The sequence below is a fragment of the Orenia marismortui DSM 5156 genome, assembly GCF_000379025.1.
Lineage (GTDB): Bacteria > Bacillota > Halanaerobiia > Halobacteroidales > Halobacteroidaceae > Orenia > Orenia marismortui.
The window spans coordinates 1-53,827 of record NZ_KB900621.1 but is presented as its reverse complement, the minus strand read 5'-3'; the positions used below and the strand labels follow the sequence as shown (position 1 = coordinate 53,827).

General features: G+C 29.7%; 54 protein-coding genes. 15 read left to right on the top strand and 39 right to left on the bottom strand.

All coding sequences use genetic code 11. From position 1 onward, the window contains the following. The first annotated feature begins 237 nt into the window (after positions 1 to 237). A complete protein-coding gene (locus OREMA_RS0111645; RefSeq protein WP_018248291.1) occupies positions 238 to 1,434 on the top strand; it encodes an IS256 family transposase in 1,197 nt (398 codons plus the stop codon). Positions 1,435 to 1,730: 296 nt separating this feature from the next. Further along, positions 1,731 to 2,492: a hypothetical protein gene (locus OREMA_RS0111640; protein WP_018249444.1), complete on the top strand. Its 762-nt coding sequence runs from the start codon at positions 1,731 to 1,733 to the stop codon at positions 2,490 to 2,492. 58 nt (positions 2,493 to 2,550) lie between these two features. On the opposite strand, the gene OREMA_RS18685 is transcribed toward OREMA_RS0111640, so the two are convergent. The 17 genes from OREMA_RS18685 to OREMA_RS0111555 all read right to left on the bottom strand — a co-directional run bounded on the left by OREMA_RS18685 (position 2,551) and on the right by OREMA_RS0111555 (position 16,050). Beyond that, complete coding sequence (locus OREMA_RS18685) at positions 2,551 to 2,673, bottom strand: cyclic lactone autoinducer peptide (RefSeq protein WP_018249443.1); 123 nt, start codon at positions 2,671 to 2,673, stop codon at positions 2,551 to 2,553. Then, the gene (locus OREMA_RS0111630; protein ID WP_018249442.1) at positions 2,648 to 3,301 is read right to left on the bottom strand and encodes an accessory gene regulator ArgB-like protein; all 654 of its coding nucleotides are present in this window, start codon (positions 3,299 to 3,301) and stop codon (positions 2,648 to 2,650) included. Before OREMA_RS0111630 ends, OREMA_RS18685 begins: the two co-directional genes overlap by 26 nt. 311 nt (positions 3,302 to 3,612) lie before the next feature. Beyond that, positions 3,613 to 4,089: a hypothetical protein gene (locus OREMA_RS0111625; protein WP_018249441.1), complete on the bottom strand. Its 477-nt coding sequence runs from the start codon at positions 4,087 to 4,089 to the stop codon at positions 3,613 to 3,615. Positions 4,090 to 4,113: 24 nt separating this feature from the next. Further along, on the bottom strand, positions 4,114 to 4,980 hold the full coding sequence (locus OREMA_RS0111620) for a sensor histidine kinase (RefSeq protein ID WP_157280069.1): 867 nt from the start codon (positions 4,978 to 4,980) through the stop codon (positions 4,114 to 4,116). Between the two features lie 328 nt (positions 4,981 to 5,308). Continuing rightward, a complete protein-coding gene (dnaB, locus tag OREMA_RS0111615; RefSeq protein ID WP_018249439.1) occupies positions 5,309 to 6,643 on the bottom strand; it encodes a replicative DNA helicase in 1,335 nt (444 codons plus the stop codon). Positions 6,644 to 6,657: 14 nt separating this feature from the next. After that, positions 6,658 to 8,526, bottom strand: a complete 1,869-nt coding sequence (lonC, locus tag OREMA_RS17710) for a Lon family ATP-dependent protease (RefSeq protein ID WP_083900119.1) — start codon at positions 8,524 to 8,526, stop codon at positions 6,658 to 6,660. An 18-nt stretch (positions 8,527 to 8,544) separates the two neighbouring features. Further along, positions 8,545 to 8,991, bottom strand: coding sequence for a 50S ribosomal protein L9 (gene rplI, locus OREMA_RS0111605; RefSeq protein ID WP_018249437.1), 447 nt, complete (start codon positions 8,989 to 8,991; stop codon positions 8,545 to 8,547). A gap of 71 nt (positions 8,992 to 9,062) precedes the next feature. Further along, positions 9,063 to 9,965 carry a DUF2232 domain-containing protein gene (locus OREMA_RS0111600; RefSeq protein WP_018249436.1) on the bottom strand — a complete coding sequence of 301 codons (903 nt, stop codon included), beginning with the start codon at positions 9,963 to 9,965 and terminating at the stop codon, positions 9,063 to 9,065. Positions 9,966 to 9,977: 12 nt separating this feature from the next. Further along, the gene (locus OREMA_RS0111595; protein ID WP_018249435.1) at positions 9,978 to 10,295 is read right to left on the bottom strand and encodes a MazG-like family protein; all 318 of its coding nucleotides are present in this window, start codon (positions 10,293 to 10,295) and stop codon (positions 9,978 to 9,980) included. 105 nt (positions 10,296 to 10,400) lie between these two features. Next, on the bottom strand, positions 10,401 to 10,619 hold the full coding sequence (rpsR, locus tag OREMA_RS0111590) for a 30S ribosomal protein S18 (RefSeq protein ID WP_018249434.1): 219 nt from the start codon (positions 10,617 to 10,619) through the stop codon (positions 10,401 to 10,403). 23 nt (positions 10,620 to 10,642) lie between these two features. Continuing rightward, positions 10,643 to 11,065 carry a single-stranded DNA-binding protein gene (locus OREMA_RS0111585; RefSeq protein ID WP_018249433.1) on the bottom strand — a complete coding sequence of 141 codons (423 nt, stop codon included), beginning with the start codon at positions 11,063 to 11,065 and terminating at the stop codon, positions 10,643 to 10,645. 22 nt (positions 11,066 to 11,087) lie between these two features. Continuing rightward, on the bottom strand, positions 11,088 to 11,372 hold the full coding sequence (gene rpsF, locus OREMA_RS0111580; RefSeq protein WP_018249432.1) for a 30S ribosomal protein S6: 285 nt from the start codon (positions 11,370 to 11,372) through the stop codon (positions 11,088 to 11,090). Positions 11,373 to 11,499: 127 nt separating this feature from the next. Beyond that, positions 11,500 to 12,597, bottom strand: a complete 1,098-nt coding sequence (gene ychF / locus OREMA_RS0111575) for a redox-regulated ATPase YchF (RefSeq protein ID WP_018249431.1) — start codon at positions 12,595 to 12,597, stop codon at positions 11,500 to 11,502. Positions 12,598 to 12,646: 49 nt separating this feature from the next. After that, complete coding sequence (locus OREMA_RS0111570) at positions 12,647 to 12,829, bottom strand: DUF951 domain-containing protein (protein WP_018249430.1); 183 nt, start codon at positions 12,827 to 12,829, stop codon at positions 12,647 to 12,649. A 125-nt stretch (positions 12,830 to 12,954) separates the two neighbouring features. Continuing rightward, on the bottom strand, positions 12,955 to 13,824 hold the full coding sequence (locus tag OREMA_RS0111565; protein ID WP_018249429.1) for a mechanosensitive ion channel family protein: 870 nt from the start codon (positions 13,822 to 13,824) through the stop codon (positions 12,955 to 12,957). Positions 13,825 to 13,829: 5 nt separating this feature from the next. After that, positions 13,830 to 14,963 carry an alanine racemase gene (gene alr / locus OREMA_RS0111560; protein WP_018249428.1) on the bottom strand — a complete coding sequence of 378 codons (1,134 nt, stop codon included), beginning with the start codon at positions 14,961 to 14,963 and terminating at the stop codon, positions 13,830 to 13,832. A 46-nt stretch (positions 14,964 to 15,009) separates the two neighbouring features. Then, positions 15,010 to 16,050: a YkvI family membrane protein gene (locus OREMA_RS0111555; RefSeq protein WP_407667769.1), complete on the bottom strand. Its 1,041-nt coding sequence runs from the start codon at positions 16,048 to 16,050 to the stop codon at positions 15,010 to 15,012. A 143-nt stretch (positions 16,051 to 16,193) separates the two neighbouring features. Here OREMA_RS0111555 and yyaC point away from each other — a divergent pair, with 143 nt between their 5' ends. Further along, complete coding sequence (gene yyaC / locus OREMA_RS0111550; RefSeq protein ID WP_018249426.1) at positions 16,194 to 16,841, top strand: spore protease YyaC; 648 nt, start codon at positions 16,194 to 16,196, stop codon at positions 16,839 to 16,841. A gap of 34 nt (positions 16,842 to 16,875) precedes the next feature. On the opposite strand, the gene OREMA_RS0111545 is transcribed toward yyaC, so the two are convergent. From OREMA_RS0111545 to rnpA, 21 genes are all read right to left on the bottom strand, one after another. Beyond that, on the bottom strand, positions 16,876 to 17,322 hold the full coding sequence (locus OREMA_RS0111545) for a GNAT family N-acetyltransferase (RefSeq protein WP_018249425.1): 447 nt from the start codon (positions 17,320 to 17,322) through the stop codon (positions 16,876 to 16,878). Continuing rightward, positions 17,303 to 17,761 (bottom strand): bactofilin family protein, encoded by a 459-nt coding sequence (locus OREMA_RS17705; RefSeq protein WP_018249424.1) that lies wholly within the window; start codon positions 17,759 to 17,761, stop codon positions 17,303 to 17,305. Before OREMA_RS17705 ends, OREMA_RS0111545 begins: the two co-directional genes overlap by 20 nt. 40 nt (positions 17,762 to 17,801) lie before the next feature. Beyond that, positions 17,802 to 18,758 carry a M23 family metallopeptidase gene (locus tag OREMA_RS18415; RefSeq protein WP_018249423.1) on the bottom strand — a complete coding sequence of 319 codons (957 nt, stop codon included), beginning with the start codon at positions 18,756 to 18,758 and terminating at the stop codon, positions 17,802 to 17,804. Positions 18,759 to 18,891: 133 nt separating this feature from the next. After that, positions 18,892 to 19,563, bottom strand: a complete 672-nt coding sequence (locus OREMA_RS0111530) for a DUF554 domain-containing protein (RefSeq protein ID WP_018249422.1) — start codon at positions 19,561 to 19,563, stop codon at positions 18,892 to 18,894. Between the two features lie 205 nt (positions 19,564 to 19,768). Continuing rightward, positions 19,769 to 21,190: an aspartate ammonia-lyase gene (locus OREMA_RS0111520; protein WP_018249421.1), complete on the bottom strand. Its 1,422-nt coding sequence runs from the start codon at positions 21,188 to 21,190 to the stop codon at positions 19,769 to 19,771. Beyond that, entirely contained in the window at positions 21,190 to 22,410 is a 1,221-nt protein-coding gene (hydF, locus tag OREMA_RS0111515; protein WP_018249420.1) for a [FeFe] hydrogenase H-cluster maturation GTPase HydF, read from the bottom strand. Before hydF ends, OREMA_RS0111520 begins: the two co-directional genes overlap by 1 nt. 26 nt (positions 22,411 to 22,436) lie before the next feature. Then, positions 22,437 to 23,522 carry a [FeFe] hydrogenase H-cluster radical SAM maturase HydE gene (gene hydE, locus OREMA_RS0111510; protein WP_018249419.1) on the bottom strand — a complete coding sequence of 362 codons (1,086 nt, stop codon included), beginning with the start codon at positions 23,520 to 23,522 and terminating at the stop codon, positions 22,437 to 22,439. Positions 23,523 to 23,553: 31 nt separating this feature from the next. Beyond that, complete coding sequence (locus OREMA_RS0111505; protein WP_018249418.1) at positions 23,554 to 23,796, bottom strand: hypothetical protein; 243 nt, start codon at positions 23,794 to 23,796, stop codon at positions 23,554 to 23,556. After that, complete coding sequence (gene hydG, locus OREMA_RS0111500) at positions 23,771 to 25,156, bottom strand: [FeFe] hydrogenase H-cluster radical SAM maturase HydG (protein WP_018249417.1); 1,386 nt, start codon at positions 25,154 to 25,156, stop codon at positions 23,771 to 23,773. The genes OREMA_RS0111505 and hydG overlap by 26 nt, the downstream gene beginning before the upstream one ends. 346 nt (positions 25,157 to 25,502) lie before the next feature. Continuing rightward, positions 25,503 to 26,576 carry an IS30 family transposase gene (locus OREMA_RS0111495; RefSeq protein WP_018249416.1) on the bottom strand — a complete coding sequence of 358 codons (1,074 nt, stop codon included), beginning with the start codon at positions 26,574 to 26,576 and terminating at the stop codon, positions 25,503 to 25,505. Positions 26,577 to 26,689: 113 nt separating this feature from the next. Then, a complete protein-coding gene (locus OREMA_RS0111490) occupies positions 26,690 to 27,541 on the bottom strand; it encodes a ParB/RepB/Spo0J family partition protein (RefSeq protein ID WP_018249415.1) in 852 nt (283 codons plus the stop codon). Next, positions 27,534 to 28,295, bottom strand: coding sequence for a ParA family protein (locus OREMA_RS0111485; RefSeq protein WP_018249414.1), 762 nt, complete (start codon positions 28,293 to 28,295; stop codon positions 27,534 to 27,536). The genes OREMA_RS0111490 and OREMA_RS0111485 overlap by 8 nt, the downstream gene beginning before the upstream one ends. A 390-nt stretch (positions 28,296 to 28,685) precedes the next feature. Continuing rightward, a complete protein-coding gene (locus OREMA_RS0111480) occupies positions 28,686 to 29,147 on the bottom strand; it encodes a hypothetical protein (RefSeq protein ID WP_407667768.1) in 462 nt (153 codons plus the stop codon). A gap of 74 nt (positions 29,148 to 29,221) precedes the next feature. Further along, positions 29,222 to 29,938 (bottom strand): 16S rRNA (guanine(527)-N(7))-methyltransferase RsmG, encoded by a 717-nt coding sequence (gene rsmG, locus OREMA_RS0111475; protein ID WP_018249412.1) that lies wholly within the window; start codon positions 29,936 to 29,938, stop codon positions 29,222 to 29,224. 2 nt (positions 29,939 to 29,940) lie between these two features. After that, on the bottom strand, positions 29,941 to 31,821 hold the full coding sequence (gene mnmG / locus OREMA_RS0111470; RefSeq protein ID WP_018249411.1) for a tRNA uridine-5-carboxymethylaminomethyl(34) synthesis enzyme MnmG: 1,881 nt from the start codon (positions 31,819 to 31,821) through the stop codon (positions 29,941 to 29,943). After that, a complete protein-coding gene (gene mnmG / locus OREMA_RS0111465; protein WP_018249410.1) occupies positions 31,818 to 33,689 on the bottom strand; it encodes a tRNA uridine-5-carboxymethylaminomethyl(34) synthesis enzyme MnmG in 1,872 nt (623 codons plus the stop codon). The genes mnmG (OREMA_RS0111470) and mnmG (OREMA_RS0111465) overlap by 4 nt, the downstream gene beginning before the upstream one ends. A gap of 308 nt (positions 33,690 to 33,997) precedes the next feature. Next, a complete protein-coding gene (gene mnmE / locus OREMA_RS0111455) occupies positions 33,998 to 35,380 on the bottom strand; it encodes a tRNA uridine-5-carboxymethylaminomethyl(34) synthesis GTPase MnmE (protein WP_018249408.1) in 1,383 nt (460 codons plus the stop codon). A gap of 91 nt (positions 35,381 to 35,471) precedes the next feature. Beyond that, on the bottom strand, positions 35,472 to 36,092 hold the full coding sequence (gene jag / locus OREMA_RS0111450) for an RNA-binding cell elongation regulator Jag/EloR (protein WP_018249407.1): 621 nt from the start codon (positions 36,090 to 36,092) through the stop codon (positions 35,472 to 35,474). A gap of 1 nt (position 36,093) precedes the next feature. Then, entirely contained in the window at positions 36,094 to 37,113 is a 1,020-nt protein-coding gene (locus tag OREMA_RS19225; RefSeq protein ID WP_018249406.1) for a YidC/Oxa1 family membrane protein insertase, read from the bottom strand. A gap of 18 nt (positions 37,114 to 37,131) precedes the next feature. After that, complete coding sequence (gene yidD / locus OREMA_RS0111440) at positions 37,132 to 37,353, bottom strand: membrane protein insertion efficiency factor YidD (protein WP_018249405.1); 222 nt, start codon at positions 37,351 to 37,353, stop codon at positions 37,132 to 37,134. A gap of 4 nt (positions 37,354 to 37,357) precedes the next feature. Next, on the bottom strand, positions 37,358 to 37,696 hold the full coding sequence (gene rnpA / locus OREMA_RS0111435; RefSeq protein WP_018249404.1) for a ribonuclease P protein component: 339 nt from the start codon (positions 37,694 to 37,696) through the stop codon (positions 37,358 to 37,360). Positions 37,697 to 38,051: 355 nt separating this feature from the next. Here rnpA and dnaA point away from each other — a divergent pair, with 355 nt between their 5' ends. The 8 genes from dnaA to gyrA all read left to right on the top strand — a co-directional run bounded on the left by dnaA (position 38,052) and on the right by gyrA (position 47,797). Continuing rightward, entirely contained in the window at positions 38,052 to 39,422 is a 1,371-nt protein-coding gene (dnaA, locus tag OREMA_RS0111430; RefSeq protein ID WP_018249403.1) for a chromosomal replication initiator protein DnaA, read from the top strand. A gap of 281 nt (positions 39,423 to 39,703) precedes the next feature. Next, positions 39,704 to 40,810, top strand: a complete 1,107-nt coding sequence (gene dnaN / locus OREMA_RS0111425; protein ID WP_018249402.1) for a DNA polymerase III subunit beta — start codon at positions 39,704 to 39,706, stop codon at positions 40,808 to 40,810. 21 nt (positions 40,811 to 40,831) lie between these two features. Beyond that, positions 40,832 to 41,044: an RNA-binding S4 domain-containing protein gene (locus OREMA_RS0111420; protein ID WP_018249401.1), complete on the top strand. Its 213-nt coding sequence runs from the start codon at positions 40,832 to 40,834 to the stop codon at positions 41,042 to 41,044. 17 nt (positions 41,045 to 41,061) lie between these two features. Further along, positions 41,062 to 42,171, top strand: a complete 1,110-nt coding sequence (recF, locus tag OREMA_RS0111415) for a DNA replication/repair protein RecF (protein ID WP_018249400.1) — start codon at positions 41,062 to 41,064, stop codon at positions 42,169 to 42,171. A gap of 2 nt (positions 42,172 to 42,173) precedes the next feature. After that, positions 42,174 to 43,049, top strand: coding sequence for a DUF721 domain-containing protein (locus tag OREMA_RS0111410; protein ID WP_018249399.1), 876 nt, complete (start codon positions 42,174 to 42,176; stop codon positions 43,047 to 43,049). 6 nt (positions 43,050 to 43,055) lie between these two features. Then, positions 43,056 to 43,319, top strand: coding sequence for an extracellular matrix regulator RemB (remB, locus tag OREMA_RS0111405; RefSeq protein WP_040657428.1), 264 nt, complete (start codon positions 43,056 to 43,058; stop codon positions 43,317 to 43,319). 39 nt (positions 43,320 to 43,358) lie between these two features. Continuing rightward, positions 43,359 to 45,266, top strand: coding sequence for a DNA topoisomerase (ATP-hydrolyzing) subunit B (gyrB, locus tag OREMA_RS0111400; RefSeq protein WP_018249397.1), 1,908 nt, complete (start codon positions 43,359 to 43,361; stop codon positions 45,264 to 45,266). Between the two features lie 11 nt (positions 45,267 to 45,277). Next, complete coding sequence (gene gyrA, locus OREMA_RS0111395) at positions 45,278 to 47,797, top strand: DNA gyrase subunit A (RefSeq protein WP_018249396.1); 2,520 nt, start codon at positions 45,278 to 45,280, stop codon at positions 47,795 to 47,797. Positions 47,798 to 47,892: 95 nt separating this feature from the next. Here the strand turns inward: gyrA and OREMA_RS0111390 are convergent, their stop codons facing one another. Next, entirely contained in the window at positions 47,893 to 48,924 is a 1,032-nt protein-coding gene (locus tag OREMA_RS0111390; protein ID WP_018249395.1) for a substrate-binding domain-containing protein, read from the bottom strand. A gap of 169 nt (positions 48,925 to 49,093) precedes the next feature. Between OREMA_RS0111390 and OREMA_RS0111385 the strand changes: the two genes are divergently transcribed. The 4 genes from OREMA_RS0111385 to OREMA_RS0111370 form a co-directional block, all read left to right on the top strand. Continuing rightward, a complete protein-coding gene (locus tag OREMA_RS0111385) occupies positions 49,094 to 50,665 on the top strand; it encodes a spore germination protein (RefSeq protein ID WP_018249394.1) in 1,572 nt (523 codons plus the stop codon). Continuing rightward, on the top strand, positions 50,658 to 51,773 hold the full coding sequence (locus OREMA_RS0111380) for a GerAB/ArcD/ProY family transporter (protein WP_018249393.1): 1,116 nt from the start codon (positions 50,658 to 50,660) through the stop codon (positions 51,771 to 51,773). Before OREMA_RS0111385 ends, OREMA_RS0111380 begins: the two co-directional genes overlap by 8 nt. Continuing rightward, a complete protein-coding gene (locus OREMA_RS0111375; RefSeq protein ID WP_018249392.1) occupies positions 51,757 to 52,899 on the top strand; it encodes a Ger(x)C family spore germination protein in 1,143 nt (380 codons plus the stop codon). Before OREMA_RS0111380 ends, OREMA_RS0111375 begins: the two co-directional genes overlap by 17 nt. A gap of 452 nt (positions 52,900 to 53,351) precedes the next feature. After that, positions 53,352 to 53,827, top strand: a 476-nt coding sequence (locus tag OREMA_RS0111370; RefSeq protein ID WP_018249391.1) for a helix-turn-helix domain-containing protein, incomplete at its 3' end; no start/stop codon positions are given.

Sequence of the window (53,827 nt, the reverse complement as noted above, 5' to 3'; positions counted from 1 at the left end):
ATGAAGCTTTTGAAGATCAACTAAGAGAAATTCTATATAACTAATTAACCAAATTATTACAGTTTGAAACTAGTTCAATTTAATATTGCAATTTAAGAAATTATTTAAAGATAGTGTACAATATTGTGTGTAAATGTCCTGAGGACATTAAGAATTAAAACAGAAAAAGGAATCCTCTTTAAAATGGTTGAAATAATTGTTATCCCAAACAAAACTCAACCTTAAGGAGGATTCCCTATGAATAGTATAATAGAAAATCTATTATCAGGTCAAGAAAATTTAGATAACAACTTAGACAGTCTTTTATTAAATTTAATTAAAAACTTTTTAGAACTATTACTTCAAAGTGAAATTACTGAATTTCTAGGCTATCAAAAATACAACACTAAAGGTAATAATTCAGGAAATAGTCGTAATGGTTCATATAATCGTGGTCTTCACACTAAATACGGTAAAATTGAAAACTTAAATATACCTAGAGATCGTAATGGTGAATTTAATACTGCTCTTTTTCAACCTCATCAAACACGTGATCAACTCTTAGAAGAGATGATTGTAATGATGTACGCTAGAGGGCTTTCGACTAGAGATATTGCTGATGTTATTGAAAAAATGTATGGTCATCATTATTCACCGTCTACTATTAGCAATATAACTGACATTGCCATTGAAGAAATTGAAAAATGGCGTAATAGAAAGTTGAAAGAACGTTATAGTGTAATTTTTATTGATGGAACAAGTGTTAAAGTTCGTCGTGACCATGTAGATAATGAATCAATCTATGTTATTATAGGCATTGATGAAGAAGGATATAGAGAAATCCTTGATTTTTATATAGCACCTACTGAATCTGCTAGTGTTTGGGAAGAACAATTATCTAAATTAAAATCTAGAGGTGTTCAACAAGTATTACTTGGTGTTATTGATGGTCTACCAGGCTTAAGAGATGCATTTTTAAAAGTATTTCCTAAAGCTGATATCCAAAGGTGTGTAGTTCATAAATTACGCAATACTGCTTCAAAGGTTCGTAAAAAGCATCTAGAAGATATTATGGATGATTTAAAGCCTATTTATAAAGCTTTGACTCTAGAGCAAGCTGAAAAAGCTTTAAATGAGTTTATAGCTAAGTGGCAATCAATTTATCCAGAAGTAACTGATAGTTGGTTAGATGATAAATATGATCTTTTAGCTTTTTATAAATATCCAGAATCCATTAGAAAATCTATATATACTACAAACTGGATTGAAAGAACTAATAAAGAAATTAAGAAAAGACTTAAACCCACCAATAGTTTACCAAATATAACAGCAGCAGAAAAATTAGTTTATCTTACAGTTATTAATTATAATGACCGTTGGTCTCAACGACGAATGAAAGGTTTTTTGCAAGCTAAGGATGACATTATTCAACTTTTTAAAGAGAGATACCAATGATTTCTTAAATCTATTTACACAAAACATTTGACATCATCAATTTAAAATTATTATTCATAATTGTTATGCTTATACTTTTCAAAACAATAATCAATTAAACCAAATTCACCTTAATTTTAGATAAAGAGTTATTTATTTTTATACCACAGCTAATTTAAATCGTAAAATTTATCTATCAATTTAAAAAATGTAAATCTAAAGGACTTTTATGTAACTATGTGTAATTATTACATATATTCTTTTTTTGTCAATTTATTTACTCAAAAATTGTAGAAAATAATTTGAAGGAGGAAAAAATGAAAAAATTAATAATTTTATTTATTTTTGTAACTCTTTTGTTTATATCTCAAAATACATTCGCTAAAAATTTTGAAGTAATAGGAAAGCTAACTTATAATACTTTTGATTTAATCAAATATAGTAAAGGAAAAGAAATATCTATCTACAATGACAAAGAAACAGAAGAAAGTTTTAGAGATCAAGCTGAAAAAGGCTCTGGATATTATCTAGGTCTAATTTATTGGTTTAATGAAAAATGGGGCGTTGAAGGTGGATTTGATTTAGCAGAAAGCACTTATGATGGAACATGCCCTAAAGAAACTGCTAACACATTAGCTTTTGATGTAGATCGAGAAATAACTACTCAAAAATTATATGGTCCCTATTTTGGACTTGCCTATTCTATCAATGAAATTTTTAGACTTAAAGCTGGAATATTGCGTTATTATTTAAAACAAGATGATACTTTCAAAAATAATGGACAAACTATGCTATCTTCTACAATTGCAGAATGTAAAGGAAAAGGAGCACTTTTAGGCGGAGAGGTAAATTATCCAATTAAAGAAAATATCTTATTAACTGCTGATTTTAATTATCGTATAGCAAAAGTAAGCTTAAGCAAAGTTGCTCATTTTATTGTTGATGAATCAGGTAAAATGGTAGATGTCGGAGAGCTAGAAGATTATGATGAAGACCACCCTCTTTATGCGGTAGGCGGAAAACAAGAATCTGAAATGAATGGGTTTCGACTGGGCATTTCTCTTTCCTACTTATTCTAAATTTCATTGGCTAATCCAAAATAAAGGCTTGTCCAATTGGACAAGCCTTTATTTTGGATTACTTATCTTCTTTCAAAGCATTTGGTACTTCAGGTTGATAAACAAAATAAAAGCTAGCAGACTTTGAACTTCTTTTTGCTACTCCTTTTAATACTTTAGATATTAATTTTTTGCTCTTCATTTTTACCCCTCCTATCTTTATTTAATAAGTCAATTAATTTATACGCTAAAGGGGTTATTGTAAATAACTGCCAAATAACCCCTAATAGCCCAGCTAGAATAAACTGATATAAATCATTTTTTAATAAGAGAATAAGATAAGAAATAAAAACTATAATAAATAAAATCATGAAAGAGTATCTCTTGAGTCTATATCTTCTTTCTATCGAATTAATAGGATTTTGTTCTACTTCTGCCGGAGCATAAAAGAAAATTATAATAGAACCAACTATAAGAGCTAGTAATAAAATAATAAATAAACTATCCTGTAATCCTATTCCAGCATAAGAAGCTAATAAACCTAATAAGACAAAAACAACTGTACTTATTGTAATACATTGTTTATAAGTAGCAGCATGAATCCCTCCAGAAAAAAATCTCAGTATTGATGCAACAATAGCTGCTATTATTGAAAATCTAGCAACTCCAAGTAATGATGAACAAACAATTATAAAAATTGATGTAATAGTTGTAGATAATACTGCCATTAATCCAAAGATTAGTATTTCTTTATCATCTGCTTGATAATCTTTAAAGAAATAATTTATAAGCTTTTGACTAATAAGTTCAAGACTATTTTTCCCCTCCATATTAACCCCTCTTCTTTGTAAAAATTACTATTATCTACTTATTTATTTATATTGTACCATTAAATTACATATTAATCAACCTTCAATTTCTTTTTTTTACTTTATAATTATAATATTACAAAAAATTACATCAAGAGGTGCAAATATAATATGATTAATTGATAAAATCAGACAAAAAAGGTAAAATTAGAGGAGGATGTTATGATTTCTAGCAGATAATATTAAGTTAAATAAAAGAAGAGAATCATAAATTCTATGGACAATAATTATTAAATTTATAAAATAAACATTTTCTTTTATAAATTATTACTTCAATCTCTAAGCTTAGATGCTTTTTCATTAAATATTTTAAGATCAAACTTATAAATTGCTAATGCTGTAATTAACAAGGGGATTTTAGCCCCATAAACTACCATAAAGTATAATTTTAAATTATTATTTATTTCTTCTATATCAACTCCCAAGGAATTAACCATTAAAGAAAAAGTAAAGGTTTCTCCTATAAAGAGAAGAATAAAGCTAATAAACATGGAAATAATTATTTTCATAATATCAACTTCTAATAGATAGTTTATTGAGAAAATTATTATAATTAGGCCTATAAAAGTATGTAAACCAAATAGATCTAAATATTCTCTGATAAAAGCTAAAATAAACAGATTTATCATTCCTACTTTTATATATTCCTCGACTGACATCCTAAGGCCTAATAAACCTACAGAAACATATAATAGTAATAAAACTTCAGGAAAACCATTAAATATAAATTTAACTAATGATAATTTCATTAGTTCACCTCCTATGTTTTTAAATTATCTATCTCTACTAACCTTCTTAAGGTAACATAAAAACTCTGTTCCATAGCCAGGTTTACTCTCTAATTTTAATTTACCTCCAAATTCTTCAATTAAAGACTTAATAATATATAAACCAAACCCTCTTTCTTCACCTTTAGTAGAAAAACCTGGTTCAAAGATCTTTGCTTTTAAATCATCTCCAATAACTGATCTACTATTATAAACAGATAATAAATATTCTTCTCCTTTATCTATTCCTTTAACTATGATAATTCCCTTAATCTCAGCATCCTTAACAGCATCAATAGCATTATCAATTAAATTAGAAAGAACTCTAAATAATTTATCAATGGGGAAATTAACCTCTTCAACCCCTACTTCAACCCTACAGTCAAATTTTATCCCTACTTTGGATGCTTCTAACTTTTTAGAAATTAGAATTGAATCAAGAATAGAGTCAGACAGAATATCTTCTTTGAAATTAATCCTGGATAAATCTTTATTCAAAGATTTTATATAATCTTTTGCTTGATTCTTTTTATCTAACTGTATCATTCCATAAATCGTCTGTAAATGGTTTAAGAAATCATGTTTTTGACTTCTTAAGCTATCAATTAATTTTTTATTCTCTTTTAATTTAACTTGCTGAATCTTAAATTCAGTCTCATATTCGACCATTTTATGTAACTCTGCAACCATGATTATTGATAAGATAGATAAACCAACTACCACAAAAATTATTATATTTAGCAATTTATCATAAGATACTCCAAATAATTCCACTTCATTCCAGCATGTTATAAATAATAATAATAAGGTCTGAGTTAATAAGATAATCATCACTTGATATAAACTTTTTTTATTAAAATTATCCACTAGCATCACCACCAAAAAATAAATATACCTCAAATTGAGATACTACTTAAATTAATACTTTCGACTTTAATTGACAAATTCCTTTATATTCAAGAAGAAAGCAATGATATCCTAATTTATACATAATATTTTTATGAATACTTATCTCGAACAATAAAATATATATAATAAAACTTTAAATATTTGCTTATTTAATAATACAAAATCAAATATATCAAAATTATTGCTTTTATTACATTTAATTCTTTATTTATTAATAAAAACCTTTACATTTTGTTTAATACTATAAAAAAAGAGCAAAATAATCAGCTAGCTGATTATTTTGCTCTTAAATTTATTTCTCTTCTCTTCTAGATAAATCCACAAACTTTGTATATTCTTTTTGAAAGGCTAATTCAACAGTTCCAACTGGTCCATTACGCTGCTTTCCTATAATAATTTCTGTGATTCCTGCTCTTTCAGAGTCAGGATTATAATAATCATCTCTATAAATAAAAGCTACCACATCAGCATCCTGTTCAATAGAACCACTTGATCTCAAGTCACTAAGCTGTGGTCTCTTATCATTTCTTTGCTCTACAGCACGACTTAGCTGAGAAAGTGAAACAACTGGCACATTTAATTCACGTGCTAATCCTTTCAAAGAACGAGAGATATTAGATACCTCTTGTTGTCTACTCTCAGTAGCTCCACTTCCAGTCATTAACTGTAAGTAATCTATTAGGATTAAATCTAATCCATGTTCAGCTTGAATTCTTCTTGCCTTAGCTCTCATCTCCATTACTGTTATTCCTGGAGTATCATCAATAAATATTTTAGACTCTCCTAAACGTCCTGCACCTTGAGATATTCTACGCCAATCAGTATCATTTAAGAATCCTGTTCTTAATCGATGACTATCTACTTGTGCTTCAGAACATAACATTCTTTGTACCAATTGAGACTTAGACATCTCTAATGAGAATATAGCTACAGATTGCTTTTCTTTTACTGCAGCATGTTGAGCAATATTAAGTGCTAAAGCAGTTTTCCCCATACTTGGACGGGCAGCTAAGATAATTAAATCTGATCTCTGTAACCCAGAAGTCATCTTATCCAAATCTCTAAATCCAGTAGCAATTCCTGTAACATCACCTTTATTATTATAAAGCTGTTCTAGATTATCAAAAGTCTCCATTAGAATATCTTTAATCCCATCAAAGCTTTGTACCGTTCTTCTTTGAGAAATATTAAATATTAATTGTTCTGAACTATCTAAAATAGTATCTATTTCTTCATCGCCTTTATAGCCTAATTGAGCAATTTGATCAGCAGTTTTAATTAATCTTCTCAAAATTGCCTTTTCTTCTACAATTTTTGCATAATGTTCTACATTAGCTGCTGTAGGAACACTGTTAACCAAAGAGGTAATATAAGAAGCTCCACCAATCGCTTCTAACTGTTCTTCTTCTCTTAATTCCTGACTAATAGTAACTAAATCAACTGGTTCTCCTCTATCGAATAATTTATTAATAACATTAAAAATAGTAGTATGGGCCTCACGATAAAAATCCTGTGGTTTTAATATCTCTATTACTTTAGCTATTGCATCACGATCTAACAACATAGAACCTAAAGTAGATTTTTCTGCCTCTATACTATTTGGAGGAACCCTATCCATAACTTCCATACTGTAACCTCCTTTTAGCCATCCAACATCTTATCTAATACTTCGTGAATATCAGTTACCTGGCTTACTTTAATCTTCATATTATTTAGACTAACTTTATTATCAACTGGAATTAATACTTCTTTCACTCCTGATTGATATGCACCATAAGTTTTCTCAATTACACCACCAACAGGTTTTACCTTTCCATGCAAAGAAATTTCACCGGTGATAGCCATATCTTGACGAACTGGAATATCTTGTAATGCGCTAATAATAGCCACTGAAATAGCTGTTCCAGCTGATGGTCCGTCTACTTGTCCTCCGCCGACAATATTGATATGAATATCATAATCCTTAATATCTTTGCCTGTAACCTTACGAATTACAGAAGCAGCATTAAATATTGAATCTTTAGTCATACTTCCTGCAGTTTGATTAAAACGCAAATTACCTTTACCTTCTTTATTAGCAGGAAAAGCAATAGCCTCCACTTCTAGTACAGAACCTAAAAATCCACTAACTCCTAATCCCAATACTCTACCTACTTGACTTTCATGGCTTGCTTCTTTCTTATTAATTGCTACTAATCTGCTTAACTTGACAGCTTCTAATACTTCCTCGATACTAATCTTATCTTTTTTATAATATAAACTAAGATTATATGCGTCCATTAAAATATTAACAGCTTGTCTTCCTTGGATAGTATATTGGCTAATTAGTTCTGCAACTCCATCAGATACTTTTATATCCAACTTACTTACAGCTTGATTAACTATCTTAATTATATCATCTTTAGTTAATGGTTCAAAAAATATACTAGTAGTTCTAGAACGTAGCGCTGGATTTAAATCTTGGGGACTTCTTGTAGTTGCTCCTATCAAAATAAAATCTGCAGGAGCTCCATCCGTAAATAATTTTCTTATATATTGAGGAACATTTTCATCATCTGGATCATAGTAAGAAGAATCAAAATTTACTCTTTTATCCTCTAAAACTTTTAATAATTTATTCTGTAAGATAGGATCTAATTCACCAATTTCGTCTATAAATAAAACTCCACCATGAGCTTTAGTAACTAGACCTAACTTTGGTTCCGGTATTCCTTCTTGAGCTAATTTACCCTTAGCACCTTGATAAATCGGATCATGAACAGAACCCAGTAATGGATTTGTTACTTCGCGAGGATCCCAACGTAAAGTTGTAGCATCAACTTCAACAAATTTGGAATCTGTATGAAAAGGAGTTTCTTTCATTTTTTTAGCCATATTTAATACTAAACGAGCAGCCGTTGTCTTACCTACACCTGGTGGTCCATGAATAATAATATGCTGAGGATAAGGAGACACTAATTTAGCCAATAATGCTTTAATCCCTCTTTCCTGTCCAACAATTTCTTCCAAAGATTGAGGTCTTAGTAAATTAGTGGCTGAAACATTTAGTCCCTTTTCTTCTAAAGACTCTAGCTCAATATACTTCTTTAAGTTAGCAGGATTATCCACAGTATCTTCTTGAGACTCTTCTTTAATTATTTCTTCTTTAATTTCTTTAATATATTCTTGATGTCTTAATTCTAACTTTTTATTAATCTTTTTTTCCAAGTTTTCTTTAACTAATTTTTTAGACAAATTTTCAACTAAATTATCTTCTAACTCATTAACAAGTTCTAATCTCTTAGAAAAATCTTCTGGAACTTTATCTAACATCGGATGATCAAAAACAATTTTTTGTAAAGCAATTAACTGATCTTCTATTTCTTCAGATTCTAATATATCTAATATGTCTAATTTTCCTGCTTTCAATAGTAATCTTTCTGTTCCATATAATTCAGATAAAAGATCAAAAAGAGCAGTTATTTTATTTTTTAACTGCTCTTTTTGATCTTTATTTTGCTTTTGCACCATAAGATCACCTTTCTAATTTTAGGCTTCAGTTACCTTTATCTTTACTTTTGCAGTTACACCTTTATGTAACTTGATACTAACCTTTTTAGTTCCTAAAGTTCTAATATTATCAGCAAGTTCTATTTTTCTTTTATCGATCTTTTCTCCAATTTCTTTCTTAATTTTATTTGCTATATCTTTAGAAGTTACTGAACCAAATAACCGCCCATTATCTCCTGCCTTTACTTTAATAGTAAAAATTTTATTTTCTAATTTTTTAGCTTTTTCTTTGGCTTCCTCTAATTCTCTTCTTGCCTGGCGCTTCTTAGCTTTCTTCTTCTGCTTTAAATTATGAACATTTCCTTCATTAGCTTTTTTAGCTAATCCACGTGGAATTAAATAATTACGTGCATGTCCATCAGAAGCTTCAACAATCTCTCCTTTTTTACCTAATCCTTTAACATTCTTTTCTAAGATAACTTTCATAATACCCCTCCATTATCTCTTATTATATAATAAAGACTACTCTATGACAATAAACTATTAATAACATGAAATTAACTTTTATCTAATTTGCGAAAATCAATCCAGAGATCGAAAAATCCTATAATAAAAAAGATCTGACTAACAAAAGGTAAAAAGAAAATTACAATTAGAATAATTAGTGAATTTTTCACTTTTTTCTTAACAAAGTAAGAATAGACAACTGCTAAACCTTCAAATAAAATCATAAAATTTATAATAATTAAAGAATTTTGTATGAATACTATCAATATCTCTTCCTTAGATAATGATAATAATAAGCGAAATAATATATAAATAACTGCTAAATACTTAGAATATCTGAGTTTCCTTAATGAAAAGAAAAATTTATAATTATATCCTATTCTATCTAATATTTTAACACTAAAATAATAATTAATAACAGCAGTAAAAAGCCCCACTAATAAAAATAGTGCTGGAAAGACAACCTTTATTAAATTAATTAATTGAGAAAATATCTGATTAAATTGAGTCATATACTGCTCAGAAACGCCAAGTTGTTTATAAATATCTGAAGACAGATCAAATATACCTTCTATCTCTTTAAATATATCTATATCTAATATGTAGGTATTAACAGCTAAAATTAGTAATAATGACACTACTGTAGCAATAGTTCCTACCATTACAATTGCTTTAGGAGAAAAATCTTCTTCAAAAGCAGCTCCCATACTAACTCCTATTAATCCAGTTGATAATAGGGAAATCACCAACATCATAGGATTCATTAATATACCTAGAATGACCGCTACTAGTAAACTACTCATTATACTTACTTTTGTTTCCCATCTTACAGATAATATAATTAAGGGTAAAGGAGCTATAATTCCTATAAAAGGAAGAATAGAACCCAAAAAGACTAATATCACTGTAATTCCTGTTAATAAAGCTCCTTCTACTATTGCCTTTGTTTGCACATAGACCACCTCTTAATTCCGGTCTTTTAAGTGTTCTAATAACTCACTTAAATCACCATACCATGCTTCTATTTGATGCTTATTATTAATATTTACCTCTATCTGCTTTTCTAACTTCCTATCTAATTGATCAAAAGAATAACCTAACCTTTTAGCCAATAAATAAGTAGACATAATTATATTTGTTAAAATTTCTAATAATTTAGTTTCATTTTGCTTAATCATAACTCTAAATAACAAAGATATATTAGCAAGCAATTCACTTTTTAGCCATTCAATTATTTTTAGGTTCTTAGTTATAGAACCTTCTATAGCTTTAAACTTCTTCATCAGGAACCCCCTAATAAAAATATCAATAATCTAATTCTACTTTAAGGTTATTTTTTCCTGCATAGTTAAAAAATAAAAGGAGGCACAAAAATGCCCCCTTCTGTTTTAGTCAATTTTATAAGGTAATAAAGCAATATTTCTTGCTCTTTTAATTGCTGTAGTTAGTTCTCTTTGATGTTTTGCACAGTTACCAGAAATTCTTCTTGGTAATATTTTCCCGCGATCAGTAATATATTTACGTAAAAATTTAACTTTTTTATAATCGATTTTATCTACTTTATTAACACAAAAATCACATGATTTTCTTCTTCTTCCGCGCGCCATTTATTTTCCCTCCTTTTCTAATTTTAAAAAGGGACCTCTATATCTTCTTCCATAGATTGCATATTATTATTGCTATTAGTATTATTATTACTGTTAGTGTTACTGTTATTATTTCTATTATTATTGCTAGACCAATCCAAAAATCTAACACTATTAGCTACAATCTCTGTAACTTTTCTTCTCTGTCCCTCATTTGTTTCATAATAACGAACTTGTAATCTTCCTTCAACTGCAACTAATCTTCCTTTTTCTAGGTGGTTTGCACATGTTTCTGCTTGCTTTCTCCAAACAACAATATCAACCCAATCTACATCTCTTTCACCTTGCTGATTCGTATAATCCCGTTCAACAGCTAAACTAAAGTTACATACCGCTGTACCATTAGGAGTATACCTTAATTCAGGGTCTGCCCCTAACCGGCCTATTAGAATAACTTTATTAAGCAAATTAAAACACCACCTTAGTTGATTATTCGTTTCTTAAAATTAAATAACGAAGGACATTATCATCAAGTTTATAAATTCTTTCTAACTCTTCAATAGTTGCTGGCTCACCTGTGAAATTAATTACTGTGTAATATCCAGTAGTATAGTCATTAATCTCATAAGCCAACTCTTTTGTTCCCCATTTATCAGTATTAGCTACTTCACCACCATTATCAGCAATTAAAGTAGTCATTTTCTCTACTACTGCTTCAGTAGCTTCTTCTCCTAAATCAGGTTTTACAATAAATATAGTTTCATATTTTCTCATCTCTTTCACCTCCCCATTTGGTCAATGGCCCCTCACGGAGCATGGAATAACATAATAAATTATAACACTTGTTCAACTACATTGCAACCATTTTTTATTTAGTTTTTTAGCTTTAGCTAACAATTAATTATACATTAAATTTAAAGTAACATACATCTCCATCTTCAACTATATAATCTTTTCCTTCTAATCTCAAAGTTCCTGCTTCTCTTGCTTTAGCAAAAGAACCTGCTGCAATTAAATCTTCATAGCTAACTACTTCAGCTTTGATAAATCCTCTTTGCATATCAGTATGAATGACTCCAGCAGCTTCTGGGGCTGTAGCACCTCTTTTAACAGTCCAAGCTCTAACTTCTTTCTCTCCAGCAGTAAAATATGTTATTAAACCTAGTAATTCATATCCAGCTCTAATTAATTTATCCAGACCCGACTCTTTTATACCTAACTCTTCTAAGAACATCTCTTTTTCTTCTCCATCTAATTCAGCAATTTCAGCTTCTATACGTGCACTAATTGTAACAACCTTTGCTTCTTCTTCTGATGCTTTTTCTCTAACTTTAGCTACTAATTCATTATCTTCTTTTCCAATCTCATCTTCAGATACATTTGCTGCATAAAGGACTGGCTTTAAAGTTAATAAATTTAAATCTCTAATTAATTTTTCTTCATCTTCAGATAAACCAGCACTTCTAGCAGGTTTACCATCTTCTAATATAGGAGATAATTTCTCTAAAACAGCCATCTGTTCTTTATAAATTTTATCTCCTGTTTTAAGCATTTTCTCAGTCCGATCTTTCTTCTTATTAACACTATCTAAATCAGCTAATATAAGTTCTAAATCTATAATTTCTATATCTCTTAAAGGATCTACTCCACCTTCAACATGGGTAATATTTTCATCTTCAAAACAACGTACTACATGTACAATAGCATCTACTTCACGAATATTACCTAAAAATTTATTACCTAAACCTTCTCCCTTACTAGCTCCCTTAACCAAACCAGCAATATCAACAAATTCAATTGCTGTAGGAACCTCCTTCTTAGGGTCTATTACTTCTGTTAACTTGTCCAATCTTTGGTCTGGAACCTCTACAATCCCAATATTAGGATCAATTGTACAGAATGGATAATTAGCAGATTCTGCTCCTGCTTCTGTAATCGCATTAAATAATGTCGACTTACCTACATTTGGTAACCCAACAATTCCACATTTCATTCCCATTTTACTTAAACATCCCCTTTATAATTTAGCTTTTAGCTACTAGCATTAGCTAGTGGCTAGTTACTTTCTTTTTAACACTCTTTTCAAATTTAGGACGCGAGAGCATAATAACTCTACCACACTCTAAACATTTTATTCTAAAATCCATTCCTGTTCGTAAGATTTCCCATCTATCCTCTCCACAAGGATGTTTTTTTCTAAATTGAACAATTTCACCAACAGAAAACTTCATTCTTACACCTCCTAAATTATTTAAATAAATACAAATCATTATAATCTATCTATCAGTATATAAATAATTAATACAAATTTCAAGATAGAAAAGAAAAGTTTAAGGTTAGATATCTAACCTTAAACTTAATCTTCCTTATTAATTAATACTAGATGATTATATGGAATATCAATTCCCTTCTCATCAAATCTTTCCTTAATTCTTTGTCTCATAATTCTTCCCATCTGCCATGATTCCATTGGCTCCACCATTGCAATTATCCTAATATTAACACTAGAACCAGCCAACTCTTGTACACCTTGTACTGTTGGTCCTTCTTTAATCACTGAATACTCTGCTTTTAATTCCTTAGATAGTTCTTTGAGTATATTAATTACTTCTGCAATATCTTGTCCATAATCAATTGGAGCATCAACTACTACCCTTCTTGCTTCTGAACTAAGATTTGTCACTTGTTCTATTTTTCCATTTGGGATAATATGTAAATCGCCATCAAAATTCTTAACTTTAGTTACCCTCAGTCCAATCTCTTGTACAATACCATCTATGTCTGATATTTTAATATAATCTCCTACAGAAAACTGTCTTTCAAATAGGATGAAAAATCCAGTTATAACATCTCGAACTAAGTTTTGAGCACCAAAACCTACAGCTAGTCCAACTACTCCTGCTCCAGCTAAAATAGGAGCAATAGGTACACCTACTACTTCTAAAGCTGTTGCTCCACCAATAAAATATAAGATATATCTTAAAGCACTTTTAAGAACTATCTTTAAGGTTTTATTTCTCCTTTTCACATTACTTTCATATGCTTCTTTCTCTTCAAATAAGCGGTCAATAACAAAATTCCCTAATCTTAAAAACATCTTTCCTGCTATTAAAATACCTGCTAATTGTAAAAATCCTAAACCAACCTTAGCTAATAAATCTGGGTTCAAAATTCTATCTAAAAATTCTCCCCATAATTCCTGAAACCTTACAGTAGTATTATTCATTATATTTATCCCTCCTTAATTGCAATTATTTCTCCATTCTCATAAAAAACTCTAGGAACTCTTGGAGCAATTCTACTAATTATTTCATAATTAATTGTATCTAGCTTAGTAGCTAACTCATTTACACTAACCTCTTCTTCTTTATCTTTACCTATTAGAGTCACTATATCACCAGCTTTAGCATCTAATCCTGTCAAATCAATCATCATTTGATCCATACATATTGTCCCAATTACTGGAGACCTATTTCCATTAAATAAGACTTCTGCTTTAGCAGATAAAGACCTTGAATAACCATCATGATATCCTACTGGTAAAGTACCTACCTTAGTTTTAGATTTAGTAATATAAGTACAACCATAACTAATTCCTCGTCCTTTTTCTATTTCTTTAACATGAACAAGCTTTGCCTTCCAACTTAATACTGGCTTTAAATTCAACTTATCTACTAATCTATTATCAGGATATAATCCATAGAGGATTATCCCCATTCTAACTAAATTGTAATGGGCTTCCGGAAAATTAATAATAGCAGCACTATTTGAACTATGGATTATCGGTATTCTTATATCATCTTCTTCTAAAGTTTTAATCAATTTATTTAATCTCTTTAGTTGCTTTAATGTATAATTTTTATCTGTATCAGCTTTTGCAAAATGAGTAAATAAACCTTCTATTTTTATATTAGGTAAATTAAAAATCCTTTTTATTTCTTCTTTAGCATTTTTGGGTAAAAAGCCAATCCGCCCCATTCCAGTATCTATTTTTATATGTATTTTTATATCTTTACCTAATTTTGATAGTTCCTTGGCCAAATTATAATCATAAACAGTAGGAGTTAAATTATATTTAACTATATTATCAATCTGTTCGTTAAGCAAAGTACCTAAAACTAAAATATTAGCATCTATTCCAGCATTACGCAACTCAATTCCCTCTGCTACTGTAGCTACTCCAAACCAATTTATACCTTCATAAAGTGCAGCTTTAGCTATTTCAACAGTACCATGCCCATAAGCATTTGCTTTAACAATAGCCATAATATCTGTGCTATTGTCTAATTTACTTCTAACTTCTCTTATATTATGCTTTAATGCATTTAAATCTATCTCTAACCAAGTAGGTCGTAAATTTTTCATACGTACAATTCCCCTTTTCTCAAAACTTTAATTCAAAACTACTATATTAACTTCTAATTATAAATTTCATAAAGTAATTAATAAATAATAATAAAAATAAACCTAAGCTTAATTTACCTATCTGGGGATAAATAAATTCAACCAAGCTAGAAAAAGGTAACTTTATAAAAGGAAGTATAAATAATACAATCATTAATATGATCTTCTTCTCAGATAACCTTATACTTAAAGTAAGTCGCTTAGTTAAAGCATATAAATTACAAGTAGCAGTAGTCAACATAGCCAACCACAAAGTTATAGAATATACATAATATAATTTAGGTTGATAATTAAATATTATTTCTAAAAGTGGGATCTGGCTATTGCTTACTTGAGGATAAAATTGATTTAATGTATAAGCAATTAGAAAAGCTAAGAAACCTAACAGTATTCCACCAAGAAAAATACCACTAAATAAATCTGTTTTTTTAATCCCTTCTGTTAAAGGAATCAAGACTGTCATAGAAAGAACAAAGTTATATCCGGTGTAAATTAAAGATGAAATTATCCAGTCTAAACTAAAATAATTTTCTATCTGGTCTAAATGAAAACCAGCTATTAAATTTCCTGTAATAATAATTGTTATAATAACTAATATTGGTATTAAAATAAAATTCAAACTCATAATTCCTTCTAATCCATAATAATTAGTCCAGATTACTATTAACAGGGTAGCTATTAAGCCAATATTAACTTTATAATTAAATAATTCATTACATATCTCCTTACTTCCTGCTAGCATTACAATTAAACTACCTAGTAGAAATAAAGTTAGGGTTATATCAGCTAAAAATCCAATTTTATTGCCACCTATAGTGTAAAACAATTCTTTATAGCTATTACAGTTCAATTTGGAGCTTATATAGATAATGATAACACCTAAAAAGCTAAATAACAACCCAGACAATAAAACCCCCATTAAACCTCTATTACCATAAGTCACAAAAAAATGAAGTATTTCTTGACCTGAAGCAAATCCTGCTCCTATAATAGCTCCAATATATGTTACAGCTACCCTAAAACTATTATTTCTCCTCAATTCACTCACTCCCCTATTAATTTATATGAGGAGGTTAGAAAATAAATTTAGGTAAAAATTTACAGTGTGAGTTTTGTATCATTTCCTTGTACTAAAGAATACTATATTATACGAGAAAGAATATACTATAAACTTAAAAAGTGGTGGATAAAATGGATATAAAAGAGAATAAATCATTTTCAAAAGAAGAAATGCTTAACTCTTCCGCTAAGGAAATCTCTTCTATTGGCTTGAGTAGAAAAGAATTATTAACTAAAAATAGAGTACATATAGATGACCCATTAGCCATTTCTAATCTTAAAAAAATAATCAATAGAAAATTACAAAATAGATACAACCCTGAACGACAACAATTAATAATTATATGTATTGGAACAGATAGATCTACTGGTGATTCTTTAGGACCACTCATTGGCTCTAAGCTAGCTAACTTTAGATTTAATGAAAATATAAAGGTCTTAGGGTCATTGGAATCCCCTATTCATGCTACTAACTTAGAAAAAAAATTAGAAGATATTGAAAAAACTTATCCCAACCCTTTTATTCTTGCTATTGATGCAAGCTTAGGTAAAAGTAATAGTGTAGGTTCAATTAGTGTTAATGATGGACCTTTAAAACCAGGTTCTGGAGTTAATAAAAATTTACCTCCTGTTGGTCATCTTCATATTAGTGGTCTAGTTAATGTTTCAGGCTATATGGAGTATTTTGTTCTACAAAGTACTCGATTAAGTCTAGTAATTAAAATGTCTAAAATAATATCCTGCTCTCTATTTCACCAATTAAGGAGTTACAATAAATAAAGACTTTGATTTTATATAAAATCAAAGTCTTTATTTATAATCTCATATTCATTTTAAGGTGCTTTATACCAGCCTCTTCAATAATTTTGTCTGAGCAAACCTCAAAGCCACTTTTCTTATAAAATTCTACAGCATGAATTTGGGCATGTAATAATAACTCTTCTAAATTTTGACTTTTAGAGAACTCTACTAATTTATCTAAAATTAAAGAGCCGACTCCTTTTCCTCTGAAATCAGATTTCACAGCCATTCGACCTACTTTACCTACCTTATCCTCTGTTAATAAACGACAAGTTCCAATAACATTTCCTGAAGATTTAGCAATCAAATGCTTCCCTTCATAATCAAATTTATCAACCTCTATTTCATTTGGAACACCTTGTTCTTTTACAAAAACTTCCTTCCTTAAGCCAAAAATTTTTTGTAATTCTTTTTCAGTACTAACAAAAGCAACTTCTATATTATGAATTTTTTTCTTCATTATTTTTTTCTTTTAAACCTTTATTTTTTGACTTTCCTTTAGACTTAAAGTCTATCTTTTTAGAATCTGACATCTTCTTTTCAATATCTGCTTTTGAAGTACTATTCCCTTCAAAGATAGCTCCATCATGAATAATTAAGTTACTTATAGATATATCTCCTACTAACCTTCCTGTTTCAACAATCTCTAATTTACCATCTGCTTTTATATTTCCTTCTACATTACCAGCTATCATAATATTATCTCCCTGAATATTCCCCTTTAATCTTCCTTCCTTACCTACATAAACATCGCCTTTAACAATCAAATCTCCCTCTAACGAACCATCAATTCTAATAGATTCTGCTACTTCCACTATTCCCTCAATTCTTGTACCTGGACTAATTATAGTTCCTACATTTTTTGTTAAACTTTTTTTCTTTTTCTTTCTACCAAACATATAACAGCCTCCTTAATTTGAGATTTAATCTTATGTAATCTTATTGATATTTCATTGGATCTACTGCTTTTCCCTTATATCTAATTTCATAATGAGTATGAGGGCCTGTACTACGCCCTGAGTTACCTGATAAAGCAATTACATCTCCTCTATTTACCCATTGACCTACTCGAACTAACAAACGATTGTTATGTGCATACAAAGTTCTATACCCATAACCATGATCAATTACAACTGTTCGTCCATAGCCACCTTTAGTTCCTGAGAATATCACTTTACCTTTACCGGTAGCAATAATCTTATGATTATACCAAATCGCAATATCTATTCCATCATGAAACCTTTTTTCTTTTAATACTGGATGATATCTAACTCCAAAAGGAGACGTGATTCTCCCCTTACCATTTCTAATAGGCCACCCTTTAGGCTTTGCTGCTAAATATCTATTATATTCTTCAACCTGTTTTTTCAACTTATATAAGTCATGTTTCTTTTGGGGCAAAGCTTCTTTTAACATATTTAAATTAGCTTCTGTATATTGAACCTTCTCTAAATTAGGATTTTTAGAATTTTCAAAATCATAGTAACCTATGCTATTAGTTTCATCAATATCTAATTCATCATTACTACTCATTTTCCCATTAAAGTTTATCATCTTTTTAATTTCTTGATTTTCAGTTATAATATCTCCAAATTCTGCTTTTATCTGTTCTATCTCACTAGTAATTTGGGATACCTTCTTTTCTAAAAACTTATTCTTATTCTTTAATTTATTATTTCGATCCTTATAAGCTAGTAAATTATTAATTTCACCTTCAGCTAGATTATATTGATTATAATAGTAATATAAAGACCCCACCAAAGTAAATGCACATAATAAAACTGATAAAAATAAAAATTTAATAAATCCCTTTGATAATCTTAAACTCCTAATTTCTCCATCAGTATGAGGAACAATCTTTAATGTTATTTTTCTTTTTTGCTTTTGATATGACATAATAGTGTCCCTCCATTTAATTTAAAATAAGATATATTTTCCTTGATATAACTATTCTACATCAAAACTATTTATCCTTTTTTTTATAAAAATTTGAAAGAAATTATTAAATCACATATAATTATTCTCAAATCTAAAATAAATAAACTAATAAAATAGATATAAAAATAGCTGGTAATAAATTTCCTACTTTAATTTTAGTTATATTCAACAGATTCAAAGCAATAGCTAAAATTAAGAGGCCACCTGTTGCTGTCATTTCTGCAATAATTGGCTCAGTTAAGAACATCTTAGCCTGACCAGCTAATAAAGTAATAGTTCCTTGATAAAAGAACACAGGAATTGCTGATAGTATTACACCTACTCCTAATGTAGATGCAAAAGCTATCCCAGAAAAACCATCTAATAAAGCTTTGGCATATAATGTAGAAGGATCTTGTTGTAAACCATCTTGAATTGCCCCCATTATGGCCATTGCACCAACACAATAAATTAAACTACACTGAACAAAGCCCTCAGCCACTCTACCTCTATTGCCTAATTTTCTTTCAAACCATTTTCCTATCTTCTCTAATTTAGCTTCTATATTAATTAACTCTCCAATTAACCCACCAATTAATAAACTAAAGATAATATAAGTTGGATTTTGGGTACTTAAGGCCATTTGTATACCTATTAATAACACCGCTAAACTTAACCCCTGCATAACTATCTCTTTGAATCGATCACCCAACCTATTTCCAAGTAAGCCCCCTAAACTACCACCAATAATAATTGCTAAAGTATTAACTATAGTTCCTTTCATCTTTTATCTCCTCTTTTATATCTTTTCTTGTATATCTATATTATTCATCCTTCTTTTAATTCCTCTAAAATTATTAGATTTGCTAAAATTAATCACAAAGCAATAATCCTTCTATTACTTCCCCCTGATGAACTTGCCCTTTATATAACATTTAATTATCTATTTGTAAAACATAAAAAAAGAAAGGAGTTCTCCCTTTCTTTTTCTACTTTCTTGCCTTTAAAGTATTATATAATTTTTCGGCTGCTATACCTGGATGAGTCATCTGGCTTGGACTTAAAATCTGATTTAATTCTTCTTCACTAAAAATACCCCTATCCAAAATAGATTCTCTAACTTTCTTACCTTTATTTAAAACATCTTTAGCAATTTCTGTAGTCAATTCATATCCTAAATAAGGATTTAATGCTGTTAATAATCCTAAACTATCCTCTAACAATTCTTCACATCTCTCTTTATTAGCTTCAATACCTTCGATACATCTTTCTCTAAAGATTTTAACTCCTCTTTTCAAAACTGTTAAACTCTCTAGTAATTTATCAGCTAATAAAGGTATCATTACATTCAACTCTAATTGACCTGACTGAGCAGCTAGAGTAATCGCTTGGTCATTACTAATTACTAAAAATGCAAGTTGATTTATTGCTTCTGGAATAACTGGATTAACCTTACCTGGCATAATTGAAGAACCCACCTGTACCTTTGGTAATTTAATTTCAGCAATTCCACCTCTAGGACCTGAACTTAATAATCTTAGATCATTGGCAATCTTATTTAAATTAACTGCTAAAGCTTTTAATAATCCTGAAACCTCTACAAATACATCTAGGTTCTGGGTATTATCTATCATATTCTCAGCATGAGCCAAATTAAGACCAGTTATATTTCTTAACTCTTTTACAACTTTGAAGATATATTTGCGAGGAGCATTTAAACCAGTTCCTACTGCAGTTCCACCTAAGTTGACCTGCTTTAAACGTTCAGCTACCTTAAATAACCTCCATCTATCTCGACTTATTGTTTCTGCATATGCAGAAAACTCTTGACCTAAAGTAATTGGAACAGCATCCTGTAACTGAGTACGACCTAATTTAAGATAGTTAGCAAATTCTCTCTCTTTAACTTGTAATTCCTCTTGTAACTTAGCTACCTCTTCACTTAAAGGAACTAATAATTTTAATGCAGCAATTCTAACTGCAGTTGGATAAATATCATTGGTAGACTGGCTCATATTAATATCTTCATTTGGATGAATTACACTATAATCACCCTTCTGTCCACCCAAAAGCTCAATAGCTCTATTGGCAATTACTTCATTAACCATCATATTAGTCGAGGTGCCTGCTCCACCTTGCAAGGCATCTAAAATAAATTGTTCATCAAATTTACCAGTCAATATTTCTTGACAAACTTTTAAAATGACTTCTTTCTTATCTTCACTAATATTATTTATTCCATAATTAGTAATTATGGCCGCTTGTTTAATTTGGGCTATAGCTTTAATTAATTCGATATTAACTCTACGCCCTGTTAAATTAAAGTTCTCTACAGCCCTTAATGTATTAATCCCATAATATGCGGTATCATCTAATTCTCTAGCCCCTAATAAATCCTCTTCTTGCCTCATCACTCTTCCTCCCAAATCATTTGAGCCAATGGAAATGCTTCTAATGCTCTATCCAAAATACCATGAACATAAGCAATCAACATACCATAGTTAACTATCGGAACTCCTAAACTATCAGCTTTTTTTAACCTATATAATATCTCTTTACGATTAGTCATACAGCCACCACATTGAACAACTAAATCATAATCTTCAAGGTTATCAGGGAACTCTCTTCCAGATACATGGTCAAATTCTAACTCTCCACCTACTTCTTGTCTTAACCAGCGTGGAATCTTAACTGTTCCAATATCATCCGCTGTACGGTGATGGGTACAGCTTTCACAAATCAATACCTTATCACCTGCTTTAAGTTTTGAAATTCCTTTAGCTCCTCTAGTGAAAATTTCTAAGTCACCTTTATAACGAGCAAAAAGAATTGAAAATCCAGTTAACATAATATTCTCTGGCACATCAGCAGCAACCTTCATAAAAGCTTGAGAATCGGTAACTACAATTTTAGGTTTCTTTTTAAGGCTATCTAAAGCTCCTTTAAGTTCTCTTTCCTTTACTACCACTGCCTGTGCATCATTATCTAAGATATCTCTTAAAGTCTGTACCTGAGGCAATATTAGTCTCCCTTTAGGAGCAGCTAAATCTATAGGGATTACTAATACCACTATATCTTGAGGTTTAATTAGATCTCCTATAATATGGGGTTCTTCAAATTTTTCTGGTGCTTTTAAGATTATCTCTTTTTTTAATTTTTCGATTCCTGTCTCTGTTTTAGCACTGACTGTTAATAATTTAACCCCTACTTCTTTCATTAGAGATTTTAGATTAATATTCTCAAATTTATCCTCTTTATTAACTACACCTACAACAGGTATCTCCCTCTCTTCTAGCTCAGATAAAAGTTTTTTCTCGTATTCATCTACTCCTACTTCAGGATCAATTACTAATAAAGCTAAATCTGTTCTACTTAAAGCCTCTTTTGTCTTCTTGATTCTTAATTTTCCTAATTTACCTACATCATCAATCCCTGCTGTATCTATAATTGTTACTGGTCCAATTGGTAATATCTCCATAGATTTATATACTGGATCAGTTGTTGTTCCTGCTACATCTGATACAACAGCTAAATCTTGATTGGTCAGTGCATTTACCAAACTAGATTTACCAGCATTTCTCCTTCCTAAAAGAGCAATGTGTAATCTATTAGCCTGTGGTGTATTTTGCATAATTATTCACCTCCATATCCTTGAATTTATTTTTTAGCAGTTCTCTTAAAATAGTGTGGTGAATCTCCCCATTCTCCATAAACTATCTCATCACCTACTGTAGCAACTCTAGCAGCTAAACAGTTCTTACAATCAGAAGCTTCTTCATCAATACATGGCTTGTTCTCATAAAGTTGATACTCAGTTCGATACTTCCGATGAGTTATGATTGGCATTAGAATATTAGCTCCTGCCTTTAATGCCATTTCACGTCCTACTGGGTTTAAAGCCTGTAATGCAGTTGTTGCTGCTATATTAATATCCTTCATTAAAAGTCTCAAAACCGCTACCATTTTTAATCCCCAGTTTAAATTACGAGTCTTTAGTAACTCATTATTTTCTACTTTTTTCGCAGTTGGTGTATCTTCATGAAGTACATAAGGTCCCATACCTACCATATCAATGTCATTTTCTTTAAAAAAGATTAAATCATCTACTAAATCTTCAATACTTTGTCCTGGAAATCCAATCATTACCCCAGTACCTACCTGATATCCTATCTCTTTCATCTCTGCTAAACATTCTAATCTCCCTTTGAAATCATGGTCATTAGGATGAAGAGAATTATATAACTTTTCATTAGAACTTTCTATCCTCAACAAATAACGATGAGCACCTGAATCATACCAACGTTGATAAGTCTCTTTACTTTGCTCACCTAAAGATAAGGTGATTCCTAATTCATTATTACTCAGTTCTTTAATTTTCTTAATTAGATTATCTACAAAATCTACAAATTCTTTATCACTTCTTTCACCTGCTTGTAAAACAAGAGATCCATATTTGTTCTCATAAGCCCATTTAGCTCTATCTAAAATTTCTTCCTCTGTCATAGTAAATCTATCTACTTTATTATTATCCTTTCTAATACCACAATAATTGCAATTTTTCACACATAGATTACTAAACTCTATTAAACCACGATAAAATACCTTCTGTCCTATGTGTTCTGCTTTAAGCTGATAAGCTTTATTATATAGTTTTTCTAAATCATCCTCTTCTTTTAAATTCATTAAATAAACCAAGTCATCTCTAGTCAATTTATCTTGCTTCAAAATCTCATCCAAATTCATATTATAACCTCTTTCTAATATGGTTTTTATACTAATTTAAATAATTATTAAAAAGTATTTCTAACTTTTTTTTCAAATTAGCACCTATATTCTGCCCTAATAGTATAAAAGATTCATTTTCTGCTATTACTTCTGATTCAATAAATTGTTCTTGTCCTAGCTTAAAAATATAATCAATCCTTTTACTTGCTTTCTTATTAAGCCAGACCTTAGCATACCCTTGATCAATAATTTCCCTTACCTCTTCTCTAAAAGTACAAATCTCTTTTTTCATCTTCAATCTCCTCTAACTTAGCTTTAACATTATCCCTAGTTTTATCATCTTCTATTTCAGCTAATTTTTCTTGTATTAGTTTCTCTCCAACTACTTTAGTCTTTTCAGAAGCATAATCTTCCAAATACTCTTTAAAAGTTAATAAGGCATTAGGTCCACAATATCTTTTTATAAAACCAGGAATAGCAAATTCCATGAAATGCTCTCCAGTACGACCTAAACGATAACAAGCTGTACAGAAGGAAGGAAGATAACCATCATTAATCAATTCATAAATCACATCATCTAAAGAACGACTATCTCCTATCATAAATTGTTCACGATTTATATCTTGTTCCTCTTCATCATCAGAATAACCATTTATCTCTATCTTTGTTCCTGCATCAATCTGTGAAACCCCTAATTTAATAGCTTCTCTTCTTAACTCAGCATCCTCTCGTGCTGTTAAAATTAAACCAGTATAAGGAACAGCAAGCCTTAAAATAGCAATAATTCGTTTTAATTCTTCATCATTAACAATGTACTTATCATCTATACTTACATTACTAGCTTCTTTTAATCTAGGAAAAGAGATTGTATGAGGACCAACATTGTACTTCTCTTCAAGGTGAATAGTATGCTCTAATAATCCCATCACTTCATACTTCCATTCATATAGTCCAAATAATACTCCAATCCCTACATCATCAATTCCAGCTTCCATTGCTCTATCCAGTCCTGTTACTCTCCATTCAAAGTCTTTTTTAGGTCCAGAATGATGAACCTTATCATAAGTCTTATGATGATAAGTTTCTTGAAAAATCTGATAGGTACCAATACCAACCTCTTTTAATTTCTTATATCCTTCTACGTCTAAAGGAGCAGCATTAATATTAACTCGTCTAATCTCACCTTTATCTTCCCTAGTATCATAAACAGCCTCAACAGTTTTAGCAATAAAGTCTGCATCATAATCTGGACTTTCACCATAAACTAATATAGAACGTTTTTGCCCTTTCTTCTCCATAGCCTTGACTTCATCTTGTAATTCCTTAATACTCAAAGTACAGCGATCAACTTCAGTATTAGAAGCCTTAAAACCACAGTATTCACAGTTATTGATACATTTATTTCCTACATACAATGGAGCAAATAATACAATCCTATCGCCATAAACCTTATTCTTTAATTCTTGAGCACCCTTAAATATTCTATCAATCCACTCAGGTCTATCAGCCTGCAAAAGAATAGCAGTCTCTTCTAAAGATAATCTTTCTTTATTTAATGATTTATTAATAATTCTTTCTATCTTCTCTTCTGTCGGCTTTGCCTGCACTAAAAGATCCTGCAACTTTCTATCATCAATAAAATCTTTTGACACCTTTACCACTCCTTTTGAGATTTTTTTCACATTTACAAATAAAAAAAGACTTACCACAGAGATAAGTCTAAATATACTAAATTCTTAGACACCCTCCCTATGATTGGAAAAACCTTTCATTTAGAGAACTTCTACTAACACATTTCACTCTATCCCTCTAAACCAGGTTACCCCAATTTATTAGGATGTTCTATGTGAAACATTATTAATATTAACTTTTCACTTATATTATATATCATTATATATAATACTTCAAATTACTTACATTAATTATCTAATAATGAGAATTGCAATATAAAATGCACGTTTTTTTGTGAAACACTTATACCCCATATAATATAAACTTTTAAGCTACTTTTAATTTATTTTCAAAAACTTCATTCGAAGTTTTAAAATCAAACATCTTTCTTGGGTAGTTATTCATCCATTGTTGAATATTTTTAACCTCACTCGTACTAATATCTTTAAAACTGCTTCCTTTTGGCAAAAACCTTCTAATCATCTTATTTAAATTTTCATTACTACCTCTTTGCCAAGAACAATAGGCATCAGCATAGTAATGATTAGTTCTTGGTATATTACTTCCTGTAAATGAAGTCTCTATTCCTTCATAATCATAAAATTCCCGCCCGTTGTCTGTTGTTATCGTCTTAAATAACTCTCTAAACCTTCTTACACCTATTCTTCTTTCAATTCGATCTAATCCATTTATAACTGCTTCTTGAGTCTTATTAGATATTTTTTCTATTATCTCTTTTCGACTATATCTTTCTGTTAAAACTAGTAAGAATGGCTCTCCTTTTCCTTTTTTACCTTCTACTAAGTCCATTTCCCAATGACCTAACTCTGTTCTTTTATTAGCTTCCTCAGGTCTATCTGATATCCTTCTGCCATCTTTTCTCCTCTTAGTTGATTCCTTTTCTTGTCTTTTAGTACCTTTAGATTTTTTATAATTACCATAGACTAACTCATCTCTATTTACCATCAAGATACCTTTGTCTATATAATTGTATATTGTTTTCCAATGTAGCTTAATTTCAAATCTTTCATCTTCCTGTATTTGATTAGCAATTACTTCTGGAGACCATTTATCTTGTTTTATTTTTCTTTCTATAAATCTTGCTAACTCATGTTCCTTAGCTATTTTTATCTTAGTTCCTTTAGCTGTAGCATTTTTATCATAGACTTTTTGCGCTATTTCAGCATCATATTCTATTCTTGTCGTATAATCAGAATTTAATAATTTTAATTCACCTTTCTTAAGCTCTCTACTTATTGTTGTTCTATGTTTTCCTAACTCTTTTGCNATCTCCTTATCTTTCTTACCTTGAATATTATATAAATGCTCTATTATTTTCCTATCTTCCAAAGTTAGGTGTTTTCCTTTTTTACTTTTTCTGTTATAATTATTTTGACACATATTTTAATACCTCACTTTATGTTATTTGTGGTTATTTAACATTATATATGAGGTATTTCTATGTGTCACTTTTTATTTTTTGATCTACCTGTGCATTTAATTATACAATGCTCCTAATTATCTAATAAATCAATAATTCTAGATAAATCCTCATTTGAATAATACTCTATTACTATCTTTCCTTTATTTTTACCTGCATTTATTGCTACCTGAGTACCTAGAATATCTCTTAGTTTATCTTCTACCATAGTTACATTAGGATCTTTCTTTTTAGTAACTTTCTTATTTTTACTATTATTAGAAGTCTTTAATTTTTGGATCAACTTCTCTGTTTCCCTAACAGTTAATTGCTTATCTATAATCTCTTTTGCTACTTTTTTCTGCAAATCTATATCTTCTATAGATAACAATGCTCTAGCATGTCCCATAGTTAATGTTCCACGTGAAACATCATCTTTTAATTTATCAGGAAGGTTTAATAATCTAAGAGAATTAGCAATTGTAGAACGGCTCTTAGATACTTTTTTAGCAACCTCAGCTTGAATTAAATCAAATCTATCCATCAACTGTTGATATGCTTCTGCCTCTTCAATTGGATTTAAGTCTTGGCGCTGTATATTCTCTATTAAGGCTATCTCCATCATCTTCTGCTCATCCATATCTGAAACAATAACATCAATCTCTTTTAATTTTAGCTCTTTAGCAGCTCTATATCTTCTTTCTCCTGCTATAATCTGATATTTATCTTCTTTTTTTCTTACTATAATAGGCTGTATTAAACCATGTTCCCTAATAGATTGACTTAGCTCTTTTAACTCCCGTTCATCAAAGTTCTTTCTTGGTTGATATGGATTTGGTTTTATCAATTTAAGTTCTATTTTTTTTATTTGATCCTTATTATCTTCTTCTAAATTATTATTAGAAATTAAAGCATTTAATCCTTTGCCTAGTCTTCTTTTAGCCACGTTCAATCACTTCCTTTGCTAATTCCAAATATGCTTTAGCACCTCTAGAAGATTTATCGTAAATATTGATCGGTTCTCCAAAACTAGGTGCTTCACTTAATCTAACATTTCTCGGGATAACTGTATCATAAACTATACTATCAAAATGTTCTTTCACTTCATAGCTTACCTGTTCAGATAAATTAGTTCTAGAATCATACATTGTTAATAATACACCATTTATCTTCAGATCAGAATTTAATCCCCCTTTGATTAAATCAATAGTATTTAATAGCTGACTTAATCCTTCTAGAGCATAATATTCACATTGTATAGGTATCAAAACCGAATCAGCAGCTGATAATGAATTTAAAGTTAATAATCCTAAAGATGGTGGGCAATCTATTAAAATAAAATCATAATTATCTTTAACCTCTTTTAAAGCATTCTTAATCTTATATTCTCTAGAAATACTAGATACTAGCTCTATCTCTGCACCAGCTAATTCCAATGTAGCTGGAACAATATCGAGATTATCCATAATAGTATTTTTTTTCACTTCACTTATAACTTTGCCCTCTATTAGTACACTATAAATACAATTTTCAATCTTAGATTTGTCTACTCCTACTCCACTAGTAGCATTTCCTTGAGGATCTAAATCTAATAACAACACCTTCTTATCAAATTCTGCTAAATAACTACCTAAATTTACAGCTGTTGTACTTTTACCTACTCCTCCTTTTTGATTTACAATAGCAATTGTTTTTCCCATCTTATCACCTCTTAGCCATAATTTCTTTATATTACTTTTAAAGTTAAAAATATAACTTATGTTATACATCGACTATTACTTTTAAATATATTAGTAATTATTCTAATATTAATAATTCGTGAAATTTGTTTTAATTCCTTTCAATTCCATCTAATTTAATAAAAGGATATTATTTGTATAGCTATTCAACCTTGCAATCAAATTTAAATATGTCTTTATAGAAAGATAAAACGACAGTTTCGGCGCTAGGAGATAGGCGATAGGTATTAGGAAAAACTAACGCCCAACCCCTATGACCTATCACCTAAAAGTATCGCATTACATCCATTAATTTTCACTTTAAAATCGGATAATTATATAGACTAAAAATAAAAGCACAATATTGTGCTTTTATTTAATAATATTAAATTTAGTAATAGATACTAACTTATTATCTATATATAGATAAATATAGTAAGCACCTAATTGATTAGGAATCATAAATTGACTTCTATTCTTTTTTATAAAACTAATATAATCTCTAACAATATTTTTAGAAAAGTTTTTAAGTAATAAATAATTAATTAGTCTATCCTTAGAATCAAACCACTTAATTAATATATCATGTTTATTTTGATCATCAATCCACTCTACATAATACTGAACTCCTTTATCATCACTTAGACTAAAGTTATTTTTATAAGTAACTGGAAAACCATCTTTATTCAGTCCTTCAGTAGTTAATAAAGTATTAATTTTTACTTCTTGGGCAAAAGCTACTTTAGAATTTAATAATAAACAAAATAATATAATAAAAAAACATCTTAAAGAAAATTTAAAAGTTATTTTGGTGTTATTAAACAATAAAATCACCCTTTCGAAAACTATAGATATAACTATTTTTTCCGAAAGGGCTTCTTTTATGAAAAATAATATTTTTTATTTTACTATAGTGGTCTCTTCTTAGGCATTCCAGCTCTTCTTGGATACTTATTAGGTGTTTTAGATAATTTACTTATAATAACTAAGTGGCGTTCAGCATCACTATAAGGTAAATCAATTTCTATAATATCTTCAAATCTACCACCTAAAGTTTCTACAGCTTCTGTACTCTCTATAACTTCATCTTTTACATTAGTACCTCTTTGTGAAATAAAAGAACCACCAACTTTAACAAAAGGAAGAGTATACTCTGATAATACATCTAAGGAAGCAACTGCACGTGCTACAACATAATCATATTTCTCACGGTAGCTATTATCTTGTCCATAATCTTCAGCTCGTCCATGAATACACTCCACATTATCTAATCCTAGTTCTGTAGATACATGTTCTAAAAATCTAATTCTCTTCTGTAAAGAATCTAATAATGTTAACTCTAGATCAGGATAGATTATTTTCAGAGGTAGCCCTGGAAAACCTGCACCAGTTCCCACATCAATAATTTTCTCATTTCCTGTTAAGTTCATACCATCAACACAAGAAATAGAATCTAAAAAATGCTTAATAATAATATCTTCAGGCTCCTCTAAACCAGTTAAATTCATCTTTTGATTCCAATCATTTAAAATATTCATATAAGTAATAAATTGCTCTACTTGCCTATTACTTAAATCAATTCCATAATCCTTAGCGCCCTCTATCAACTTATGTTTATAATTCATTATTACAACTCCTCACTTCTTTCTAATTGCTCTAAATAAATAGTAATAACGGAAATATCAGCAGGTGAAACTCCTGAAATTCTTGCAGCTTGACCTAAGGATACAGGCTTAATCTTATTTAATTTCTCTTTGGCCTCTAACCTCAAGCTTTCTATTTGATTATAATCCAAATCTTCAGGTAAGCTTTTATTCTCTAATTCCTGCTGTTTTTTAATCTGTTCTTGCTGCTTTTTAATATATCCTTCATACTTGAGTTGAATCTCAACCTCTTCTCTAACTGCATAAGGTAATTCTGGTCTGTTTTTATCTAGCTCTGCTAAATTCTTATAACTTAGTTCTGGACGCCTAATTAATTTAGCTAAAGTAACCTTATTATTTATTTCTGTACTTCCTAATTTAACTAAGTGCTCTTGTACACCTTCATCAGTTGGATAAAGTTCTGTATTTTTTAATCTATCAACTTCTTCTTGGATAGCTTCTTGTTTGGACTTAAATTGTTTATATCTTTCTTCTGTTATTAACCCTATCTTATATCCTAATTCAGTTAGTCTTAAATCAGCATTATCCTGGCGTAATACTAAACGATATTCAGCTCGGGAAGTTAACATCCGATAAGGTTCATGAGTACCCTTGGTTACTAAATCATCAATTAATACACCTATATAAGCATCTGAACGTTTTAAGATAAAGGATTCTTTACCTTCAATAGCTAAAACTGCATTAATTCCAGCCATCAATCCTTGTCCCCCAGCCTCTTCATATCCACTGGTTCCATTAATCTGTCCTGCTGTATATAAATTTTTAATTTTTTTAGTTTCTAAAGTTGGCTTTAAAGTAGTAGGATCAATACAATCATATTCAATAGCATAGGCTGGACGGATAATCTCTGCCTTTTCAAATCCAGGTAAAGTCCTTAACATCTTTACTTGTATATCTTCTGGTAAGCTAGTAGAAAAACCAGACAGGTACATTTCATAGATATACTCTCCTTCAGGCTCTACAAATAATTTATGCCGTTCTTTATGTTGAAATCTATATACTTTAGTCTCTATCGATGGACAGTAACGTGGGCCTTCACTACTAATATCCCCATTAAACATAGGTGAACGATCTATATTGTCTAAAATAACCTTATGTGTATCATCATTAGTATGAACAATCCAACAGTCCTGACGCTGAAGATTATTTCTAATACTATCATTTTCAAAAGAAAAAGCAATCTTTTCTTCATATTCAGGCTGTAATTCTAACTTAGAAAAATCTATAGTCCTCTTATCAACCCTTGGTGGAGTTCCAGTCTTAAATCTAAATAGATTAAATCCTATCTCTTTTAAGTTATCAGATAAAGCATTAGATGGGAACTGATTATGAGGACCAGAACTATAACGAACATCTCCAATAATAATCTCACCTTTTAAGAAGGTTCCAGTGGTTAAAATAACCTTTTTGGCTTTAAAAACAAGTCCAGTTTTAGTTTCAACACCAATAACAACATCATCTTCAACTATTAACTTTTGTACCATAGCTTGACGTACATCTAAATTCTCCTGTTCCTCTAAAACCTTCTTCATCTCAATATGATACATCTTCTTATCAGCTTGAGCTCGCAAAGCATGAACAGCAGGTCCTTTACCTGTATTAAGCATCCTAATTTGAATACAAGTCTTATCAATATTCTTAGCCATTTCTCCACCTAGAGCATCAATTTCTCTAACTATATGGCTTTTAGCAGGTCCTCCAATAGCTGGATTACAAGGCATTAATGCTATATTATCCAAATCAACAGTTAAAGCTAAGGTTTTAGCTCCCATCCGAGCAGATGCTAAAGCTGCTTCACAACCTGCATGCCCAGTTCCAACTACAATCACATCATAATCTATCATGCTTTTCCTCCTCTCTGTATCTCCTCTAAATAAATCATCAGTACTGAAATATCTGCTGGAGATACTCCAGAAATCCTAGATGCCTGTCCAATTGACATTGGTCTAATTCTATCTAATTTCTCTCTTGCCTCTTTACGAAGATTAGTTAGCTGATGATAATCTATATCTTGTGGAATTTCCTTCTCTTCCATATACCTAAATTTTTCAACCTGTTTTAACTGTCTATTAATATAACCACGATATTTAGTTCTAATTTCCAGTTGTTCACCTATCTCATCATTAACTTTAGGTGCTTCAGAACTAAATTTAATTAAATCTTTATAGTTCACTTCCGGCCTTTCTAAAATAGTAGCTAAACTAACAGGCTTCTTCAAACCACCGCTACCCAACTTCTCTAGTGTTTGAAGTACCTCTTTAGTCGGTGTAATCCTAATATTATTTAACTCATTTAGATTTTCTTCAATTAATCTTCTTTTTTCTTTAACCTTAGAATAATTCTCTTTACTGATTAATCCAAGCTTATAACCTGTTGGTACTAACCTCAAATCGGCATTATCTTGGCGTAAAATCAAACGATACTCAGCCCGAGAAGTTAACATTCGATAAGGTTCACTAGTTCCTTTAGTAACTAAATCATCAATTAAGACACCTATATAAGAATCAGAACGTTTTAAAATTAATGCTTCTTGATTTTTTATACTCAATACAGCATTAATTCCGGCCATTAACCCTTGAGCAGCAGCCTCTTCATACCCACTAGTTCCATTAATCTGTCCTGCTGTATATAGACCATCTATAAGCTTATTTTCCATTGTTGGTCTTAGTTGATATGGTGGAATATACTCATACTCTACTGCATAACCTGGTCTCATAATCTCTGCATTTTCTAATCCAGGTACACTACGTATTACCTTTAATTGAATCTCTTCAGGCATACTTGTAGTTAGTCCATTAAGATATAATTCATTTGTATGCAACCCTTCTGGCTCTACAAAGACCTGATGAGTTAATTTATCAGGAAATCGCATGATTTTCCTATCAATTGATGGACAATAACGCGGTCCACTACCTTCTACAATTCCTGTAGACAATGGAGAATGGTCAATATTCTCTACCATCACCTCTTTAGTCTTATCACCAGTATAAGTTAACCAACATGGACGAGTCTCTCGCTCTTCATAATCTCTAAAGAAAGAAAATTTAAGATTATTTTTAGAACTTGGGTGAAGAGTCATCTTTTCAGGGTCTATTGTATTCTTATCTATTCTAGGTGGGGTTGCTGTCTGAAATCTTTCTAGTGTAATACCTGCTTCTTTTAAACTTTTAGCTAAATCAGTAGCAGCAAACTCTCCTTGTCTTCCACCAGTATATTTAATATCACCAATAATTACCTTTCCATCTAGAGAAGTACCTGTAGTTAAAACAATCTTTTTGGCTGCATAACTTACTCCCGTAATTGTCTTTACACCTTTAACTATATTATCCTCTATTACTAAATCTGTAACTATAGTCTGTTTCAGATCTAAATTATCTTGTTCTTGTAAAACTTTAGTCATTTCAAATTGATATTTTTGCTTATCTGCCTGCGCTCTTAAAGAATGTACAGCTGGACCTTTAGATGTATTTAACATTCTTATATTAATATATGATTTATCAATATTTTTAGCCATCTCTCCACCAAGAGCATCTATCTCACGAACAATATGACCTTTAGCAGGACCTCCAATTGATGGATTACAAGGCATTAAGGCAATATGATCTGCATTTAATGTTAAAATTAAGGTTTTACAACCCATTCTAGCACTAGCTAAAGCAGCTTCACAACCTGCATGACCTGCACCAACTACTATAATATCATAGTCTGTCATAATCTAATCCCCCTTCTACTACTCATTCAAACTTTTTATAGCTATTTACTAACTACCTCCGAGTTTCAAAAGAATCTTCGTGGTCGTAATTCTTCATAAAAAAACAATGAAGAATTACTTCCCTAGCATCCGCTTTTATCTCAACTCTTTCCCCTACGGGTCTCAAGTGACCCTTCGTGGTCGTAATTCTTCATAAAAAAACAATGAAGAATTACTTCCCTAGCACCAGCTTTTATCACAACTCTTTCCCCTACGGGTCTCAAGTGACCCTTCGTGGTCGTAATTCTTCATAAAAAAACAATGAAGAATTACTTCCCTAAGCAGAAATCAGCAAAGATTTGATCTATAATATCTTCGCCAATAGTATCTCCTGTAATCTCCCCTACTGCTTCCAAAGCAGCTCTTAAATCAATTGTAATGAAATCATTTGGTAGATTCATCTTAAATGTGTTTTTCACATCTAGTAATGTCTGATGAGCTCTATCCAAAGCATTCTTATGCCTCATATTCGTAATTAGTGTCTGATCTTCATTCTTCACTTCACCATCCAAAACTAAAGTAGAAATAACATTCTCTAGCTTATCAATCCCCTTATTCTCAATAGCAGCTGTCTTAACAATAGGTCTGCCTGGTAATATATCTTCGATTTTATTAAAGTCTAACTTGCTATCAAGATCTAATTTATTAACAATTATAACTCCATCTTTATCTTTAATCGCTTCCATTAGCTTCTGATCTTCTGAAGTAATTCCTTGATGACCATCTAAAACAAGTAATACTAAATCTGCTCTATTTAAGAATTCTTCAGATTTTTCTACACCTATTCTTTCCACTACATCTTCAGTCTCCCTAATACCAGCAGTATCAATAATTTTAACTGGAATACCATCAATATTAATTACTTCCTCAATAATATCACGTGTAGTACCAGGAACTTCAGTAACAATCGCCCTTTTTTCTCTTACTAAAGAATTCAATAAACTAGACTTTCCAACATTAGGCCTCCCTATAATAGCTGTTTCAATTCCTTCTTTTAGGATTTTTCCTCGCTGACTTGTCTTTAATAGTCCTTCTACTCTTTCTATTATCCCATCAATTCTACCATCAAGCTCTTCAGAATTGAACTCTTCTATTTCATCTTCAGGAAAATCTATAGTAGCTTCTAAGTGAGCTAATAATTTAATCAAATCTTGCCTAATATCTTTTACTTTATTAGAAAGTCCACCTTCTAATTGATTAACAGCTACTTTTAGTCCAGTCTCTGTTTGTGATCTAATTAAATCGATAATTGCTTCAGCTTGAGCTAAATCTATCCTGCCATTTAAAAATGCACGTTTAGTAAATTCACCAGGATCAGCTAAACGAGCACCTTGTTGCAAAATCAGATCTAATACTTTTCTTAATGCTACCATACCTCCGTGACAATTTATTTCTACAATATCTTCAGTAGTATAAGTTTTAGGTGATTTCATTACCAAGGTTATAACTTCATCTATCACTTGCCCTGAAGTATCAACTATATGACCATAATGAGCACTATAACTATCAACATCAGCTAAATCTTTAGCTTTAATACTCTTAAAAATATTATTTACTATCTGAATAGACTCTGGTCCACTAACTCTTATAATTCCAATTCCACCTTCACCTATAGCAGTTGAAATAGCAGCAATTGTATCTTTAATATACATTATTATCACCTCTAATTAATAAGTTACCCAAATCTATTTCTTAATAATAATTAAACAAACCCAGTATTTTTAAAAATACTGGGTTAATAAATTATTCAGCTACAATAACCACTTTCCGATAAGGATCTTTACCTACACTATGGGTATTAACCCCAACTTTATTTTGTAATGCTGAATGAATAATTCTTCTCTCATGAGGAGGCATAGGATCTAACATCACCTTACGCCCTGTTCTTCTTGCCTTTTTGGACATCTTTAATGCTAAATTTTCTAAAGTCTTTTTTCTACGCTTCCTATATCCGTTAGCATCTAAAACCACCCTCAAATAATACTGTTTTCCTTTATTAACTGCCAGATTACTTATATATTCTAAAGCATCTAATGTATCTCCCCTGTGACCGATTGCTATCCCTAAATCATCACCATCAATATTCAAAACTACTTCTTTACTATTTTCCTTAACTATATCTACCTTAAGATTTAGATTCATTTGACTTAATACCTGCTCTAAGAAAACCTTAGCGTTTTCTTTCTTATCTAATTCTTTTATAATTTCTAATTTTGCATCCTTTCTACCAATAAAACCTAAAAAACCAACTCGAGGCTCTTGCAATACTTTATAACTCACTCTATCTTTTGTAGTATTTAACTTTTTCAGTCCTTCTTCAAGGGCCTCTTGAACTGTTTTAGCTGCAACAATGACCCTTTCCATATTAATTTGATTCCTCCTTTAACTCTATATCAGGCTGTTTTGCAATAATATATTGTTGCACAACCATAATTAAATTAGAAATAAACCAATATAATAATACACCAGCTGGTAAATTAGACCCTATAAAGATAATAAATAAAGGCATAAAAAATGCCATTCTATTATTAGCTACAAATTCACCAAAATCCGATTTAATATCATCAATAGAAACATTTTGAGTCAATAAGCTCTGAAGTAAAGTTACTAAACCAGTTAAAAGAACTAAAGGCATATAACTTTGACTTAAATCAGGTATCATTAAGAAAGATTGTCCAACTAGCTCTTCCCAACCTCTTAAAGATCTATATAAGGCTAGTAAGAAAGGCATCTGTATAACTAATGGTAAACATCCTGATAAAGGATTAATTTTATGCTTCTGATATAATTTCATAGTCTCTTCTTGTAATTTCTGTTGATTGTCACCATACTTTTCTTTCATTTTCTCCATTTCAGGTTGAAGTTTTTGCATTTTTTTCATTGAAACTGTCTGCTTATGAGTTAAAGGATATAATATTAGCTTTATACCCAAAGTTAATATTATAATTGATAATCCGTAACTATTAGTTAAATTATAAATCATAGCTAATAAACTCTGCATTAGTTCTCCTAACCAACCAAACATTCCTCCACCAGTATCTCTGACTACATCTAATTTTACTTCTGTATCACTAAATACAGCTTTTACATCTTTAATTTCAGAAATAGCAACTGTAGTTGGATTAGACTTAATAGTTTTATTACTTTCTTCAGAGTCTAAAACACTAATTTGCCAATGTTTAAATTGATTCTTAGGATATGCTGTTAAATTTACTTCATCACCTTGTGAATAACTCTCTTGATTGGGTTCTATAACAACTTTGCTATCCCCGCTATAATTATCTTTATATTGAACATTTAATTTAAATTCTGGATTTGCTGCACATCCAGATAATAATATTACTACTAAAATTAATAAAAAAGGTATAGCTTTCTTTCTAAACATTATATTCCTCCTAAAAATTTAATCTACTGGATCATAACCTCCAGAATGAAACGGATGACAAGATAAAATCCTTTTAATTGCCTTAAATCCTCCTTTTAATAAACCATATTTCTCTAAAGATTGAATAGTATATGTAGAACAACTAGGATAAAATCGACAAGTACTCCTAGATTTTAAAGGAGATAAATAATTCTGATAAAATTTAATTATATAAATCAAACCTTTAGAAATAAATTTCACAAAATCATTCCTTAATTATTTTAGATTTTTTAAAAAGATAATTTAATGATTTATTAATCTGTTGATAAGATGCACTAACAATAGGCTTTCTAGCAATCAAAACAATATCAATACCATTAATTAATTTATATTTATTATTTCTATAAGCTTCTCTAAATAAACGTTTTACCTTATTTCTAACTACTGCTTTTCCAATTTTCTTACTTACAGAATAACCTACTTTTCTTTCTTGACTATTATTTCTTAAAACATATAAAACTACAAAGCGATCTGCTATTGAATTACCATATTTATAAACTCTTTTAAATTCATAAGTTTTTTTTAACTTTTTATCAATATTCATTTGATATAGTCCTCCTCAGTAGAATAAAACCACAACCTCCCTTGCATTTATTTAGAAAGTATCTCTTTCAATTATAAATTATCCACTAATAAGATGTCAAGAATAATCACCTTATTAACAATTTATCCACAAAAACTGTTGATAAATTGTTAATAATTTGTTATTATTAGCCTATCTTATTTGATTAAATAATTAAATATTGGTAGAATAAGAACAAAAAGAGGATTAGTTATCCACAGTTTCTAGATGTTTTTGTGTATAACTAGTCATTTTTTTAACTAAAATTTACGTATTTAACAAGTTATCCACAGAATATTCACATTTCCTGTGGATAACTCTAATTAGGAGGTTATTTATGACGCAAGATGAAATTAAAGAAATTTGGAGTGCAACCCTAAGCAGTATTGAAGAGGAATTAAGTAAGCCTAGCTTTGAAACTTGGTTTAAGCCAACAGAAATTCTTGCTATACAAAATAATACTATTATTATTGAAGTTCCTAATGAATTTGCTAAAGATTGGTTAAAAACTAAATACTCTAATTTAATTAAAGAAACTCTATTAAAAATAACAAATAAATCACATCAAGTGAAATTTGTTATCCCTGAAATGGAAGAAGAAGAAATTTTTTTAGAAAAAGAAGAACTAGAAAACAAAAAAACGGAAAAAGCAGATGAAGAAGAAGTAATTGAAAGTTCTGTCCTAAATCCTAAATATACTTTTGATACTTTTGTCATAGGTAATAGTAACCGTTTTGCTCATGCTGCATCTTTAGCAGTAGCTGAAGCTCCTGCTAAAGCATATAACCCTTTCTTTATTTATGGAGATGTTGGTTTAGGTAAAACTCATTTAATGCATGCTATTGGACATTATATACTTAAGCACAATTCAAATATGAAAGTAATGTATCTAACATCAGAAGAGTTTACTAACAGGCTAATAAACTCTATTCGATATGATAAAACTATAGAGTTTAGAAATCAATATCGTAACATAGATATACTATTAATAGATGATATACAGTTTTTAGCTGGTAAAGAAAGGACTCAAGAAGAATTTTTTCATACCTTTAATGCACTACATGATGCTAATAAACAAATAATTATTTCTAGTGACCGTCCACCTAAAGAAATTCCCACTTTAGAAGAAAGATTAAGATCAAGATTCGAATGGGGACTTATTACTGATATTCAAGAACCAGACTTAGAAACAAGAATTGCAATCTTAAAAAAGAAAGCAACTTTAGAAGATTTAGAAGTACCAAATGATGTAATAGTTTATATAGCTAATAAAATTGAATCAAATATTAGAGAATTAGAAGGTGCCTTAATTAGAGTAGTAGCCTATTCTTCATTAACTAATGAACATATAACTGTAAATTTAGCACAAGAGGCTCTTAAAGGAATAGTTGCTAATAATCAAGATAATATCCCCAAAGAGATTACAGTCAATTTGATAAAGAAAATAGTTTCACAACATTATGGCATTAATATGACAGATATGGACTCTAAAAAAAGAACTAGAGCTATTGCATTTCCAAGACAAGTTGCCATGTATATTTCCAGGGAATTAACAGATCTTTCTTTACCACAAATAGGTAATAGATTTGGTGGAAGGGACCATAGTACCATTTTACATGGTTATGATAAGATAAAAAATATAATTTTAGAAGATAAAAAACTAAAAAAGACAATAGATACACTAGTAGAAGATATAAAAAGAGGCTAGCTGTGGATAACCCTGTGGACAACTTGTGGATAACCTGTGGATTATCACTTTTTTCTGTTGATAACTTTAAAAAAAAGATCATGCCTGTGGACTTGTGGATAACTGTTAACAACTTATCAACAACTTATCAACAGGGTTAACCCTTGATATTTATTAGCTTGATGCTAGTTTTCCACATTATCCACAACCCCTACTACTACTACTACTATTTTTTATAATATATAAAGTAATAATAGCTTTTTGTTATCAAATGTTTTAAAATTATTATAAGGAGGTTTAATATGAGAATAGAAATTAACCAAAAAGAATTTTATGAAGGGATTCAAACAGTAAGTAAAGCTGTATCTTCAAAAACAACATTACCTATTCTTTCAGGAATTTTATTAAAAACCGAAGAAGATAAATTAAAGGTAGTTGGAACAGATTTAGAAATAGGTATTGAATGTTTTATAGAAGCGCACATTATTAAAGGAGGATCTATTGTATTACCTGCTAAATACTTAACAAGTATTGTTAGAGAGTTACCAAATGAAAAAATTATTTTAACAACTGAAGCATCTAATAATACAGCTCAAATTAAATGTGATCAGGCTCAGTTTAACATACATGGTTCTCCAGCAGACGAATTTCCAATCTTACCTGAAATAGAATCAGGAGTAAGATTTACTATAAAACAAAATAAATTTAAAGAAATTATAGATCAAACTAAATTTGCTATTTCTAAAGATGAAAGTAAACCTTTTTTAACTGGAGGATTATTAATTATAGAAGAAGGAAATATTAAACTAGTATCAACAGATACATATCGATTAGCTTATCGTGAAGATCAAATTAATGAAAAAGATATTTCAGCAGAAAAAGTTATTATTCCTAATAAAACTTTAAATGAAATAGCTAAATTATTAGATAACTCAGAAGATTTAATTGAAATTATAATTACAGAAAATCAAATATTATTCAAATTTTCAGGTGTTTCAATTGTTTCTCGTTTGATAGAAGGACAATTTCCTAATTATAAACAGGTGATACCTAATAAAAATAATACCAAAGTAGTTGTTGATAAAAACGAATTATTAAGTGCTGCTAAAAGAGCATCTTTATTAGCTAAGAAAGATTCGAATATCATCAAAATTAATTTGGAAAAAGATAAATTAATTATAACTTCAAATGCTCCAGAAATAGGACAAGCCTATGAAGAGGTCTCTATTTCTCTAGTAGGTCAAGAGACAGAAATTGCTTTTAATGCTATTTATCTAATGGATTGTTTAAAAGTTATTGATAGTGAAGAAGTTGTTTTAGAATTATTAGGTTCATTATCACCAGGAGTTATTAAAAGTAAATCTGAAGATGAATATATATATGTTATAATGCCAGTTAGAAGTGCTTAGAATTTATAAGGAGGTTTTATTGTGGAAGTAATAGAAATAAATACAAAAACAATTAATTTAGATCAATTTTTAAAATGGGCTAATTTAGTTTCAACTGGGGGAGAAGCTAAAATAGTTATAAATGCAGGAGAAGTTAAAGTAAATGGAGAAATAGAAAATAGAAGAGGTAGGTCTTTAAAAGCAGATGATATAATTGAATTTAATAATGAACAATACCAAATTACTACCTCGTAAGGGGTGCATCGACTAAATTGTATTTATCCCAATTATATTTAAAAAATTTCAGAAATTATAATCAAGAACATTTGAAGTTCAATAAAAACATTAATTTAATAATTGGATCTAATGCCCAAGGGAAAACTAATATTTTAGAATCTATTTACTTTCTCGGTACAGCAAGCTCTCATAGAACAAATATAGATTCGGAGTTAGTAAAGTGGAAAGAGGATGGTCTATATCTAAAAGGAGAATTAATTAAAAATAATCAAGAAATTCAATTAGAAATTTCATTAATGGGAAGAAAAAAAGAAATTAAGGTTAACTCAAATTCCTTGCAAAGAATAAATGATTTAATGGGATATTTAAATATAGTTATATTTTCCCCTGAAGATTTAAATTTAGTAAAGGGAAGTCCTAGCTTGAGAAGAAAGTTTATCAATATTGAAATATCTCAAATTAGTTCTTATTATAGACATTTATTGGGTAAATATGGTCAGATATTAAAACATAGAAATAATTTATTAAAAGATATTAGAGATAAAAAATCACCTAAAGAGATGTTAGAAGTATGGAATCAACAGTTAATAGATTTAGGTAGTAAAATAATTAAAAAAAGGCTAGAATCTCTAAATAAATTAGGGATTCTAGCTAGATTAATGCATCGAAAAATTACAGACGGTTTAGAGAGTTTAGAATTAAAATATGATACAGAATTAGAAATAGATTCAAATAGTTTAGAAGAAGAAATCAAAAGTTCTTTTAAACTAAAATTAAAAGAAAAAGAAGATAATGAGATATATCGTGGTGTTACAACTATTGGACCTCATAGGGATGATATTTCCTTAATTGTTAATAATATAGATATAAGAAAGTTTGGCTCACAAGGACAACAAAGGACTACAGCCTTAGCTTTAAAATTAGCTGAACTTGAATTTATGAAAGGTGAAACCGGTGAATATCCTATTTTATTACTGGATGATGTCTTTTCGGAATTAGATATTAATCGTAGAAGTCAACTATTAGAAACAATAAGAGATAAAATTCAAACTTTTATAACTAGTACTGACTTAGCTGATTTAGATCAACTTAAAGGTAATCATCAAATTTTTAAGATAAAAAATGGGTCAGTATTTGAGGTGTAAAGATGGCTGATTTAATTAATGAAATATTGAATAAAACTTTAAATAAATTAGGAATATCTAAAAAAATTGAAGAAAAAAAGATTTTAGATTTATGGTCTAAAATAACTGGAAATGAAATTAAAAAGCATACAGAAGCTAAGTATATTAATCAGGGAATCCTTTTTATAACTGTTGATAACCCAGTTTGGTCACACCAATTATTATTTATGAAAAAAGATCTTATTAATAAAATAAATAAAGAGTTAAATAAAAAATTAGTTAAAGATATTAGATTTCAATCAGGGAAGATAAAGTCTAAGATTATTGAGGAAATTGAGGAAGATAAAAAATCATATGTAAATATAGAACTTAATAATTCAGATATTAGAGAAGTTGAAGATACATCAAATTTGATAACTGATCCTGAGTTGAAAAAAAAGTTTTCTAAATTATTAGAAACTCAGAAGAGAATAAAAAAATGGAAAGAAATAAACAAATGGATACCTTGTCCGCAATGTTCAGTTTTAATTTCTCCTGAAGAAGAAAAATGTTCAATTTGTCAGGTTAAAGAGAATAATATTAAGTTAGATATGAGTAAATTAGAAGAAGTGTTAATAAACACTCCTTGGTTAAGTTATAATGAAATACTAAACATCTTTCCAAATCTATTAGAAGAAGATTTAGAAAGAATAAAGAATAAATTGATAAAGAATATGAAAAATAAATTAGATAGAGTTATAACAGAAGCAATGAAAAAAGAAATAGATACTAATGAAGCCAAAGTATTAATTCAGAATTATGTTATGTTAGAGACTGGAGTTCATCCAGAAAGATTAAATGACCGTTTGATAAAGAAAGTAATAGGAGATAATTATATGAAAGTATACAAATGTTTATAAGGGGGGATGGCTTTGGTTCATTTAGGGGCTGGACATATGATTCCAGCTAAAGATATAGTTTTAATAGCTGATCTAGAATCAACAACGTATTCTAAAAAGACTAGAGAGTTTTTGGAAGTAGCTGAAGAAGAGGGGTTTATTACTGATTTTTCTGAGGGAAATCCAAAGTCTTTTGTAGTTACAGATGAGACAATTTATTATTCTATGATATCATCAAGTACTTTAAGTAAACGAGTAAACTTTGCATATAATCTAAACCGTGATTACTAAGATCATGGTTTAATAAGTTTAAATGGAGGTTTTATCTGCATGAAAAAAGATATAAATTATAATGCTGAGCAGATACAAGTTTTAGAAGGACTTGAAGCTGTTCGTAAACGACCAGGAATGTATATTGGAAGTACTAGTTCTAGGGGATTACACCATCTAGTCTATGAAATTGTTGATAATAGTATAGATGAAGCTTTAGCTGGATATTGTGATAAAATTAAGGTTAAAATCAAAGATGGAGATATTATAACAGTTGAAGATAATGGACGTGGAATCCCAGTATCTTTACATCCTAAAATGAATAGACCTGCTGTAGAAGTTGTAATGACAGTATTACATGCAGGAGGAAAATTTGGAGGAGAAGGATATAAAGTATCCGGTGGCTTACATGGAGTAGGTGTTTCTGTTGTAAACGCCTTAGCAGAATGGCTAGAAATTGAAGTTAAGAGAAATGGAAAGGTATATTATCAAAGATATCATCGGGGAGTACCACAAAATGAACTAAAAGTAATAGGAGAGACAGAAGAAACAGGAACTAAGATTACTTTTAAAGCTGATGATGAAATTTTTGAAGAAACAAAATATAAATATGAGACATTATCTCAACGTTTAAAGGAGTTAGCTTATTTAAATAAAGGGATTAATATCAATATCAAGGATGAACGTGGAGAAGAGGATATTGAAGATAACTTTATGTTTGAAGGTGGGATAATTTCTTTTATTGAAGAGATTAACAAACATCAAACTCCTATTCATGAAAATGTAATATTTCTAGAAGAAGAAGTAGATGATACTCATGTGGAAATAGCTCTTCAGTATAACAGTGATTATGTAGATAAAATATTTACTTTTGCAAACAATATCAATACTCATGAAGGTGGTACTCATCTTAGTGGATTTAAGTCTGCTTTAACTAGGACAGTAAATGACTATGCTAGAAAGAATAATTTACTTAAAGATAAAGATGAGAATTTATCTGGAGACGATATTAGAGAAGGAATAGTAGCTATAATCAATGTTAAATTAGTTGAGCCACAATTTGAAGGTCAAACTAAGACTAAACTAGCTAATAGAGAGATTAGAGGTATAGTTGATTCTGTTCTTTCTGCTAAATTGAGTACAGAATTAGAAGAAAATCCACAGTTAGGAAAGATAATTGTGGAAAATGCTATTACTGCAGCTAGAGCTAGAAAAGCAGCTAAAAAAGCAAGAGAATTAACTAAACGTAAGAGTGCTTTGTCTAGCACATCTTTACCAGGGAAATTAGCAGATTGTTCTTCTAGGGATCCTGAGGAATCTGAAATTTATATTGTTGAGGGGGATTCAGCAGGTGGTTCTGCAAAGCAAGGTAGAGATAGAGTCTTCCAAGCAATTTTACCATTAAAAGGTAAAATTTTAAATGTTGAAAAGGCTCGATTAAATAGGATCTTGAGTAATGAAGAAATTAGATCATTGATAACAGCTTTTGGTACAGGAATAACAGATGAATTTGATATTGAAAATGCTAGATATCATAAGATTATAATCATGACCGATGCCGATGTTGATGGGGCTCATATTAGAACTTTATTATTGACCTTATTCTACCGTTATATGAGACCATTAATAGAAAAGGGTTATGTTTACATAGCTCAACCGCCTTTATATAAGATTACTAAAGGTCGTGGTGAATATTATGTATATACTGATCGCCAGTTAGAAGATCTTTTATCAGAAATTGGTAGAAATGGAATCTCGCTACAGAGATATAAAGGTTTAGGTGAGATGAATCCAGAGCAATTATGGAAAACAACTATGGATCCTGAACATAGAACATTAAAAAAAGTAGAAATTAGCGATGCTATTATGGCTGATGAAATATTTACGACTTTAATGGGAGATAAAGTTAAGCCAAGACGGGAATTTATTCAAAGGCATGCTAAGCAAGTACAGAATTTAGATATTTAGGAGGATTGTTTATGATAGAGTTAGATAGTGAACGGATAAAACCAGTAGATATCGAAGAGGAGATGCAGGAAGCTTATATAGATTATGCAATGAGTGTAATAGTTTCTCGTGCTTTACCAGATGTAAGAGATGGATTAAAGCCAGTTCACCGTCGTATTTTATATGCTATGCATGATTTAGGGATGAAACCTACAAAATCCCATAAGAAATCTGCAAGAATCGTTGGGGAAGTTTTAGGTAAGTATCATCCTCATGGTGATACTGCTGTTTATGATACAATGGTAAGGATGGCTCAACATTTTTCTTATCGTTATCAATTGGTTGATGGTCATGGTAACTTTGGTTCTGTAGATGGAGATTCAGCTGCAGCAATGCGTTATACTGAAGCTAGAATGGCTCCGATAACTTTAGAATTATTAGAAGATATCAACAAGAATACTGTTGATTTTGTGGATAACTTTGATGGTAGTCTACAAGAGCCGGAAGTATTACCTTCTAGAATACCTAACTTATTAGTTAATGGAACTTCTGGGATTGCTGTAGGTATGAGTACTAATATCCCTCCTCATAATTTAGGTGAAGTTATCGATGGAGTCATAAAGATGATTGAAAACCCTGATATCTCTATTGTAGAGCTTATGCAAATTATCAAAGGTCCTGATTTTCCAACAGGTGGAATAATTATGGGTAGAAAAGCAATTAGATCATATTTTGAAACAGGTAGAGGTAAAGTTAAAGTTAGAGCTAGGGTAAATATAGAAGAACTAAATAATGATAAATCTCAGATAATAGTTACAGAACTTCCTTATCAAGTAAATAAGGCTAGATTAGTTGAGAAGATTGCTAAATTAGTTAGAGATGATAAGGTAGAAGGTATAACAGATTTAAGAGATGAATCAGATAGAAGAGGTATGAGGATTGTAATTGAAATTAAACGAGGTATGAACCCTAAGATTGTATTAAATCAATTATATAAACATACTAGATTACAAGTAACATTTGGAACTATAATGCTATCTCTAGTAGATGGAGAGCCTAAGGTATTAGGGATTAAAGATACTTTGGGGCATTACATTAATCATCAAAAAGATGTAGTGACAAGGAGAACCCAATATGATTTAGATAGAGCAGCAGCTCGTGCCCATATTTTAGAAGGATTTAGAATAGCTTTAGATAATATTGACAGAATAATAAAGATTATAAGGTCAGCTGATGATGCAGCAAGTGCTAAAGAATCTTTAATTAGTGAATTTGATTTTTCTGATAAACAGGCTAAAGCAATTCTTGATATGAGATTGCATCGTCTTACTAATCTTGAAAGAAATAAAATCGAAGAAGAATATACAGGATTACAAGAAAAAATTAAATATTTCCAATCAATTTTAGCAGATGAAGATAAATTATTAGAAATAATTAAAGATGAAATAATAGAGCTTAAAGATAAATATAACGATGAGCGACGTACTGAAATATCAGATGAGATAATAGATATAGAAACAGAAGACTTGATTCCAGAAGAAGATATAGTAGTAACTTTGACTAAAGATGGCTATATAAAGACTATAGCTTTAGATACTTATCGTAACCAACGGCGTGGAGGAAAAGGTATTATTGGAATCAAAACTAAAGAAGAAGATATTGTTCAAGATATATATACTACTTCAACGCATAATTATCTATTATTTTTCACTGATAAAGGACGGGTATATAGACTTAAAGGTTATCAGATTCCTTCAGGTGGAAGACAATCTCGTGGTACAGCTATTGTAAACTTAATAGATATTAAACCTGATGAAAATATTACAACAGTTATTCCAATTTCTGAATTTGAAGAGTATGAGTATTTATTTATGGCTACTAAAAATGGTATTGTTAAAAAGACAGAGTTGGAAGAATATAATACTAATTATACTGGCTTAATTGCATTAACTCTAGATGAAGATGATGAATTAATAGATGTTAAATTAACAGATGGACATCGAGATATAATTTTAGGAACTAAAAACGGTTTAGCTATTCGTTTTTCTGAAAATGATGTAAGAAGTATTGGAAGAACTGGTAGAGGTGTAAAGGGAATTGATTTGGAAGAGAATGACCAAGTAATAGGTATAGGTGTTGCTGAAGATGATAAAGAGTTATTAGTTATTACAGACAAAGGTTATGGTAAAAAGACTCCTCTTAATAAGTATAGAACCCAAAGTAGGGGAGGTAAAGGTTTAATTACTCTAAATCGAACTGAGAATAATGGTGAATTAATTGATATAAAAGTTGTAGAAGAAGATGATGAAATTATGATAATTACTGCAGAGGGAATTCTTTTAAGAACATCTATTGCAGAAATATCTTCTATGGGGCGTAATACTCAGGGAGTAAGAGTTATGAGATTAAATGATAATGATCAAGTGGTATCTATCGGATATATAATCAGTGAAACTCAAGAAGAAACTCAAGAAGAAACTCAAGAAGAAACTCAAGAAGAAACTCAAGAAGAAACTCAAGAAGAAACTCAAGAAGAAACTCAAGAAGAATAAACAAGAAGAATAAACAAGAAGAATAAACAAGAAGAATAAACAAGAAGAATAAACAAGAAGAATAAACAAGAAGAATAAACAAGAAGTGAGCATGCTCACTTCTTGTTTTCTTTTATAGGTAGTCTTCCCCACCTTTCTTCTAAAGAATTTATATTATATTTATCTATTAATTTTACTGGAGAAATTACTAATTTTATATTATGCTCGCCATTTTTTATAGTACGATCCCAATTCCAGTCCTCTCCTCTAGCGATAAAAGTAGCTACTTTTATTGCATTTTTTGCTAGTGCATATGGCATTTTATCTATAGTTGCGTTGAGTTTTTCTTTAGCTACAGCAATGGCCCCTTCTTTACTAGCATCAGCCCCAACTACAATCATCTTTTTATTAATTTTTTCTTTTTTTAATATTTCTATTGCTCCTAGAGCAAGTTGATCATTATTAGCTAAAATCCCTTCGAAATCTTTATTTAAATCTATAATTGATTTTATTGTTTTCTTAGACAGTTCTTTAGACCATTTTTCATGGAATTTATCTTTTACTATATTTATCCCCATATATTTTTTCAACTCTGACATATTTCCCTTTGTAATACTTTTCGATACATTAGTATTTTTATCACCTTTCAATATAATTATATTCCCTGTTTTATCTAGTTGATCAATTAAATATCTTGCTTGTAGTTGTCCTGCTTTGAAGTTATCTGCACTGATATAAGCATCAACCTTTACATTTTGGGTTAGTCTATCTAATGCTACTACAGGTATATTAGATTTATTAATAAAATTTACTAATTTAGCTCCTTTTTCACTAGTATCAACAGCATGGAATATAATTATATCTACATTATCTGTGATTAGTGATTTAATATCTTTTTCTTGTTGTTCTAAATTGTTATTAGCATTTTTCCATATTATTTTTATTTTTTCTTCATCTCTATTTTCAAATATTGATTTTTTCATAATTTCATATACATCTTCCTTCATAGTAGCCATACTGACTCCAACTTTAATTTCTTTTTTAGGTTTTGGAGGTTGGACAAATGGATTTATTTTTTCTAAACTAACTTCACAACCACAGATTATTAATAATAAACAGATAATCATTGTAATAGACATTTTCTTCATATAATCACCACTTTATTAGTTTTATAAATTATAATATTTAAATATTATAATTTATAATTAATTTTTATTAAATTTATTTATTTTTATATAGTTTAAGGAAAAATAAAATTATTATACTTTTATATTAATGATAAAAATAGTTAATAATATAAAAAGAAGGAGGAGATAAATGTTTTGGAAAAAATCTAAAGTTAAATTTAAAGATAAGGAAGAATATAAATCTAATAATAAATCATTAGAAAAACTTGAATTAAATGAAAATTTAGAAGAAAATAAAAATATTATAAAAGACTTGATTGGTGATAGTAATGATGTGGTTTTTAGGAATTTTAATTTAGCTAAAAGTGAAGAAAATCCCGCTTTATTAATATTCATAGATGGTTTGACTAATACTGATCTATTAAATAAACATATTATCAATCCTTTGCTAAACAATTTAGAAATAGATGATCTAGCAAAGAATATAGATGAAGAAACCGGACTAATTCAAGAATCTATTGTAACAACTCACGAAATAAAAGCAGAGAATAAAATAGAAGAATTAATTAAATCTGTATTGTCAGGTGATGCAGTCTTACTAATAGAAGGTTTTAATCAAGGATTTATTGTAGCTAGTAAGGGGTGGGATGCTAGATCTGTTTCTGAACCAACTACTGAATCAGTTATTCGGGGTCCAAGGGATGGTTTTACAGAAAATTTAAGAACAAATACTTCTCATATTAGAAGAAGATTAAGAGATCCTGGATTAAGAATTAAAGGAGTTTTAGTTGGAGAAAGAAGCAATACTAATATTGCTATTGCTTATATAGAAGGCTTAGCTAATAAGAATATAGTGAAAGAAGTAGAGAATAGAATAAAAAATATTAAAGTTGATTGTATTTTAGAGTCAGGATATATTGAACAGTTTATAGAAGATAGTCCTTTTTCTCCATTTCCACAATTGCAGCATACTGAAAGGCCAGATAAGGCTGTAGGAAATTTATTAGAAGGAAGAGTTGTTATAATCGTTGATGGGACCCCTTTTGTACTTATCGCACCTGCTATTTTTGATCAGTTTTATCATTCTCCAGAAGATTATTATCAGAGATTCATAATTACTAGCTTATTAAGAATAGTTAGGATTATAGGCAGTAGCATTTCCTTAGCTTTGCCAGCATTGTATATAGCTCTAACTGCTTTTCATTTTGAAATGTTACCAACTGTTTTTGCCCTATCTATAGCTGGCGGAAGAGCCCAAGTTCCTTTTCCATCTTATTTAGAAGCATTTTTTATGGAAGGAGTTGTTGAAATATTAAGAGAAGCAAGTGTTCATTTACCGAATGTAATAGGTTCAACAATCGGTATAGTTGGTGGTTTGATTTTAGGTACTGCTGCTGTAGATGCTGGTCTTGTTAGTCCTGCTATGGTAATTGTAGTTGCATTGACTACGATTGGTTCTTTTACTTCTCCAACTTATTCTGCATCTAATGCAATCAGAATTTTAAGGTTTATATTGATGTTTTTATCTGCAACTTTTGGACTTTATGGATTTGTAGCTGGAATTATAGCCATTACAATACATATGGCTTCTTTAAAATCCTTTGGAATTCCTTATTTAACACCGTACGCTCCATCTAGACTTGAAGATTTAAAAGATAGCGTAATCAGATTTCCATTATGGAAGATGAACTTTAGACCTAAATTAATGAGAACTAATAATCCTAAGCGAGAGGATGATAGTAAAGAGGGTGGTAATGATTAGTAAGGTAGGTAAAGTAACGGAAAGACAATTTAGTGCTATTATTATTAATACAGTATTGGGAGTTGGAATATTAACTCTACCAAGAGCAGCAGTTAGTTTTGCAGATCAAGGAGGGATAATATCAGTAATTTTAGCAGTATTAATATTTTTAATTAATTTGTTAATTATTATTAAATTAGGATTAAGATTTCCTGATAAGACTATTTTCGAATATTTGCAGATTATTTTAGGGAATATAATAGGAAGAGTAATAGGTTTATGTATTATTATTTATTGGCTATTTTCTAGTGCTTTTGTGGTTAGAATATTTAGCGAATTAATAGTGACTGCTATTTTACCTAAAACCCCGTTAGAGGTTATCATGATAATAATGTTGTTGTTAGTTACTTATTTATCCTATAAAGATATTCAAGTACTAGGTAGGATAAATGAGTTATATGTTTTTATAGTATTTATTCCAGTGTTAATTTTAGTAATCTTGTCATTTAAAAGAGGTAATGTTGTTCATTTATTTCCATTATTTCAGGGGCACAGTATAGTTAATATTTTAAAAAGTACAGTAAAATCTTATTCTTCCTTTTTAGGATTTGAAATAGCTGCTATTCTTGTTCCTTTTATAACAACAAAGAAACTAGCTATAGAATATGGTATTAAAGGATGGATATTACCTAGTTTTTTATCTCTAATAATAGTAATAGCTTCTATATCTGTATTTGGTGCTTTTGAATTAAAAAACTTAATATGGCCTACTTTTGAATTAGTCAAGACTACTAAATTTTTTGCTTTAATTTTTGAAAGATTAGAGGTAGCTTTTATTATCACTTGGGTAATTGCTATTTTTACTACTGTATCTAATTTAATGTTTGGATCAGTTTTAGGAATTTCTCAAATATTGAATCTTCAGACACATAGAACCTTTGTATTACCCCTATTACCTATGTTATATCTAATTGCTCTTATACCACGTAATGCTTATGATGTATTCAATTTGATGGATATAATTTCGATTATAGGATTAATAATTACAACTATTTTACCATCATTATTATTGATTTTAGCTAGTTTTACTGGTAAGGGAGGTAAAAATATTCATGAGGAAAATAGTTAAGTTATTAATAATTATTATGCTAATGAATTTGTTAACAGGATGTTGGGATAGAAGAGATATAGAAGAGACTGTTCCTGTACTAGGAATAGGGATAGATTTTATAAAAGAAGAAGAACGAGAGTTAACAAAAAGCAGTAGAGTCAAAGTTACAGTTCAAATTCCAATACCAGCAAATATGGAGCAAGGTGAAGATGTAGTTTGGGTTATGAGTAGTGTAGGAGAGAGTATTGCTGGAGCAATAGATAATTTACAAAATAAGTTAAATCAAGAGCTATTTTTTGGTCATTTACAAGTAATTATTTTTAGTCAGGACGTAGCTAAAGAAGGAATTAATAAGTTTTTGAATTATTTTCGTAATTTACCTCAGATTAGAAGGTTAAGTTGGCTTTTAATATCTGAAAATAATGCAGAGGATATAATTAAATCAGAGCCTAAATTAGAAAGTATACAAGCATTATATTTAAGTCATATGCTTAATAATGGTGCTAAAACAGGGAGAATTCCTGATTTACGATTAGGAGATTTCTTTATTAGGTTATCTAACCCCGGTCAAGAATCTACAGTAGTTATGATTAAGGCTAATAAAGAAATAATAGACTATATTGGTTTAGCAGTATTTGATGGAGATGAATTTGTAGGGTCACTAGATCAGCCAGAAACTCTATATTATCAAAGGTTGATGGGGACTAGTGGTAGTGGTAGTAATTTGGTATTATCATCTGACCCTACTACAGAAATTGATCCTTTAACAATTCAAATTCAAGAGGTTTCTAGTAAAATAAGACCTATAGTTAAAAACAAAGAATTAAAGATGAATATCAATATAAAAGTAGAAGCTAAAGTAATTGAACAGCTTAATCAATCTAACTTAGGTAGAGAAAAGATAGTTCATCAAATAGAAAAGAGAATAGAAAATAAGATTAAGTCTGAGGTAGATAAGGTTATTAGAAAGACTCAAAAAAAATTTCAATCTGATGTCTGGGGATTTGGAGAATATGTTAGAGCATATTATCCAAGCTACTGGCAAAAGATTAATTGGAAACAGAAATACTCTAAGATAAAATTTAACCTTGAAGTTAAAGCTTATATTAGACAGGTAGGTATGATTAAATTCGAAGGAAAATAGAAAATTGATTAAATAGAAATATTATTATAGCTAAAAAAATATAAAAAAAGCCAGAATATTTTGATATCATAATATTTATTTTATTATTATTGCTTTGGTGTAGAGTAGATATTAGAGCTAGAATACCATCAAGTAATAATAAGAGTATAAAATATGGTGAATATATGAAGTTAAAGATATTGAATAATAATCTCATAATAATTATATTCTCCTTTCTTTTTTCTTATTTTTTCTTTTTATTTAATTAATTATGTACTTTGATAAATAAAAAATCAGAATAATTATTATTCTTTTATAATAGTTATAAATTAGTTTTAAATATATATTGTAAATAAGAAGGAGCATTGTATAATTAAATGCACAGGTAGATCAAAAAATAAAAAGTGACACATAGAAATACCTCATATATAATGTTAAATAACCACAAATAACATAAAGTGAGGTATTAAAATATGTGTCAAAATAATTATAACAGAAAAAGTAAAAAAGGAAAACACCTAACTTTGGAAGATAGGAAAATAATAGAGCATTTATATAATATTCAAGGTAAGAAAGATAAGGAGATCGCAAAAGAGTTAGGAAAACATAGAACAACAATAAGTAGAGAGCTTAAGAAAGGTGAATTAAAATTATTAAATTCTGATTATACGACAAGAATAGAATATGATGCTGAAATAGCGCAAAAAGTCTATGATAAAAATGCTACAGCTAAAGGAACTAAGATAAAAATAGCTAAGGAACATGAGTTAGCAAGATTTATAGAAAGAAAAATAAAACAAGATAAATGGTCTCCAGAAGTAATTGCTAATCAAATACAGGAAGATGAAAGATTTGAAATTAAGCTACATTGGAAAACAATATACAATTATATAGACAAAGGTATCTTGATGGTAAATAGAGATGAGTTAGTCTATGGTAATTATAAAAA

Excerpts from the sequence above, each read along its gene's own strand:
- OREMA_RS0111645 (WP_018248291.1), top strand. The coding sequence starts at position 238 with ATGAATAGTATAATAGAAAATCTATTATCAGGTCAAGAAAATTTAGAT.
- OREMA_RS0111640 (WP_018249444.1), top strand. The coding sequence starts at position 1,731 with ATGAAAAAATTAATAATTTTATTTATTTTTGTAACTCTTTTGTTTATA.
- OREMA_RS18685 (WP_018249443.1), bottom strand. The coding sequence starts at position 2,673 with ATGAAGAGCAAAAAATTAATATCTAAAGTATTAAAAGGAGTAGCAAAA.
- OREMA_RS0111630 (WP_018249442.1), bottom strand. The coding sequence starts at position 3,301 with ATGGAGGGGAAAAATAGTCTTGAACTTATTAGTCAAAAGCTTATAAAT.
- OREMA_RS0111625 (WP_018249441.1), bottom strand. The coding sequence starts at position 4,089 with ATGAAATTATCATTAGTTAAATTTATATTTAATGGTTTTCCTGAAGTT.
- OREMA_RS0111620 (WP_157280069.1), bottom strand. The coding sequence starts at position 4,980 with ATGCTAGTGGATAATTTTAATAAAAAAAGTTTATATCAAGTGATGATT.
- dnaB (WP_018249439.1), bottom strand. The coding sequence starts at position 6,643 with ATGGAAGTTATGGATAGGGTTCCTCCAAATAGTATAGAGGCAGAAAAA.
- lonC (WP_083900119.1), bottom strand. The coding sequence starts at position 8,526 with ATGGTGCAAAAGCAAAATAAAGATCAAAAAGAGCAGTTAAAAAATAAA.
- rplI (WP_018249437.1), bottom strand. The coding sequence starts at position 8,991 with ATGAAAGTTATCTTAGAAAAGAATGTTAAAGGATTAGGTAAAAAAGGA.
- OREMA_RS0111595 (WP_018249435.1), bottom strand. The coding sequence starts at position 10,295 with ATGAAGAAGTTTAAAGCTATAGAAGGTTCTATAACTAAGAACCTAAAA.
- rpsR (WP_018249434.1), bottom strand. The coding sequence starts at position 10,619 with ATGGCGCGCGGAAGAAGAAGAAAATCATGTGATTTTTGTGTTAATAAA.
- rpsF (WP_018249432.1), bottom strand. The coding sequence starts at position 11,372 with ATGAGAAAATATGAAACTATATTTATTGTAAAACCTGATTTAGGAGAA.
- ychF (WP_018249431.1), bottom strand. The coding sequence starts at position 12,597 with ATGGGAATGAAATGTGGAATTGTTGGGTTACCAAATGTAGGTAAGTCG.
- OREMA_RS0111570 (WP_018249430.1), bottom strand. The coding sequence starts at position 12,829 with ATGAAGTTTTCTGTTGGTGAAATTGTTCAATTTAGAAAAAAACATCCT.
- OREMA_RS0111565 (WP_018249429.1), bottom strand. The coding sequence starts at position 13,824 with ATGAATAATACTACTGTAAGGTTTCAGGAATTATGGGGAGAATTTTTA.
- alr (WP_018249428.1), bottom strand. The coding sequence starts at position 14,963 with ATGAAAAATTTACGACCTACTTGGTTAGAGATAGATTTAAATGCATTA.
- yyaC (WP_018249426.1), top strand. The coding sequence starts at position 16,194 with ATGGATATAAAAGAGAATAAATCATTTTCAAAAGAAGAAATGCTTAAC.
- OREMA_RS0111545 (WP_018249425.1), bottom strand. The coding sequence starts at position 17,322 with ATGAAGAAAAAAATTCATAATATAGAAGTTGCTTTTGTTAGTACTGAA.
- OREMA_RS17705 (WP_018249424.1), bottom strand. The coding sequence starts at position 17,761 with ATGTTTGGTAGAAAGAAAAAGAAAAAAAGTTTAACAAAAAATGTAGGA.
- OREMA_RS18415 (WP_018249423.1), bottom strand. The coding sequence starts at position 18,758 with ATGTCATATCAAAAGCAAAAAAGAAAAATAACATTAAAGATTGTTCCT.
- OREMA_RS0111530 (WP_018249422.1), bottom strand. The coding sequence starts at position 19,563 with ATGAAAGGAACTATAGTTAATACTTTAGCAATTATTATTGGTGGTAGT.
- OREMA_RS0111520 (WP_018249421.1), bottom strand. The coding sequence starts at position 21,190 with ATGAGGCAAGAAGAGGATTTATTAGGGGCTAGAGAATTAGATGATACC.
- hydF (WP_018249420.1), bottom strand. The coding sequence starts at position 22,410 with ATGCAAAATACACCACAGGCTAATAGATTACACATTGCTCTTTTAGGA.
- hydE (WP_018249419.1), bottom strand. The coding sequence starts at position 23,522 with ATGAATTTGGATGAGATTTTGAAGCAAGATAAATTGACTAGAGATGAC.
- OREMA_RS0111505 (WP_018249418.1), bottom strand. The coding sequence starts at position 23,796 with ATGAAAAAAGAGATTTGTACTTTTAGAGAAGAGGTAAGGGAAATTATT.
- OREMA_RS0111485 (WP_018249414.1), bottom strand. The coding sequence starts at position 28,295 with ATGGGAAAAACAATTGCTATTGTAAATCAAAAAGGAGGAGTAGGTAAA.
- rsmG (WP_018249412.1), bottom strand. The coding sequence starts at position 29,938 with ATGAATTATAAACATAAGTTGATAGAGGGCGCTAAGGATTATGGAATT.
- mnmG (WP_018249411.1), bottom strand. The coding sequence starts at position 31,821 with ATGATAGATTATGATGTGATTGTAGTTGGAACTGGGCATGCAGGTTGT.
- mnmG (WP_018249410.1), bottom strand. The coding sequence starts at position 33,689 with ATGACAGACTATGATATTATAGTAGTTGGTGCAGGTCATGCAGGTTGT.
- mnmE (WP_018249408.1), bottom strand. The coding sequence starts at position 35,380 with ATGTATATTAAAGATACAATTGCTGCTATTTCAACTGCTATAGGTGAA.
- jag (WP_018249407.1), bottom strand. The coding sequence starts at position 36,092 with ATGGAAAGGGTCATTGTTGCAGCTAAAACAGTTCAAGAGGCCCTTGAA.
- OREMA_RS19225 (WP_018249406.1), bottom strand. The coding sequence starts at position 37,113 with ATGTTTAGAAAGAAAGCTATACCTTTTTTATTAATTTTAGTAGTAATA.
- rnpA (WP_018249404.1), bottom strand. The coding sequence starts at position 37,696 with ATGAATATTGATAAAAAGTTAAAAAAAACTTATGAATTTAAAAGAGTT.
- dnaA (WP_018249403.1), top strand. The coding sequence starts at position 38,052 with ATGACGCAAGATGAAATTAAAGAAATTTGGAGTGCAACCCTAAGCAGT.
- dnaN (WP_018249402.1), top strand. The coding sequence starts at position 39,704 with ATGAGAATAGAAATTAACCAAAAAGAATTTTATGAAGGGATTCAAACA.
- OREMA_RS0111410 (WP_018249399.1), top strand. The coding sequence starts at position 42,174 with ATGGCTGATTTAATTAATGAAATATTGAATAAAACTTTAAATAAATTA.
- remB (WP_040657428.1), top strand. The coding sequence starts at position 43,056 with ATGGCTTTGGTTCATTTAGGGGCTGGACATATGATTCCAGCTAAAGAT.
- gyrB (WP_018249397.1), top strand. The coding sequence starts at position 43,359 with ATGAAAAAAGATATAAATTATAATGCTGAGCAGATACAAGTTTTAGAA.
- gyrA (WP_018249396.1), top strand. The coding sequence starts at position 45,278 with ATGATAGAGTTAGATAGTGAACGGATAAAACCAGTAGATATCGAAGAG.
- OREMA_RS0111390 (WP_018249395.1), bottom strand. The coding sequence starts at position 48,924 with ATGAAGAAAATGTCTATTACAATGATTATCTGTTTATTATTAATAATC.
- OREMA_RS0111385 (WP_018249394.1), top strand. The coding sequence starts at position 49,094 with ATGTTTTGGAAAAAATCTAAAGTTAAATTTAAAGATAAGGAAGAATAT.
- OREMA_RS0111380 (WP_018249393.1), top strand. The coding sequence starts at position 50,658 with ATGATTAGTAAGGTAGGTAAAGTAACGGAAAGACAATTTAGTGCTATT.
- OREMA_RS0111375 (WP_018249392.1), top strand. The coding sequence starts at position 51,757 with ATGAGGAAAATAGTTAAGTTATTAATAATTATTATGCTAATGAATTTG.